Source organism: Phascolarctobacterium faecium DSM 14760 (assembly GCF_003269275.1).
GTDB classification, from domain to species: Bacteria; Bacillota; Negativicutes; order Acidaminococcales; family Acidaminococcaceae; genus Phascolarctobacterium; species Phascolarctobacterium faecium.
On the sequence record NZ_QLTS01000003.1, the window covers coordinates 115343 to 171754 of the forward strand.

Sequence of the window (56412 nt, forward strand, 5' to 3'; positions counted from 1 at the left end):
TAAAGCGGCGACAACGTCCTGAATGGAACTCATAGCCACAACGATGGGAATATACATGGCACTCCAGAACGCGATACCCTCCTGACCCTTTTTATCAAGCCAGCCTGCATCTATACCTTTATTGGTAAGAATAATCAGCAGCAGCATAGCAAAACCAACCCCGCCGACATTAGCTTTAACACCCAGAAGCGCGCCTAAAATATCGCCAATGTAATTACCTGTTAAAAAACAAAATGCTAATAACGCAACACCATAAATAATCATGAGATTACACCACCTTAGTACAATTTTTTATTATCGCTCCCCACTCAAGGGGAGCGAAACAACTAAAGGCAACGGTAAAAATTTACTTATTCAACTACGGCAATAACCTGACCGGCACTTACGCGGTCGCCGGGCTGCACTTTATATTCTTTGACTACTCCGGCTACCGGGGAAGGTACCAGCTGTTTCATTTTCATTGCTTCCATTACTATCAGTACGTCTTTTACTTCAACGCTGTCGCCTACTTGTTTTTCAAAGCGAACTATTTTACCGGGTACGCGGGATTTAATTTCCATGATTCGACATCTCCTTAAATTTTAGTCTGCTCTTATTCGACTACGGCAATGACCTGACCGGCACTTACGCGGTCGCCGGGCTGCACTTTATATTCTTTGACTACTCCGGCTACCGGGGAAGGTACCAGCTGTTTCATTTTCATTGCTTCCATTACTATCAGTACGTCTTTTACTTCAACGCTGTCGCCTATTTGTTTTTCAAAGCGAACGATTTTACCGGGTACGCGAGATTTAATTTCCATGATTTATGCCTCCTGTGACAGTATTTCCACAACTGTCTTTTTCTTTAATATTTGTACATCCTGTAAACTCTTGCCTAAAACTGTCTGTGTCGGCTGAAATAATTCAGCCGCCTTAATACCATAGCCATTAATAAGCTCCGTTTCCAGATCAATGTCTACCTGAAACTTCTTTCCAATGGCCTGCAGTTCTGTATATACCTCCTGCAGCTGCTGCAAAGACAATCCCGTTATCAACAGATCAAGATCAGATTCGCTGTTGGTAAAAGGTAAACCGGTAGCTATTTCCAACCCGGCCGAACCTAAAATTCCCAGTTTCAGCCGCCTCTCTGCCGCATAGCTGCATGCCGCCTGCGCCGCTGCCAGACAATTCGTAGATACTTTAAATTCAGCTGCCGCAAGCTCATAAGGCCGTTTCAATTTAACTGCTTCGCCTACCTCCAGCTCTGCTGTCAGGCGTAACCGCCGTCCCTCACATAGCTGCGGATGCACAAAGCCCAACGGTATCACGTCTGCCGAAAGTACTTCCGCACGTCTGACTATTCCGGGAATAACGCTGTCAGCGCGGAAAATATCCGCCGCTAAAAATGCCTTTTCCCCTGTCAGCTCGTTTAAAAACACTTGTTTCAGCCTTGCCCTGCCGATACTGCTCGGATAAACCAGGTCATGCCTTTTTAACTGCGTTTTGTCCATACGGGATCCGCCTTACTGTTCTGCTGATAATCAAGCTGCGCCTGTACCATAGTGTCGAAAAATTCCGTCTGTACAGGCCCGGTGATTGTAACAGAAGGTATTTCAATTCCTGATATAGGATCGCCCCGCAGTTCCAATATTGTTTGTTCGGCATTGACCTGTACTTCAGGACTGACCTTGACGATCCGGCCTTTAATCCTCAAAATACTGCGGGCCACCCTGTTTAAGGTAACGGCTGAGGCCAGAGTAGTAGCTTTTACGATCACTTCATACTCCGGATAAGTCCGTTCCCGGCGGTAAGTAATGATCTTACCGGCCTTATTACAGACATGTCCCGACTCTGAACACGGAAAACTGTCACCCATCGGCAGGCCGCCTGCTATCAGCTCATAATATTGCTGTCCGCCCCTGATGGCCGCCGGTGTCAGTTCGATATCGTCCCTGACAGGGATACCGTCCATAGCCAGCCAGCCTATTTCCTGGCAGCCGTATAAATCATGTACTTCCGCCTGCAGAAGTTCCTGCGCCACCGGCAGCAACTCCAGATCCAGAGGCGTACCAGCAGTCAACAGCTTTACTCCTTTAGGCAGATCTTCAGCAACGCCCATATTTTTAGCATCTGTCAGTGCCGCCCGTAAAAACGCAGACTCACCCACCACAGCTGCAGGCCTCTCTTTATACAGCGCTGCCAGAAAGGCATCACGGCTGGAGCGCACTAAAAACGACCATTTCAAACCAAAATCTTTTAAAGCCTGCCCTGAAAAAACATTTACCAGCGGCGGATAAGTAACAAGCAGCTTATCGCCGCGCTTTAGTCCAGCGCGCTCTAAGATCCTGACCGAAGCTCTGATGCGTGCCGGCAATTCAGCATAGGTAACTCCGACGATATTTTGAAAAGCCGATGTTCCCGTTGTAAAGGTAAGATAAGCAAGATTCAAAGGCGTATGAACATCTTCAATAACATGAGCCGCCGTCGGCCCGGCAATGCCTTTATCCGCCAAAGTACGCTTCGGCATCTCCTCCAGTTTGGGAGCAGAACCGAAATCTTCGACCAGCAGGCTTATTTCCTGAAGCAAGCTGTTCATCTGCAATCTCCTTACGCGTTGATATATTTATCGGCAACTGCAGCAAATTCTGCATTGACCTTGGCAATAGCTTCCATTCTATGTGTCCGTCCGCCCCGCTCATTGCCTAGAATACCTCTGCCCCAGGGACCGAGCAGTTCGCCTTTCCCTTCAGCCTTTAATTTAGCAACCTCATCGATATGCCGGATAATTACTTCCCGCATATCTTCTACTTGATTGACAATTTCCTGTACGCCGCCCAGTTTGTAGAAGAAATCTACACCGGCTGCAAAAACAGGATTGCTGGTAGAAAGCTCTTCCAACCGTTCGATATCCATTTTCGTGATCCTGGCAATGGAGGTCAGCGGCATAACATGGATCATGGTGCCGAAATCTTTGGAAAGGGCCAGAATATGGTCGGCCTGCAAACCATGGCACAGAAAAGCTCCGGAAATTGCGCGGCCAATGACCATGGCCACGATTGGATGTCCTGCTTTGCGTGCTTCGGCTAAAGCCAGCTGATAACCGCCTGTGGATTTATTCATACCGGCGATTTCTTCCATTTTGCCGGGACCGTTACCAGGAGTATCAACTATCAAAACGATAGCGCGTTTCTCAGGCAGCGGTTTATCCTTATCGGCTTCCATAGTCCGATAAACTGCCGTTGCCATCTTATAACCTTCCTCAAGTCCGATGACACCGCCGAAAACAACAGGAAATCTGTCGTTAAACGCCATCGCATCATTAGCGATGATCGTAGTCGGTTTGCCGTTCAGCTTAGCAGTACCGACAACAGACCCGGGGCCATAATCAGGATCGAAGCTGTAACCGTCAATGATATTTTCCTGGAAGGAATCTTTATCGATGATCATATCAATAGCATCGCGTCCGCGACCTATCATAGTGTTGTCCAATTCTTCCATGTTCATATTCCTCCTTTTCCTTAACTGCGTACTCTGCGTTTTACTACTTTAAGGAATTCCGCTGTCGTCATCTCAGGCAAAGCTGCCGGATCTTCATTACCGAAATATTTCCACAGATCCATCGAATCCTTCGGCTGCATATCTCCAACAAGCTTCACCAGCTCCTGCTGTTCCTGTACCAGCTTCAGAGAACCGATACGGCGCATTTTTTCGATCTCAGCCATTGGTATCTCAGCCACTTCAGCCAGAGTTTTATGGAACTCACCGATTTTATCTTCAACAAGATAGTTACAATCCTGAATGATATATTTATGTTTAGCGCCGGTTGTCCGGTAAACCAAAGCCTTGTTGGAAGCGTCAAATTCGTCTTTGCCCATTTCCTGTTCGATTACTTCCGGACCAGTCAGGCCGATACGCCCTTCTTCATTCATCACAATGACGTCGGTAGCTGCAGCTACAAAGCCCATACCGCCAAAGCAGCCGACTTTACTGCCAACTACCGCTACTACCGGAACGATACCGCGGCAGTCCTGGAAGGCATCCATTACTTCGGCATGGGCCAGAAGTCCGGCATTGGCTTCGTGCAGACGTACGCCGCCGGTTTCAAAAGAAACCGCGACCAGCGGACGTCTTGCAGCATATTCTTCAGGATATTTAGCTTTAATGTCAGCAGCCGCCTTCAATGCCAGGCGAATAGTTGCGACCATTTTACCGCCATTGACCTCGCCAATAGCGCCGCCAATAAATTTCCCTTCCATTGATACTACAAAAACAGGATGCTTGCCCAGCAAACCAACGCCGCAGACAGTACCGTCATCAAATTCCACAGCAGTCCCAAGTACCGGCAGATGCGGGCTGCAATAACGATCCAGCGGATTTAAAAACTCCGTAAAGGTCCCTTTGTCAACCATGCCCAAAGCACGTTCACGGGCATTAGCGTCAAAGAAGCTGCTGTTTTCAAGTTCAGTCCAGTTTTTCATAATTATTCAGCCTCCTTTGCAGTAGCTTCTGCCAGTGCCTGGCGTAATCTCATATAAACAACGATCGGGGTGGCGTTATCATCGTTGATCTCGATACTTACATTGCCAACACCTGTATCAGTTACAAATTTTCCGAGCATTTTTTCCCAAACCGCATCAAAGCCTTTAACAGGAGTAACTACTTTGGCTTTAACGCCGCCGTTCAAAGCTTTCTTTTCCATAAGTACTTCCAAATCGCCGGAACCGGTTACACCAAGATGCGACCATTCCTTAGCGATTTCCTGTGTTGCAGCAGATTTAAATTCAAATTCCAAAACCTGTAATGCCACGTTAATCTCCTCCTCTTACCAGTTTCTGAATTTAGCAGGCGGATTATACAGACCTTTAGACCAAACGACCAGGTCATGTACGTTTTTAGCCGCCAGCATGGAACGGTTAGCTCTGCTCATATCAATACCAAGATCATCGGCAGTCTTGATAACGCCAAGATCACGCAGACGCAGGGTCTCTTTCGGATCAGCCTTCATACCGACTTCGGTAAAGCCTGCGATACCACGGATAGCGGCAGTACGTTCTTCCATATTTCTGCATTTATGCAGGTATGCGATACCTTCCTCGGTAATGATATGAGTCAGGTCATCGCCGTAGATCATAACCGGTTCAATCGGCAGATTAGCGTTTTTAGCCAAAGCAAAAGCATCCAGTTCCTCTACGAAGCCAGGCGCCAGTTTTTCACGGAAGGTTTCGGCCAATTGTACGACCAGGCGTTTGCCGCGGTGTACAGGTCCCCACATTGCTTCTTTAACGCCATATTCTTCACCGCATTTAAGCCATGCTTCGGAAGAATGACGACGGCCTTTCGGGTCGCAGCCCATATTTGGAGCGCCGCCGAAGCCTGCCACACGGTTAGCCGTAGCTGTAGAACTGTTGCCATAAGGATCGATCTGCAATGTGCCGCCGATAAACATATCAATAGCATAATGTCCTGCCGTCTGAGAAAAAGCACGGTTTGAACGCATCGAACCATCCGGCCCGACAAAGAAAATATCACTGCGGGCAGCTACATACTCATCCATTCCCAATTCACCGCCGAAGCAGTGGATCGATTCGACCCAACCGCTTTCAATAGCCGGGATCATCGAAGGATGCGGATTCAAAATAAAATTGGTGCAGATCTTGCCTTTCAATCCCAGCTCCTCACCATAAGTCGGTAACAGCAGCTCGATTGCAGCCGTATCAAAACCGATACCATGGTTCAGGCTTTTAATACCATACTCGCCATAGATACCTTTGATCGCCATCATGCCCTTTAAAACCTGAGCATCAGTAATCAGTGCCGGATCACGTGTAAAGAGCGGTTCGATGTAAAACGGTTTCGGAGATTGAATAACATAATCGACCCAATCACCGGGGATATCAACGCGCGGCAGCTCGTCTACGATCTCGTTGACCTGCGCAATAACGATACCCTGACGGAATTTAGTCGCTTCTACGATCGCCGGAGTATCCTCAGTGCTGAAACCGGTAAACAGATTGCCATGGCGATCAGCCTTCGTTGCCGCAATCAATGCGACACGCGGAGTCAAATCAACAAAATAACGTCCATACAGTTCCAAATAAGTATGGATAGCTCCCAGCTCCAATTTGCCTTCTTTTAAAAATTCGGCAATTCGGCCTGCCTGCGGGCCGGAAAAGGACATATCCAGCTTTTTAGCGATACCTTTTTCAAAAACATCTAGATGTTCAGGCAAGGTCAAAACAGACTGTACCATGTGCAGATCATGCACCTTACCAGGATCTACCTGGCAGAGTGTTTTCGCCAGAAAATCGGCCTGTTTCTGGTTGTTGCCCTCGATGTTGACCTTATCACCGGGTTTAATAACAGCCTCCAGTAAAGCGACTGCATCTTTGGCATCAACGATTTTTCCTTCTTTGACGTAAGGGGCAGCTGAGGCAGCTCTTGCCGCAGCATCTTTCTTTAAAGAGTCCCACTCACGCGTAATACCTTTAAGCTCCATTACATTCTCTCCTTTCTTATTACAAAACTGCTTCATATATACCGAACCCGGATAAAAAAAGAGAGAACAAAGCACAGCTGCAAACTGCGCCTTCATTCTCTCATTCACCACTATTTACTTTCACCCGGATCTATATATGCATAACTCCCAAACCGGCCCGTTCATGATTAGTCATATAATGCAGTGCCGATTTACCGAACAATGCCACCGCCAGCCAGCCATCATCACGTACAACCGCTATTTTCAGCGCCAGACTGGCGCTGGAAGAAACGCTGACTAAAATACCTTTTTTAGCTTCCTCCGTAGCGTGAATCAAAGCGTGAATATCATTAGCCGTCTTTTCAATGATTCCAGAATTGAGACTGGCCCCAATTACGGCCCTGTTCACCTTTTCGTGAAAATCATCATAAGAAGTTTTTCCGCCGACCTCTGTCACTACAAATTTATGACCAACTTCAGTCAGCGCTCTTTTAGCCGTTTCCTCGTCCTTCAGCGTACGTGTTAGCGCCAGCAGCATTGCCGCTACGCCTACGCTTTTAACACTTTCACCCTGTAAAAACGCTTCCATCTCTCAGTCCCTCCCTTTACTGCAACCTCAGCAGCTACGGATGCTTATTTCACCAAAATCGAAGCTTTCGATTTTTCCCGCAGCATTTCGTACAAGCAAACTCCCATAATCATCCATGTCTTCCGCCACTCCGGAATAAATCTCTGTATCATTATCCCTTACTGTAACCTTATGACCCAGTGTACAGCTGTAGTCCAGCCAGTCCTGCCTGATCAAAGCAAAACCGCAGCAGTGCCAGTGAGAGTAAAGCAGATCGAATTCATCCAGAAACGCCTTGAGGACCTGTTCATGCTCGTATTCGATGCCCGTTGCCAGATAAAGAGAAGTGGCTGTAGCTTCTAGCTGGGCTCCGAAATCTTCAGAAGACATATTTATGTTGATACCAATGCCAACAACGGCGTACTCGATACTGCCATCAGCAGTCAGTGCCATTTCTGCTAAAATACCACAGACTTTTTTACCGTCCAGCATGATATCGTTGGGCCATTTTATAGAAAATTTTTTATCAGTTAGCACCTGCAAAGCTTTCACCGCAGCAACGGCTGTCAGCAGCGTTATTTGGGCACAGTATTCGGCAGCTATCGTTGGTCTGAGGATCATGGAAAACCACAATCCCTTCCCCTCCGGTGATTCCCATTTCCGCCGCATTCGTCCTCGTCCGGCAGTCTGCCTTGCGGCAATAACAATTGTACCTTCTGCTGCCCCCTGCTTTGCAAGCTCCAGCGCTTTCAGATTAGTAGAATCCAACTGCTCATAATAATATATTTTATTGTGCAGTATCTTCTTTATTTCTACCATCTTTATTGCCCCGTCTCAAATTTTACTTAACCAGGTGGATCGTCGAAATGAAGACGCCGCAGGCAATTGCCGAGACGATAACGCCGCCGATATTAGCCCCCATTGCCACCGGCATTATTACGGCGAACGGATCTTCATCTTCAGCTATATGCTGAGCGATTTTAGCAGTAGTCGGCACACAGGAAATACCGGCAATACCAACAACAGGATTGAAATTTCCTTTTTTGAATTTGTAAACTATCCAGCCGCCTAAAACACCAACAGCACCTGATACTGCCAAAGCTACCACACCAAGAATGATCAGCGGTGCAACTTTGGGATTAAGCAGGGTAGAGGCTTCGCATAAAGTGCCAAGCAAAAGACCCAGCATCAAAGTAGCAGCATAAAGGATAACGTTTTCCAGCAGATCCTGATACGGAACGATTTCAGCTTCTTTGATCGTCATACCCAGGAAGAAGGACATGATCAACGGCGCCGCCATCGGCAATAAAATACATAACAAAGCACAGCATACTAAAATAAAAATAAATTTTTTGGTTTTCGGAATTTCAGGAGCATCAAAAATGATATCGATACCACGATATTTTTTAGGCACCAGCATTTTTACTAATGTCGGATAGCCTGCATAAGTCAGGCTTAAATAAAGATAAGCAATAACGGAAATCGGGACGAACAGTTCCGGAGCCAGCATCAAGGAAGTAAACAGAACCATCGGTCCATCAGCACCGCCGATCGAAGCTACAGCAGCAGCTTCCGGTGGAGTCAATCCAAGATTCACACCCAGAATAAGCGTAACAAAGGTACCTGCTTCGGCAAAAATAGCAATAATGATGGAAGTCCACGGATTAGCCAAAATAAAACCAATTTCACACATAGCCCCAATGCCCATAAAAACCAGACAGGCTACCAGACTGTTGCTGAAGGTCAAATTATAGATCGGCTGCAAAAAATTGATCTGCATGATATTCATCAATGCGCCCGGTTCTGAAACGAGCGGATCCAAAAACAAAGTGCCAAGCTTACCGCCGTCTAAAAAAAGTACGCCGCAGTTGATACAAATCATACCAACACCCATCGGTACCATGATCAAAGGCTCTAAGGTTCTCTTAAAGCCCAGATAAGCCAGAATAAAACCGAAAATTATCATAAAAATACGCGCACAGGCGATTACAGGATCTTGCACAAATAAACTGGCAATACCAGGAAACAATGTTGCGACCAGACTCATTTCCATCGTTATTCCATCCCTTCTCCATTAGAATTATTATTGCCCATCAATTTATTGAGCAATACCACTACGCCAATCATAAACAACGAAATAGCCGCAGTGAACAAGTAAGAAAATCCTGCATACGCATAAACATTCATTGCTTCAAACCCCTTTCAAACTTTTCTTTCCTGGCGTATCAACTGTCGGTTTCCGGATAACCAAATTATGGTAAAAAAAATAGAGAAACAGAATCATCTCCATCTCTCTTTCACCACTTTGCAATTGCCAATCAGGAAAATTAATGCCAAACACTCGCACACTCACAAGACTTTATCCTAACCGGTTTTTACCGGTGCCTTGTCCGTCATTGAAACATGCTTAAAAATAAAAAGACGAAGTAATAGAATCACTATCACTCCGTCACCACTATGCAGTTGTAATAAACTATTTTGAAAACTCTCAAATACTCTCTTGGTAAAGCTCTCATATTCTCTACGCTTTTATAATAACACAAAAAATCGATTTGTCAATTATTTGTTAAATATTTTCAAACTTTTCTATATATGCATAATGCCAAAACCCATGCGTTTATGATTAGTGATATAATGCGCCGCTGAATCTCCATAAAAAGTTACGGCAATCCATCCATTTCCTCTTACAATCGCAACCTTACACGAAATATTGGCCTGAAGCAGGTTCTGGGAATAACCAGATTTTGCATCAGCTGCTGCATGTAATACCGCATGTATCTCCTGCGCAGTTTTTGAAATAACACTACAGTTGAGACAGGCTCCAATAATTGACCGTGTCATTTTTTCTCTAAATTCGCTTTTAGATGCATCGCCGCCAAGTTCCGTAACAGCAAATTTGTAACCTTGTTTCTGTAACAGCTCTTTTAAAGCATTTTCATCGGCCAGTGATGTCGTCATTGCTAACAAAATTGATGCAGCCTCGGTACAATTCAGCATACCCGTCAAAATATCATGTTGCTCCTTCATCTCTGCACCCTCTCTTTCTACTTTTCAAGTACGATTATTATAACATGTACCCCCCCACATCACAAATTTCTGTTCCAAAAAAACAAAGAACTTTGCGTTTACACCAATTTTAAGCATAAACGCAAAGTTTTTTAATTATTAGTTATCGTTTTCCATTTAACTGCAAATTCCGCTCAGTTATCAAAAAATCTGCGCAGTTCCTCATTTTCCTTCGTCAGTCCCAAAGCCAGCATCAGCTTTATTCTGGCTTTCTGTCCTGTTAATTCCCCGCCCAGAATGATCTTACTTGCTTCCATTGACCTGGCACTGCCAAAATAACTGTACGCCGGAACTACACGCCCCGTATGAACACGTGAAGCCAAAACTACAGGAATATCCCTGCTCCGCACATATTCGATACCTTCCTTAACTGCCGGCGGCACATTCCCGCAGCCTAAAGCTTCAACTACCAATCCCTGTACCGGCTTTTCCGCCAGCATTTTAAATAAATACGCATCCATCCCCGCATAGGTTTTCAGCAAACAGACATCTTCTGCCAGCACTGCCGGACAGATTTTTTCAAGATTCAGCGGCTGACGTCGAAAAACCACTCTGTCAAAATAAATATGCCCTATAGGACCCCAGCCCGGCGAATGAAATGTAGCACAGGACGTAGTATGCGTTTTGGTAACTTCTGCAGCGGCATGTATCTCATCGTTAAAAATAAGTAATGCGCCTTTGCCCAAGGCTTCATCGCTGGCAGCGACCATTACTGCCGCCAGGATATTTGCCGGTCCGTCCGGTCCTGTTTCTGAAGCGCCGCGCATGGCTCCTGTAAGACAGACAGGCTTGTTCGTTTTTACTGCCAAACCTAACATATAAGCTGTTTCTTCCAGTGTATCTGTCCCGTGGGTCACAACAATGCCGCTGACGTCTTCCCGCTCTGCATACCGATCAGCCATTTTTGCCAAATCAAACATCATCTGCGGTGTTATGTGACCGCTGGGCACATTGGAAAATTCAACTACCTCCACTTCGGCAATCTCCCGCAGTGCCGGGACGGCTTCGATCAAATCATCACCACTGACAGCCGGGATCAGGCCCTGCGTCACAGGATCATATTTCATGGCAATAGTACCGCCTGTAGTCATTACAACAACTTTTTTCATGCTCGCACCTTCCTTGCATCATTATTTACTTCATCATAACATATCAGCCGCCGGCAGACAATTTCCTGCCACCCAAATTCCCGCTGGCATTACAAATGGTGTATAATATTTATATCATTGATTACGAGGTGTCATGTATGATAGTAAGCGGTATCAGCCTGGTTTTGGAAGGCGGCGGTATGCGGGGCATGTTTTCCGCCGGAGTTTTTGAAGCATTCATGCAGAAAGAACTTATTTTCCCGCATATTGTCGGCGTTTCTGCAGGTGCCTGCAATATTGTTTCCTATATGTCACAGCAGCCGCTGCGTACCAGACGTGTCATTCAAAATTATGTTGGTGATAAACGTTACTGCAGCCTGAGCAACTGGCTCAGGACCCGTTCACTTTTTGGTTTTGACTTCATTCTCAAAGAACTGCCGCAGAATCTGCTGCCTTTTGACTATGAAGCTTTTCGTAAATATCCCGGACAGCTTTATGTCGGCACGACCGATGTTATCACAGGCAAGCCTGTCTGGTATACCCAGGGCGATATGGATAAAGATTTTCTGCCGCTGCGCGCATCCGCTTCATTGCCCTTTTTTGCTCCTGTCGTCACCATCGGCGGCCATAAATTATTAGACGGAGCTATAGTAGAGCCCATACCTATCAGCAAATCCATTGCTGACGGTTATCAGAAATTCGTTATCGTACTTACCCGTAATGCCGGTTACCGTAAAAAACACCCGGTACCGCAATATCTGCTGCGCCTCGTCTATAAACACTATCCTAAATTATGGGAAACCATGGCCAGACGTCCTGACCTATATAATGACCAGCTTGCTTTTGCCGAACAACTGGAACAGGACGGCAAGGCCGTTATCATCCGTCCAACCGTACCTTTAAAGATCGGCAGACTGGACCAGAAACCGCAGCAGCTTTTAAAGCTGCACGATCACGGTATCGAATGCGGATTAGCAAAATTTCACGAAATCATGCAGCTTTATCGTAAGTAATAAAGGAGGAACCATGCGTTTTTTACATACTTCCGACTGGCACCTGGGCCGTATTTTTCACGGCTTACATATGACCGACGATCAGGCTATAGTACTGGAAGAATTAATCGCCCTGGTCAAAGAAAGTAATGTTGACGCCGTCCTGATCGCCGGCGACATTTATGACCGCGCCGTACCGCCGACACAGGCAGTGACCCTGCTGGACGAGGTTCTGCGCCGTTTAGTCCAGGAGGCCAGCAAAAATGTCATTATGATCGCCGGCAATCACGATAATGCCGACCGTCTCGGCTTCGGTCAAAGCCTGTTATCTCAGAACAAGCTTTATATCACCGGGCCAGTCAGCCCTTCTACCCAGCCCGTTGTATTATATGATACCTACGGGCCAGTTTATTTTGCACCGCTGACTTATGGCGAGCCCCTGGCAGCGTCCGAACTGCTCCGGCAGCCTTTAAAAACACACGAAGATGTTGTTCGCTGGCAGATAAGCAACCAGTTAAGACAGATCCCTGATACAGCGCGTAAGGTTGCGCTGGCGCATGTCTTTCTGACAGGAGCGCAGGAATCTCCGGACAGCGAACGCCCTTTGGCTATCGGCGGAGCAACCACCGTAGGCATCGACTGCTTTGCCCCGTTTAATTATGCGGCTTTAGGACATCTGCACGCCTGCCAGAACGGCAGCAGCAAGGTACGTTACAGCGGTTCCCTGCTCAAATATTCTTTTAATGAAGTCCAGCAGTCCAAGGGCGTACATATTATCGATATGGCCGCAGACGGCAGTATTACTGTTGAAACAGTACAGCTCAAGCCTCGCCGGGAACTGGCCTGTCTGCACGGCAGTTTTTCTGAATTAGTCAGCAAGCCGCAGCCGGAATTGTATGATTGTTATCTGCAGGTAACTCTGACTGACGAACAGCCGATACTGGACGCAAAATACCGGCTGGAACAGGTCTACCCCAATATACTGCATTTAGAATACGCACGGCTGCATACTGGCCGCTATGCGGACACTGCCGCAGTAAATCATAAAAAGCTTGGTACCTCCGAGCTTTTTGAAGCTTTTTTTACACAAGTCAACAATCGTCAGCTCACCGAAAGCGAAAAATCCCTTTTATCGGACATTATTAACAGCGAAGTGCAGACAGAAAGGCAGGCCTGACCATGAAACCATTACAACTTACCATGCGGGCCTTTGGTGCTTACGCCGGTGAGCAAATTATTGACTTCACGCTTTTAGGAGATAAAAACTTTTTCCTGATCCACGGACCGACCGGTTCCGGTAAAACTACTATTTTAGATGCGATCAGCTTCGCTTTATACGGCAGCGCCAGCGGCGATCTGCGCGAAAGTAAAAACCTGCGCAGCGACTACGCTCCCGCCGAACAAAAAACCGAAGTAGAATTTACCTTTAAAAGCGGGGAATATATCTATCAGGTACTGAGATCTCCCGAGCAGGAATTAAAAAAGCAACGCGGCGAGGGCACTCGAAAGGTACCGGCAGCCGCCGCCCTTTTTAAAATCCTTACTGACGGCAGCAAGGAACCGCTGGCCGCAAAAAGTGACGAAGTGACCAGAAAAATTACAGAACTTATTGGGTTTAAAGCGGAACAGTTCCGTCAAATAGTTTTGTTGCCCCAGGGAGAATTCCGACGGTTTCTGATCGCTGAATCGAAAGACCGCAAGGCGATTCTGGAAACGATCTTTAAAACCGAGCTGTACCGGCGTATCGAAGCACTGATGGCAGAACGCAGCACTGCTATCGACAACGATTATAAAGCACTTAAACAACAACAACAGTTTATTTTGAACAGCACCGAATGTGAAAACAACGACCAGCTTCTTGCTAACATACAAATATTTCTGCAGCGGCAAAAGGAAGAAACGGCTGCACTGCAGACTGCTTCCGCACAGCTTGCAGCAGCAAAAATGCAATTGCAGCAGGCTCAGGAGCTGCATAATGCTTTTGTGGAAGCAACTGCAGCACGAACGGCTTTCTTAACTTTGACAGAACAGCGCAGCGCTGTTGAAACTGCAAAAACTGAAGCAGCACAGGCTGATAAAGCCGCACTGCTGGAAGAAATTTACAACTCTACCCTGCGCGCACATAAACACAACCAGGAATGTCTGTCAGCCGAACAAAGCGCTCAGCAGGCAACAGCAGCGGCGCAAGCAGCGCTGCAGAAACTGCACCAAAAGCTTTCAGAACAATTACAACAGCTTGACGGTCAAAGTATCAAGGATACTGCGAACCTGGATAAAGCGCTGGAGCTTTTGAACCAGCGGATCCTGCAGCTCCACAGCGAAGCCGCTAAATTATCCGGTGTCACTTCTGAATTAGAACGTCTGGCCGCGGCTCTCGTTGACAATGAACCGTGTCCTGTCTGCGGAGCTTTGCAGCATCCGCACCCGGCTACAATAACTGCGGCCCAGAAATCTGAGCTGCAGTTGAAAACACAGACGATTACCAGACAGGTCCAGAGCTTACAGCTGCTGCAGCAAAGCTATCAGCAGGCTCAGCTGCATCTGGCAGGCTGCGAAGCTACTCTGAAAGCAAACCAGGCGGCTTCTGTAAATGCTGCCAAAGAATTCAGCGCTCTGCGCGAACATTTTAAAGAACGCCTGGACGCTTCAGACTTTGAATCACAGACAGCCTTTCTTGCCGCTTTGCGTACTGAAGGTACGCGAAAACAACTGCAGCAGACCATCGCCGCCTATGAACAAAATCTGGCCGCAGCAACAGACCGCCTGCAACGCGCTCAAAATGCCGTCAACGGTAAGACCGAGCCAGAACTCAGTGCCTGCAAAGCAGCGGAACAGCAGGCAGACGCTCTCTACCGTCAGCTGACAGCTCAAACGGCAGTAACCGCCAAAGAGCTTTCTGATCTGCAAAAAGCACAGCTCCAGCTGCAGGAATTGGAAAAAAAGATGGGCACTTTACAGGATGCCTATCAAACAGCGGCCTCTCTGGCAGAAACCGCAAGAGGCAATAATCCCTCACGACTTACCTTTTCCGCATTTGTTTTGCAGGCTATTTTAGACGACGTACTGCAGGCCGCCAATCTACGTTTAACCTCTATGAGCCGTGGACGTTACAGTTTATCACGTACCGGTGATGTTCTGGATGCCAGAAGGGAAAACGGTTTAAACATTGAAGTTACCGACAGCTTTACAGGCGTTGCCCGTCCTGTCAAAACACTTAGCGGCGGAGAACTGTTTCTGGCTTCACTCTCGCTGGCCTTAGGGCTTTCCGATGTAGTACAGGCCTATGCGGGAGGTATCCGCCTTGATACCATTCTGGTCGATGAAGGTTTTGGCACGCTTGACTCCGAAGCCCTGGATATGGCTATCCGCACGCTTACCGATCTGCAGAAAGGCGGGCGTCTGGTAGGAATCATTTCCCACGTCAGCGAGCTGCGCGAACGCATTTCAGCCCGATTGGAAGTAATCCCCGGCCAACGTGGCAGTACTGCTGTTTTTCACGTCTAACATAACAAAAACCTCCGCAGGCAAATGCTTACGGAGGTTTTTTATTAACCTATTTCGCGTTCTTTTTCTGTTCCGCGCACATTAACAGGGCGGTTATTTTCATCTACCATAACTACCTTTGGTTCAAAACCTGCCGCCTCTTCAGGCGTCATCAGCGCATAAGCGATAATGATCACTGTATCACCCACTACGACCTTGCGTGCCGCAGCGCCATTAAGGCAAATCACACCGCTGCCGCGTTCCCCTGCAATAACATAGGTTTCCAGGCGGCTGCCATTATTATTATCAACGATCTGTACCCGCTCGCCCGGCATGATGCCGGAAAGTTCCAACAGCTCGGAATCAATGGTAATACTGCCCATATATTCTAGACAGGCTTCTGTCACCGTAGCACGGTGGATTTTTCCATGAAACATATTCAAAAGCATTTATTCAACCTCCAAAATCACATTATCGATCAGCCGCGTAGTCCCAAAACGCACTGCTACTGCCAATAGGCACGAACCGGTAATATCACCTGCAACAGGTTTCAGATCGGGCAGCTCATAAATTTCTACATAGTCAATCTCACTCAACGGCTCTGAACCGATCAGCTTGGCAGTTTCAGCTGCAATTCTACTGCTGTCACGCTCACCCTGCTTAAAAAGTTCTTCCGCATAACGCAGGCTTTTTGATAAAATCAAACCGGCTGTGCGTTCTTCCTGGCTCAAATAAGTATTACGCGAACTTTTAGCCAAGCCGTCAGCCTCACGTACGATCGGCATAATCCGCAGCTGAACGTTAAAAAACAGATCTTTGACCATTCGTTTGATAACCTGTACCTGCTGCGCGTCCTTCTGCCCAAAATACGCCCTGTCAGGCTGTGCCAGATTGAACAGCTTGCTGACAACAGTAGTCACGCCACGAAAATGTATGGGACGGCTGCGGCCGCATAAAACCTTTGTAATATCACCTGTTACCTCTACCCAGGTCATATCGGCACTGGGATACATTTCTTTAGCCGCAGGGGCAAAAACGATATCGGCCCCCATTTTCCCTGCCAATATACAATCTGCTTCCAAAGTGCGCGGATAGGCTTCCAGATCCTCCCCCGGCCCAAACTGTGTCGGATTGACAAAAACACTGACTATCACCAGCTCATTCTCTTTACGTGCGGCAGCAATGAGTGAACCATGCCCTTCATGCAGAGCCCCCATAGTCGGTACCAGACCGATGCTTTTACCCGCTGCCTTTGCTAAAGCTACCTCTTCCTGTAAATCCGCTGTCGTTTGGCAAAGTTTCATTTTAAGGCTTCCTCTCAATATAATTTCTCTAAAACTTCATCATCTATTTTAAACGTATGCTCCGGCGCAGGAAAACTGCGCTCCTTAACTTCCCTGATGTATTGCTGCACTGCGCTGACAATACTTCCGTGCAGATCGCTGTATTTTTTGGCAAATTTCGGACAGAACCCGTCCGAAAATCCCAGCAGATCATTACAGACCAGGACCTGCCCATCACAGGAATTTCCGGCGCCGATACCAATAGTTGCCGCTGTTTTCAGTTCAGCAGTCACCTTTGCAGCCAAAGCAGCCGGCACACATTCCAGCACAATAGCAAAAGCTCCTGCTGCCTCTAACGCTTTAGCATCATCCAGCAATTTCTGCGCTGCGGCTACATCCTTACCCTGCACTTTAAAGCCGCCCATTTGATTGACAGACTGCGGCGTCAGACCAATGTGTCCGACCACGGGAATGCCTGCGGCAACCATTTTTTGTACCAGTTCACAGATTTCACTGCCGCCTTCCAGTTTTACTGCCGTGCAGCCAGTTTCCTTTAAAAAGCGGGCCGCATTATAAAGACCGTCAGCAATGCTGGCCTGATAACTCATAAAAGGCATGTCAGCGACAACCAGTGCCGTCCCGCAGGCGCGCATCACTGCTTTGGTGTGATGAAGCATCTCTTCCATCGTTACGGGCACAGTAGAACCGTAACCCAACATCACATTACCAACAGAATCACCTACCAGAATCATCTCAACACCGGCTTCATTAACATTACGGGCCATCGCAACGTCGTATGCTGTAACCATCGTTATCGGTTCACCCTGCTGTTTCATTGCTTTGATAGTCGATGTGGTTATTGCTTTTTTATTCATGGTTTTACTCCTTTACTGTCAAGCTTTCAATAGTTCTTGTAAACTTTTTGCTTTCGCTTCATCGATACTGCCGTTTTCACTCGCCAGACGCACAGTCTGAAGTGCCAGTTCCCGATAAACCAGCTGCAGTTCCTCCGGCAGAATTTTCAGATGTCCTGCTACAGTGCCTGCATCACCGCGGGCAATCGGCCCGGTCAATGCCTTGCGGGCCAACGGAGTCTGATGCAGATTACTGACAGTCCCATCCAGCAGCGGCAGCAAAAACTGCAAAGCCCTTGCCTTGTCAGGTGTCCAGCGTTCAAACAGTTGCTGTGCTATCGCAGTTATTGTCACAAGATAATTAGAACAAAAACAAGCAGCCGCATGATAGGCACTGCGCTCCGCTTCAGGAACTCTGAATGGATATGCCTGAAGCGCTTCGGCCAGATAACAGGCAGCTTGCTGTGCTTCATTATCACCATCAACAGCCATGCCGATATCTTTAAATCTGGCACTGCCTCCGGCAAAGCTCTGCAATGGATGCAGACTGCCGCAGTGAATCCCCAAGGCAGAAAGCGCCGCCAAAGGGTCCAAACCCAAAGAACCGCTGCAATGCAGGCACACCTTCTTTGACAGAATATCCCTACGCCCGGCAGTACCTACTTCCGCAGCCAGTGTTTCAGCTGCTGCCGCGATCTGCCCGTCCGGAACTGCCAGCAAAACTACATCAGCAGCCGCCAGCACCTCTGCCCCGACTGAAGTAATCTGAAAGTCACCCATGCCCGCCAGCCTCGCACAACTTTTCGGCGATCGACCCGCTTTGACGCTGACTACCTGTAAAGCAGCAGTTACTGCACAGGCTTTCAAAAAAGCACTGCCAACCTTACCCAGCCCAATGATGCCTATTTTCATGGTTCCCTCCCTTTCTTCGCTTGAGAGCATAACCAAGGCAGTAAAATAAAAAACGCACTCCCGCCGGGAGCGCGCAAAAATACTTATAAAAAGGCCTTGTTATTGCGTCTCGTCCCGGTCATTACTGATCCAAGCGATTAATGACTGATTTTAAATTAAGACCTGCGGCTTATGGTACAGCTCACAAAGATACTGCCCGGCCATTTATGGTCACCGCTATAATAGCACAAGCACTCCGGCCTTGACAAGCGTTTTTTACCTTACTTTACAAAAAAACCTTTCTTTCGGTCCCTGCCTGTATATTTTGTAAAAAGCACCGTGGAAACACAGCGTACTCATGATATCACCCACTTTAAAATTCCTGTTGTTTTTCATTCTTTCATGCTATACTGAAAGAAAAAAGGAGGTCTTTGTTATGCCCTACGTAAATATTAAAATCACCCGTGAAGGCAACGTGACACCAGAGCAAAAACAAGCCCTGATAGAAGGTGCTACCAATCTGCTGCACGACGTGCTCGGTAAAAACAAAAAGACTACTGTTGTCGTTATCGATGAAGTCGATACTGATAATTGGGGCATCGGAGGCATTTCTGTTACCGAGATCCGGAAAAGAAACAACTAAAAGCACTATTTTAACGCCGTTATCTAAATGATAACGGCGTTTTTTATATTTCTTTATTTTATTCATTTGCAGACTAATATTAGTCTGCATTTTAATTTCTAATTTTTCAGTTTTATTCTTAATATTTTAAATACAGCCGACTTTTTATCAGCTATTGTAATTTCAAATTACCCAGAGTAATACCCTGCGCTTTCTTCTAAAAACACAGTATTATTTCCTTTTCCTCGATTAAACTGTATAGATATATAATCTATAAATGCTTGACACAGTACATTTTTACAAAATATAATTATTTTAACTTATAGGATTTAAAATTCTTTATTGCAATAATTATTTTATTATTTTTATCTTCTATTGTTTTATTCTTAAGGAGGACCCAATTATGTACAGCAACAAGAAACGTCAAGCAATACTTTTGGCGCTCCTTGCAGCGCACTGCACCTTTTACGGAACTAACGTAATGGCTGCACCGGTACCTGTTACAGACGGCAAATACACTGCAGATGGCACAGACACTTATGATCCTATCACACATACCGATACTATCAACAGTATCAAAGTTTCTAATGGCGCTCAGGTTTCTGTCACCGCCGGTGCAACAACCGTCAACGGTGTAAACAGCAGCGAATCCCTCACCGCCAGCAGCGGCGGTCAGCTTACTGTTAATGGCAGTTTAAATGCCACGGTCGGTTTAGGCGATACCTATTCTACAGGAGTAGGTTATTCTGGAATTGTTGCTAACGGCAGCGGCAGTAAAATAATCCTCAGCGGTACCGATAATTCTATTACCTCCAAATCCACAAACTATAAAAATTCTGAATCAGCATTTTTTGCTTACAACAATGGTGAAATACATGTAACCGGTGACACGACAACTGTCAAAGTAAGTCAGAGCCGCATTGTAGCCGCTCAGGATGGAGCTTCTATAACTTTTTCCAATGGTAAAAGCGATGACCAGTCAGCCTTATTTAAAGCAGCAAGCAGCAGTCAGCGCTGGATGGTAGTTGCCAACGGGACAGGGAGAATCAATTTTGACCGAGTGGAAATAGACGGAACCGGCTACAGCAATGGCAGAATGTTCTTAGCCAACGGCGATCCTGCTAAAGACATTAACGAACAGGCTAAAATAACTTTTCTTGGAGGCAGCTTCAATAGAAATGACGGTGCCGGCAGACCAGGAGCTACGGCACTGGAAACAGGCAATTTCGGGCAGATAGAAGTACTTGGCTATGAGGGCGGTGAGCTTGATATCCGTACAGGAGGCAATCACGAATCCGGTATTATCGCTATTGGCGGCGGCAGAATAGATATCAACAGTACTCAAAGCAGTAATTTCAAAACTACTATCGAAACCAGCGGGCGCAATCATCAACATGGTATTGTTATCGGTACTCTGGCTGCAACAAATCAAGCTGCAGAAAAACATCTGGGAAGTAAATACGGATCATCGGAGGTCAACCTCTATGGTACTGCAGATATAAAAGTAGATCATGAAAAAGCTTATGGCATCAAAATAGCAGGAGATGGGGCTGGATTCAATATGTTTGCTGTCGATGGACAGCTTGAACGCAGTAAGATCCACGCCAGCTCCACAGCCGTAAAATATTCTTCAGCTCTGGGCAACTCCACTGATAAGACCGGTAATAATATGGATGCCGGTAAGCAAATAATCCATTTGGAAAATACTGATATCACTAATGACGGAGTTGCCAGCACCAGTGACAGTGACGGTGTCTATACCGGCCACCTGATACAGATAGGTTCACATGGCCAGGAAATAACCACTGACGGGCATCAACGTGCCAGCAATCCTGGCGGTACTAATTACAGTGACATTATCAATGTCGCGGATGCAGTCAAGGACGCTACTTTAAACTTGGTAAACAGTACAGCAACCGCTCATGATTCCAGTAATAAAGACTTGATCCATATTACCTATGGCGGTCAAACGACAACTAATCCGGATCTTGTTGCCAGTAATATTACTGTCAATACTTCTAAAAACACTGTTCTGAACGGTGCTATTTTTACAGATTATACAATAGACAGTACCGGTAAAAGCAGCAGGCTTGATCTTGCTCTGACGGATAACAGTACCTGGAATATGACCCAAAACGCTTCTGCAAAAAATTTATGGCAGGGATCTGAAGCAGAAGGCAACTTTGTTACTGATCTGTCCCTGAATAATTCAGTTATTAAATTTGGTCATCTGGACTGGAACAACGATAATGAACTTCTCGAAGCTCAAAAGGCTGAAAATTTCAAAAATTTATATGTGGCGGGAAACTACAGCGGCGACAATGGCCAGCTGCATATGAATGTCGTCTTGGGCAAAGACGATTCTGCAACTGATAAAATGATCGTCGGCGGTGACACTTCAGGCACAACCTATATCAATTTTAAAAATATCGGTGGTAGTGGCGCACAGACCGCTCAGGGTATCAAGGTCATTGAAGTTCTCGGGAATTCTGATGGTAATTTCATCAAGTCTAATCCCCTGGTCGGTGGCTTATATGAATATTCACTCGTCAAAGGCGGCAATCAAGGTACTGAAAGTGATTGGTACTTAACATCCTATGCGCCTACTACTGCCCCTGTCTATCGTCCTGAAACAGGTTCATATCTGGGAAACATGGCCTTAGCCGGTTCTATGTTCGATCTCCGCCTTTATGATCGTGAAACGCATCTGCAGCATCAAAACAATCAGGAAGATGCCCCTAATATCTGGATCATAAACAACTATACCCGTACGAAACAGGATTTCAGCAACGATCAGATCCACGGTAATGCCAATCTATACAAACTGCGCATGGGCACTGATCTTTATAATGAAGTCAGTGATAAAGGTGAACAGCAGCTGTTCGGCATAATGGCAGCTTATGGCAATGGCAGCCAGACGACTTCAGCCAGTTTCGCCAACCGTGATTCCAAAGGTTCTGTCGATGGATTTTTATTAGGTGTCTATGGCAGCTGGTTTGAAAACGCACATGACAGAAGCGGCTGGTATGCTGATACCTGGTTCCAATATGGCTGGTTTGATAACGAAGTCAATGGTGCCGGACTAAGCAAAGAAAGCTATGATACCAACGGCTGGGGACTTTCGGCAGAAATCGGTAAATCCATAAATTACAAAGAAACAGATCGGCGTACTTATTCTTGGCAGCCTAAGCTTCAGCTTACCTATACCAAGCTTAATAATGATACGTATACTGAAAATAATGACAGTACTATCGCTTTTGGCAATGAAGCCAATCTTCAAACACGTTTGGGACTGCGTTGGTTAAGTGAACAGAATACAGCTTCGACAAAAAAAGATTCTTTCTTTGCCGAGGTAAACTGGCTCCACAATTCTAATAATTACACTATTTCTTCTCTTGGTGACAGTGTTTCTCAAGACGGTAACAAAAATCTTGGCGAACTTCGTCTCGGTTATGAAAAAGAATTCAATAAAGACTGGTTCATCTCTGCTGATCTCAGCGGACGTTTTGGCAGTAATTCTTACAGTTCTTTCCAAGGCATGCTGTCTTTGGAGTATCTATTCTAAAAAGAAAAACTCCCGGTTTTCCGGGAGTTTTTCTTTTTAGCCGTTTATACCAGCATGCTGTTTATATGAATCCTCCAGCAGCCTGATGAAATAATGATAACTCGCAAAGAGAAATAACGACGAACCCAGCCAGGCAATCGGACTGGCGTAACAAATGCCGCTGTAACCAAAATATTCGGTCAGATATACTGCGGCAGAAGTACGCAGTATCAGCTCTACGATACCGCTGAACATAGGTATCATCGCAATACCCATACCCTGTACGGCATTACGATAGATAAAAATCTGACTGAGGAAAAAATAAAACGGCACGCTGAGATGCAGATACTGCTGCGCCTGCGATAAAACCTGTTCATTAGCTTCGCTGATAAAAATACTGATCATTTCGCGGCCGAAGAAATACATAATAACAGCGGCAAATAAACTAAAACACAGAGCCAGCAACGAACATTTTTTTACACCCTCGCGGATCCTATCAAACCGATGAGCGCCAAAATTCTGCGCGCTGAAAACCGCCATCGACAAGCCAAAAGAAATCATCGGCTGCAATGCCAGCTGTTCGATCCGCATTGCGGAAGTGAAAGCTGCGATCGCAGTCGGACCGAACTTATTACAAACAGCCTGAATGAAAATCATACCAAGCCCCAACACTGAAAACTGCACCGCCATTGGCAGGCCCATACGCAGATGCTCCCAGGCAAAATTCCAGTCAAAATGCCAGTCCTGCTTTTGCAGACGCAGGATCGGAAATTTTTTGACAATATAAACAATACACAGCAGCGCGGAAAAGCCCTGCGCAATAACCAACGCTACTGCTGAACCAGGCACGCCCCAGCCGAACTGAATAATAAACAGCAGCGCCAGAAAAATATTCAGGATCGTTGCGATAATCAAAAAATATAACGGTGTTTTACTGTCGCCCAGAGAACGCAAAATGCCTGCCAGAAGATTATATCCCATCATGGCGATAATACCATGACTGATGATCAAAACATAACTTTTAGCATCTTCAAACAACTCCTCAGGAACGTTCATCGCCGCTAAAGCCGGATCAAGGGCAAATGTTGCTATAAGCATCATTATCAAAACAAAAAACAAACTCAGCATCGTGCTCATCGCCACACTGCGGCGCACACCGTCAAGATCACCGGCGCCGTACCGCTGGCCCGTAACCACCGTGAACCCATTAGACAAACCCATCGTCAGCACAACCAGCATCATGAACAGAGGCGCTGTAGCCCCAACTGCCGCCAGTGCGTTGACCCCTATCGTCCGTCCTACAATGATGATATCTGCTATATTATATAATTGCTGAAAGACATTACCTATCAAAAGCGGTACCATAAAAGGAAGGATCAGCTTCAGCGGATCTCCCTCTGTCATATTCCTTACCATAAAAACACCACCCAACCATTTCCTGACTGATCAGTCAGAGCTTAATTTTAACATTTATTTCAAATATTTGCAATTCATCTTCAGGATGAATTCACAAATAAATCAAATCTCTTTTTTTACTGATTCAAATATCTTAACAAGACAAATTTTTTTCTGTCAATTCACTGCCTCTTCAAACAATAAAAAAGGACGCCGCAGCGTCCTTTTTATTTATTTCAGTATCCTTTTACCACTTCATTACGCAGCTTGCCGATACCCTCGATCTCTACGACAACTTCATCTCCAGGCAGCATTGGACCGCAACCCATAGGCGTACCGGTCAGAATCAGATCGCCGGCATCCAGTGTCATACTTTGCGAAATATAGCTTAATATCTCATAGGGATTATATACCATGTCGCTGGTGCGCCCATTCTGCTTAAGCTGTCCGTTCAAATACAATTTGATCGACAGATCTGTAGGATCAAGATCAGTTTCCAGCCAGGGCCCCAATGGGCAAAAAGTATCAAAAGATTTACTGCGCAGCCACTGTACGTCCGACAACTGCAGATCCCGTGCTGTAACATCATTAGCGCAGGTATACCCTAAAATATAATCCGGCACATCTTCCGGAGCTACGTCTTTCATCCGCTTTTTGATAACAACGCCTAACTCAGCCTCATAAACTACCTCATGGCTCTGACGCGGATAAATGATTTTGCCGTCGTTACCGATAACAGTATGCGCAGCTTTAGTAAAAAGCGCAGGCTCCTTAGGTACGTCCACATGAAATTCTCTTGCATGGTCACGATAATTGAAACCGACACAAATAATCTGCTTCGGCACACATGGAGCCAAAAGTTTAGCGCCAGCCAAAGGAAAAACCTCATCTGTCATCCGCCAGTAAGTATCAATACTGCCATAAACGGCACGAATCACGTCGCCGTCGATAAAGCCGATTCTGGCGCGGCCCTGTTCTTCAAAACGTACGCATCTCATAAATTTTAGCTCCTTATCTTTCTCATCTTACGTTCTTTAAAATATACAGGCTCCAATCCTGCTTCATCTGCCAGGGTCAACGCTTCTTTCAGCCGCCGCCCTACATGTTCTTTATAATGGGCATCGCTGCCGATCACCGCATATTTACCTCCCAGCTGTGCATAACGTCTGTACACCGCCAGTAATGCAGCCATAGCTCCAGCATCATCCAACCGGCGGGTATTGATCTCCAGTGGTTTTTCTTTTGCTATCAGCAGCTTAAAAACCTGATCAAAAAGTTCCGGCGCTTCTCCCAGAATCAGTTCTTTATCTGCGTAAGGCATATACCGGCACATATAATCAATATGGGCAAAAGCGTCAAAATTATTATGCCGCTCCAAATTAGCCAGTGTATCTATCAGAAATTCACGTACAGCTTCAACTTTTGCCAGCCCTTCATAACAGCGTTCTTCATACAGATCGCGGCCATTAATGCAATGCATGGATGCCAGCACATAGTCAAAGGGATATTTCCCAGCCAAAGCTTCATCTGCAGCTGTTGTCTGCTTCTGCATTCCGATCTCGATTCCCAAAAGCACTTTGTCACTGCGATAAGGGCCAAACCGTTCAAAATATTCGTCTACATCAAACATAAATGCACTCGGATTCGTCGGGTAATCATCGTCCCAGTGCTCAGTGATAACGATGCCAATATTCTGCTGCTTTGCCGCAGCGACGGCCTCGGCAATTTTCATATGACTATCGCAGGAATAATCACAATGCATATGTGTGTCAAAAATCATATTCTGGCCATCCTTTCGTAGTTTATATTGTATCAAATAGGCTTGAAAAAGCAACTAGAAAAACTATTTAAAACTATTTTTCACAATATTTAACCGGTATTAAAAAACTCCTTAACAGAAAAAATTCTGTTAAGGAGTTTTTTATCAACGTTTTTTAAAATCAATCATTTTACCATTTAAATCAAATTCTGCGCTGTATGCTTCTCTGTCGCTCTCTGCGTCCATCATGACGGTCCAATCGCCTTTCCAAAAACGATACACTAACGATTCTTTGACTTTTACATCTTTTTTATCACTTACTTTTTCCTGGAAAGCTTTATACATCTCAGGAATTTTGTCCATATTTAATGCTTGCAAAGCGATCAGATTATCTTCCATATTACCGCTGCCGGTAATCTTTACAGCAGATGGGCCGCTCCAGCTCCCGTTGCGGTATTCATAATGATCGACATCTTCTTTGGTGCCTGGTTTAAGGATATTGATAGAAATAAAATTACCACCGTAATCTTTTCCTGAAACAATCGTAATATCCTGAAATACCTTAAGCTCCTGTCCTTTTAAACCATCTTTATTCTGCAGCTCGCCCATAATTTTCCCGATAGCGCCGGGCTCAGTGAAAACACTTTTACTGCTGCCACCACAGGCAGTCATGAGCATTGCAAAAATCAACATGGAAATAACTAACAATAATTTTTTCATTAGAATCGCTCCTTTAACCGAGTTCGTCTGAATATTTACAAATAACTGTTAAAGTTTCTCAATCATTTGTAAATATCATCAGATGGATAATTTGCAATTATTATAGCATACTTTTATCTGCACTTCAAAAATATTTCCGGTTCATAAACATTTGTGAAAATTTATAACGTGATATAAATAAAACTCTTTTGGACCGCTTATTAAAACCGTCCAAAAGAGTCTGCAAATCAAACGTTAAAACGAAATTCGACTACGTCGCCATCCTGCATCACGTATTCCTTACCTTCAAGCCGAACCAGCCCTTTATCGCGGGCAGCCGCTTTACTCCCGCACTCAACCAGATCATTATAGGAAACTATTTCCGCACGGATAAAGCCGCGTTCGAAATCTGTATGGATCTTGCCTGCTGCCTGCGGCGCTTTAGTTCCACGTACGATCGTCCAGGCACGTACTTCTATTTCGCCGGCAGTAATATAGGTCATCAGCCCTAAAAGTTTAAATCCGGCTTTGATCAGGCGGTCAAGCCCTGCTTCTTCTAATCCGGCCATCGCCAAAAATTCCTGCGCTTCTTCATCCGGCAGTTCGGCGATCTCCGATTCCATCTTCGCCGATACGGTAATCACTTCTGCACCCTCACCGGCCGCATACTTTATAACAGCCTGCACATGCGGATTGGCAGATGCGTCGGCAACTTCCTCTTCACTGACATTGGCTACATATAAAACAGGCTTCATAGTCAAAAGATGCAGTTCTTTCAAAAATTCCAGCTCATCTTCAGTCAGCCCCAGACGGCGTGCCGGCACTGCCTCGCTGAGTCCTGCCAAGACTTTATCCAGAACAGCCTTTTCGATTGGCACCTTTTTATCACCAGTCTTTAAAAGCTTCACCAGTCTTTCCTGGCGTTTTTCAACCGATTCCATATCTGCCAGGCACAGCTCTGTATTGATGATCTCAATGTCACGCAGAGGATCGATACTGCCCTCGACATGAGTGATATTTCCATCTTCAAAGCAACGTACGACCTGTGCAACGGCATCAACCTCACGGATATGCGCCAAAAATTTGTTACCCAGGCCTTCACCCTTAGACGCGCCTTTAACAAGCCCGGCTATATCTACAAAGCGCATTGCCGCAGGTACGATTTTTTTTGCTTTGACCATTTCTCCCAAAACAGACAAGCGTTTATCAGGCACATCAACAACACCTACATTAGGTTCTATAGTACAAAAAGGATAGTTGGCAGCCTCTGCTCCCGCTTTGGTAATAGCATTGAACAGGGTGCTTTTGCCGACATTAGGCAAACCGACTATCCCTACTTCTAAATTGGTACTCACTCTGATCGCTCCTCATCTATTAGTAATACTTTATTTTACCTCAAAGACCGTTTTTATGCAATATCATTACTGCGGCGGAGATTATGCCATTGCTTTTATTAGTTGTTTTCAGCCCATATTTATTTATATTTCTACAGTATATATTTTTGCAGTAAATTATTAAAATCTCATTTAAAGATATTTAATTACATTATTTTATGTTATAATAATAATATATTTTAGCTTGTTTGTATAAACAAGTATGAAAAGGAGCTGTTTATATGATGGAAACGATTCAGGAAATCCTTAATTTTTCAGTCGGTAAACTGACTGTTGGCAACATTATTTCCGCACTTGTCATTTTTCTTGTCTGCCACGCAGTAATCAAAGCATTGATGGGTCCAATAGAAAGACTGCTGGATAAACTGAACGTAGATTTGACGCTGCGCGGTTTTTTACGCACTGTTATCAGAGTAGTGCTCAATTTTGTAGCTGTATGCATCGTTGCTGAAAGTATCGGTATTCCTATTGCTTCACTGCTGGCCGTTTTAGGTATGTTGGGTTTAGCTGTTTCACTTTCTGTACAGGGCGCTTTATCCAATCTTTCCAATGGTATCATGCTGCTGATCACCAAACCATTCAAAGCAGGCGATTATATTGCCGCAGCTGGTATCGAAGGTACAGTTAAAGAAATTTCCATGCTCTGCACCAAAATCATCACTGTCGACAACAAAGATATTTTCGTACCGAACAGTGAGATCGCCGGCGGGAAAATCACTAACTTTTCCTCGGAACCGGTACGCCGCGTCGATATTGTGATCCGCGCCGGCTATAATAACGACATTGCCACTGTAAAAAAAGCTCTGACCGAGGCAGTTGCAGCTACGGACAATACTCTGAATGATCCCGCGCCTTTTATCAGGCTTTCCGGTTATAAAGAATATGCCGTCGAATATACGATCCGTGTTTGGGCCCAGGGCTCCGATTACTGGAATGTATATTTTGACCTGTTGGAAAACATCAGCAAAGCTTATGCCGCTAATGGCGTCAAAGGCGCTGTTCCCGGTATGAATATCTATATGCAGGAAGATAAATAGAAAATAAAAGAGCACTTCTGTTTAGAAGTGCTCTTTTATTTTATTCAGGAGTTCTTTTTCTGCATATTTAATGCGCAGCTCTGCTATGCTCAGCAATACCGTCAGTACTGCCGGAAAAAACAGCACCACCAGCAAATCAACCATCAGGTTCACTTCCTATCACGGATACCGCTTTATTTATGTACGTTAGTATGCAGACAGATTCTGTATTTACGCCAGCAGGCAAAGGTTAATACACCCAATACTGCTAAACTCAAACAAGCATTAAAGGTTGCGGCTGTCATTTATCTTCACCTCTCTCTTTCATAACCATATAATACCGCTGCCCCAACGGCAGGTAAATGCCAGGAACCGTAAAAATAGCCCTGACCAGCATAAAAAAGCTGTAAATATTACCCGGGCAATAAATGATCTGTTTCCGATCAATTACCCTCGGCTTACCGGCCTTCTCTTTTGCAGTCTGACAGATTATAGTATAATTAAATTAATAAAAGCAAAGGGGATTTTGCCATGACTAAGCCGACAACAGCACGTACCTGCATTGTAGAAGCTTTTCTGCAGCTGTGCCAGACCCTGCCCTGCGACAAAATAACAGTTTCACAGCTTACAAAAAAAGCCGGTTACAACCGCAGTACTTTTTACGCCTATTTCAATAATACAGATGATCTGCTGAAACAATTAGAAAATGAATTATTTCAGCTTGTCGACACTTTTCTGCCGCATGGCCTTCGTATTTTTCGCACAGGTATGCCTACAGCAGAAGAACGCCTGTTGTCACAAAGATTTTTTAAAAGCAATGCCCGTATTTTGGCAATGCTCCTAGGCCAGAACGGCGATCCGCGTTTTGTCCATAAAATGAAAAACCATATTCGGAAAGTACTGATCCAAAACCTGCAGCTGACTACTCAGCAGATAACACCGCAGCTGCAGCTGTTGATAGAATTTATCATCAATGGTCATCTGCAGGTATTGGTCTATTGCTACGAGCATGACAGTCCGCTTTCACCGCTCGATTTTTGGCTCAAACTACGCAGCTTTATCGACCAGCCCGCCCTGCTGGCTGCAATGACTGCAAAATCCGACAAAAGCCCCTGATTTGTTGATTGCCAAGAGGCTGCTCTTCTTCTATTATTAAATTAAGAAAGCACTCAAAGGAGCCGTATGATGAAGAAAAAATTTTTAATCATGATAGCAGTAATAACAGCGGTAATAAGCTGCCTGTGGTTTTTCTTGAAACCTGCTGCAAAAGATCCTACGCTGGTAACACTATATGGGAATGTAGATATCCGCCAATTTGATATTGGCTTTCAGGTTCCGGGACAAATCACCAAAATGTATTTTGAAGAAGGAGATACAATACGGGAAGGCAGCCTAGTCGCAGAGATCGACGCGGCAGATTACAAGCTGCAGGAAGCCAAGTCGGAAAGTGAAGTAGCCAAGGCCTATGCAGCAATGGTCCAGGCGCAGTCAGTCTATGATAAATATACTGTTTTATATGGCACAGGCGCTATTTCCAAGCTGGATTTTGAAACTGTGGAAAACACCTTGAAGGAAGCGCGCTCAGCTTATAATGCATCCGTAACCGCAAAAGATCTTTTAGCCAGGCAAAGTGATTACTCCAAACTTTATGCACTGGAAGAAGGCATCGTTACCGCACGTTTAGTTGAGCCTGGTACGATCATTCAAAAAGGAACGGCCGTCTATACTTTATCCAAACCGCGCCCGATCTGGGTCAGAGCCTATATCAATGAAACAGATCTGGGCAATATTTACGATGGTATGCCGGCACAGATCATTACCGACAGTACTGATCCGCAGACAGGCGCCAGGAAAACGTATCAGGGTCATATCGGTTATATTTCCCCTGTCAGCGAATTTACGCCCAAAAGCGTACAGACAACCGATCTGCGTACAGATCTAGTCTACATGATCCGTGTTTATGCCGATAACCCGGATAAATTTCTGCGTCAGGGAATGCCCACGACTGTTTTGATCGATTTGAAGGATACCCGGGGTAAGTAAAATGGATACGGTAGTAATAAATAATATTACTAAAAAATTTGAACATACGACTGCTATAGACGATTTGACGCTTACCATACCTACAGGACAAATGACAGGTATCGTAGGTGCCGATGCCGCGGGTAAAACCACGCTTCTGCGTATCATAATCGGGCTTTTGTGTGCCGATTCGGGAACCGTTACGACCCTTGGTTATGATCCGGCCCGGCAAAAAAAAGAACTTATCGCTCAAATAGGTTATATGCCGCAAAAATTTGGACTGTACGAAGACCTGAGCGTACGTGAAAACCTGGAATTCTATGCAGATTTGAAATCAGTCGATAAAAATTTTGACGAACTTTTGGACTTTACCGGTCTGCGGCCCTTTCAAAAACGACTGGCCGGTAATTTATCCGGCGGTATGAAGCAGAAGGTTGGTTTAGCCTGCGCGCTTTTAGGAGACCCTAAATTCCTGGTCTTAGATGAGCCTTCTGTTGGTGTAGATCCCATCTCACGCCGCGATTTAATGCGTCTGGTACGGGCGACGATCAAAGAAGATACCACCGTAATCTGGTCTACGGCTTATCTGGACGAAGCTAACAGTTTTGACAATACCGTCGTTATCGATAAGGGAAAAGTCATCTTTCATGGTCCGCCGGAAACACTGGCTGCCACTTCTGCTGATTTTGAACGCGAAGTTATCCGCCTGATGGGCGGCTATGAAGAAAAAGAATCACAGATCGCAGCCCATTATATTTATCGGGAAAGCACTGTAGAATATCCCGTGGAAGCTTTAAACCTCTTAAAAATGTACGGTAACTTTGCCGCTGTAAAAAATAACACCTTTCACATCAGAAAAGGTGAAATTTTTGGTTTGCTGGGCCCTAATGGTGCCGGCAAATCTACCTCCTTTAAAATGATGTGCGGCCTGGCCCGGCCAACAGACGGTACTGCAAAAATCATGGGGGTAGATATCAGGAAAAATCCTACTTTAGCCCGCTCCTATCTAGGCTATATGGCGCAGAAATTTTCATTATACGGCAATATGTCAGTCCGCGAAAATCTGGAATTCTTCGCCGGTATTTACGGTATTCCCCTGGCAAAAATCAAAGAACGTGTCGGCAGCATCGCGTCTTATTTTGGTTTGACTGTCTATTTTGACCAGCTGTCAGAAAAACTGCCTTTGGGCATCAAACAGCGCTTATCTTTAGCCTGCGCGCTCATCCATAATCCGCCGATCTTATTTCTGGACGAAGCCACCTCCGGCGTAGACGTGGTCACCCGCAAAGAATTTTGGTGTCATCTGCGCGCCCTGGCAAAAAAAGGCGTCACGATTTTGATTACTACTCATTTTATGGATGAAGCGGAATATTGTGATAACATCAGTTTATTTTATCAGGGCGAAACTATAGCCGTCGGCACTCCGGCAGCTTTAAAAGCGCAGGCTGCTGCTGCGACGATGGAAGAAGCCTTTATTACGCTTATTAACCGCAAAGATGCAGAAAGCGGACGGCTATGAGAATTTTATGGGCTTTTATCAAAAAAGAATTCCTGCAGATCTTTCGCGATCCCAGCAGTATTTTGATTGCTTTTATCTTGCCGACGCTGCTGTCTTTGATTTATATGTATGGCATCAATGTCGACTCCGTCAATATCAATCTGGGTCTTAAGCTGGATGACGCCAACCCCAGAGTAGTTTCTCTGGCCAGGTCTTTCAGTAATAATCAGTATATCAGAACGAAGGTCTACGATGACAAGGACGCCATGTACAGCGATATCGTCAATTCCAAACTTCAGGGAGCCGTGATCGTTCCTAACGATTTTACTGTCACTCTTAACAATGGCCGCACCGCACAGATCCTGGTCATTACCGACGGCAGCGAAACCAACACTGCCAACTATGTCCAAAGCTATGCCAGCGGCGTTATTTATCAGTGGCTGGAAACGACCGGCTACAGTAAGCAACAGGTAAGTCTGATAGATCCACAGCTGCGGATCTGGTATAACGAGAAGCTTGACAGCCATTATTTTATTTTGCCGGGTTCTCTGGCCGTAACCCTAAGTCTGGTCGGTATCCTTTTAACAGCGCTTGTCGTAGCCAGGGAATGGGAACGGGGTACAATGGAAGCTTTGTTAAGCACCAGGCTCAGCAGATTGCATTTTGTAGCCGGAAAATATTTTTCCTACTATATTTTGGGCATCTGCTCGCTTTTGTTTAACGTGTTTTTATGCATCGCTGTTTTTGATCTGCCCTTCCGCGGTTCTTATATCATACTATTTTTGGTGGGCAGCCTGTTTTTGCTGACCTGTATGGGCATCGGCTTACTGGTATCCACGATTTTTAAAAATCAATTTCTGGCCTGCCAGATCTCTTTAGTCATGGGTTTTTTACCGGCACTGCTCCTTTCCGGGCTGATGTTTCCGATTTCATCCATGCCTGCTTTTTTCAGATATTTAACAGCTGTTTTGCCGCAGCGTTATTTTGTGTCGTTTATTGAAAGTGAGTTTTTAGCAGGAACTATCAGTGATATAGTTCTGATCAACACCGTTTATTTAAGCTGTCTGTGCCTTGTGTTGTTATTTTTAGTTTATAAAAATACGTTAGTGAGGTTGGAAAAATGACAACACGATTATTGACGCTGATCATTAAAGAATTTAAAGCAATCTGGAAAGATCCCCGCAGCAGAATGATCGTTACCATCATGCCTATTATTCAGCTTATTGTTTTCGCCAACGCTGTAACAATGGAAGTAAAAAATATTGATATGTTAGTGCTGGATAACAGCCGCAGCTACTATTCCCGCGAACTGATCAGCCATTTTGCAAATTCGCCCTGGTTCAACTCTGTAGCGGTTGTTGACACGCCTGAACAGCTCAAACAAAGCATTGATATCCAAAAAGCAAGCCTGGCTCTGGAAATACCTCCTGATTTTGCCGTATCTATAAAAAACAAGACCGGCGCCAGCGTGCAGCTGATAACAGACGGCAGGCAGACAAATTCCGCTTCGATCATCGGCAGCTATGCTACACAGATCATCCAAAGCTATGCCAAAGAATTATCCGGCAGCGAGCCACGCTTGGAAATAGTCACCAGAAACTGGTTCAATGTCAACCTTGATTATAAGTATTACTCACTCGTTTCCCTGATGGCTATGCTCTCGATGGTCATCGTGCTTTTACTGACATCACTGTCTATTGCCCGGGAAAAAGAAGTCGGTACTTTTGACCAGCTCATTGTCAGCCCTCTGTCTTCTACCGAGATCCTCATCGGCAAAGCCGTACCGGCCCAGCTCTTAGCCTGGCTTCTGACAATGGTGATGCTTGCTATTTCAGTACACTTTTTTGATTTTCCTTTGGTTGGTTCGCTTGCAGTTTTTTTAGCAGCTGACTTTGTCGCTCTTTTAGCTTTAGTCGGTGTCGGTCTGTTTATTTCATCCTTATGCAGAACGCAGCAGCAGGCTATTTTAGGTGTCTTTACCTTTCAGATGCCTGCCGTATTGTTATCAGGATTTATCTCGCCTATTGATAATATGCCGGTCATACTGCAATACCTCACTTACCTTAATCCGCTGCGTTTCTTTCTGGTCATTGCCAAAGGCGTACTGCTGAAAAATATGGATATGTATCATGTGCTGATAAATTTGATACCGCTGGCTTTAATAGCTGTTTTAACACTAAGTATTGCCGGCTGGACCTTTAAAAGTAAACTGGAATAAAATCATCAAATTCCGGAAACTGTTACTATCACACCGGAACAGAGCCTTGTACTCTTTGCCCTGCAACGTCACTTCAACCTTTATAAAAAAACAAGCCCTCCGTTTCATCAGAAACAGGGGGCTTGTTTTTCAACCGTTTTCATTCATATCTGCTGATTTCGACCAGATTGTTATCAGGGTCACGCACATAAAGGCTCTGCATTTTCCCTAAAGCACCATTACGCTCGACGATGCCAACTTCAACCGCGATACCATGCTTTGCCAGCTCCTGATAAACAATGGGCAGTTCCGTTACCGTCAGCAGACAAATATCCAGACTGCCGTAAGCCACATTTCCGGCCGCCGGCAAAAATTCCGCAGGACAACGATGAACATTGATCTTCTGCATACCGAAGCGAAATGCATAATGGTCGTTCTGGCACAACAGTTCCATCCCCAGGACATCACGATAGAACCAGACGCAGAGTTCAAAATTACTCGTTGTCAAAACCAAATGATCTAAAGCTGTAATCTGCATTTTGCGCCGCTCTCTTTCAATATTTTTAATTAAAAAGCTCTGCCTTTCAGCAGAGCTTTTTGCTATTTTACTGATCGGCCGCAGAAACCACAGCTTTTACAGCTTTAATGAACTTAGGCCTGGCAATCATTACAAAATGACCGCAGCCCCTGCATTTTAAACCAAAATCCATTCCTGTACGGGTAATTTCCCATTCAAAGGACCCGCAGGGATGAGCTTTTTTCATCCGCACTACATCGCCGACATTGAACTTAGCGTCCAACATAGCTTATTCTACACCCTTCACCGTACTGATATCCGTTACATCGTAACCGGCTTCACGGATCTGCTCAATAATATCCATACCATGCTGCGAAAGGTCAGCGCGAATAGTCAGCTCCGTAGTATCTGCATCATTACGCTTGGTTACAACAGAAATGATATTGATGCCCTGATCGCGGAACATACCGCCAATATCGGCAATAACGCCGACCTTATCAGTAACATCGATCGTGATACGAGTGCAGCTTTTAGCAATGCCCATGATGGTAACGAAAGCACGGAAAATATCGCTGTCCGTAATAATGCCGCACAGCCTGTTATCTTCATTCACAACAGGCAGAGCGTTGATCTTATGTTTATACAATATATAGGCGACATCCTCAATTGCACTGTTATCACGCACAGTAATCACATCGCGGGTCATTACGTCGCGTACCTTCAGACGTGACAGCAGATAATTAGCTTCATAACGTGATAAAGTACTGGCATCAGAAGGTGAAGTGCGCCCAACGTCGCCATCAGTGATAATGCCCATCACTCTTTTGATATCATCTACAACCGGAATACGGCGAAAAGCACTGCTCTTCATCAGTTCCCGGGCTTCCAGCATGCTTTTGTCTTCTGAAATCGTTAATACGTTAGGTGTCATAAAGTCTTTAACTAGCATTGTAAACACGCTCCTTTTCCGGCATCAGCCGCCCAAATAAGCCTTACGCACAGCTTCACTGCTGGCTAATTCCTGTGCTGTACCTGCCAAAGCGATGCGACCGGTTTCCAATACATAAGCTTTATCGGCAATTGATAAAGCCATATTGGCATTTTGTTCTACCAAAAGCACCGTTGTACCGCTCTCGTTTATTTCTTTTATTATATTAAAAATTTCTTTAACAAGCAATGGTGCCAGACCCATTGAGGGTTCATCCAACAGCAAAAGTCTCGGCCTGCTCATCAAAGCCCGTCCCATAGCCAGCATTTGCTGCTCACCGCCGGAAAGCGTTCCTGAAATCTGGTCCTTACGTTCCAGCAGTCTAGGAAATTTTTTAAAAACGTCTTCCAGATCGCGGGCAATACCATCCTTATCATTACGCAGGTATGCACCCAGTTCCAGGTTTTCCATGACCGACATATTTGCAAAAACATGCCTTCCTTCCGGAACCTGACATAGGCCCATACCCACAATTTTATGTGCCGGTACGCCGACGATATTTTTATCTTCAAACAAGATCGTGCCGTTTTTCGGTTTCATCAGCCCGGAAATAGTCCTCAGCGTTGTGCTTTTGCCGGCGCCGTTAGACCCTACCAGAGTTACGATCTCACCTTTCGGTACCTCGATACTGATGCCCTTGATAGCGTGGATAGCACCATAATATACATCGATATTGTCTACCTTTAACATCAGGACACCTCCTCGCCCAAGTATGCTTCGATAACGCGTTTATTATTTTTGATTTCATCAGGCGTGCCGCTGGCAATACAAAAACCATATTCCAGAACATATATCCGCTCGCAGACCCCCATAACCAAACCCATATCATGTTCGATCAGCAAAATCGACAATCTGAATTTATCTCTGATCCAGCGGATCATTTCCATCAGCTCTTTAGTTTCCTGTGGATTCATACCTGCAGCCGGTTCGTCCAAAAGCAGCAGCTTCGGTTCCGTGGCCAGTGCACGGGCAATCTCCAGCCGTCTCTGTTCACCATAGGGAAGATTTTTTGCTGTTTCATAAGCTTTATCTTCCAGCTTAAAGATTTTTAAAAGCTCCAGGGCTTTTTTGGTAATTTCATCCTCTTCGCTGAAATAACGGCCAACCCGGGCAATCGCCTCGCCTAAAGTATATTTGACATGCATATTATAAGCAATTTTGACATTGTCGATAACCGAAAGCTCGGAAAAAAGTCTGATATTCTGGAAAGTACGCGCCATTCCCAGCTGCGTTACCTGATACGATTTTTTACCGCTGGTTCGCGTACCGTTGAACATTATCTCGCCTTCAGTAGGTGTATAAACACCGGTAATCATATTAAAAGCCGTAGTTTTTCCGGCTCCGTTGGGACCGATCAGCCCAATCAGCTCACCTGCTTTGATTTCCATGGAAAAGTTGGAGACAGCACGCAAGCCGCCGAAAACCATCGAAATATCATTTACTTTCAGCAGTGCTTCCATCTTTGCCACCTCCTAAATGAAACATTTTCAAGCTGAGCTCCTTATTACCGAACAGTCCCTGCGGACGGCGCAGCATCAGGACGATCAGAGTAATCGAGTAAATTATCATCCGCCATTCAGGATATTCTGCCAGATAAGCAGAAATAAAAGTCAGCAGCACAGCGCCGGTAATAGCGCCTGTCATCGAGCCCAGGCCGCCTAAAACGACCATGGTCAGAATATCGAAAGAACGCATGAAAGTAAAGGATGCCGGATGTGCAATATAAAAGTAATGCGAGAACAATACGCCTGCAGTGCCGGCAAAAGCAGCCCCCAGCGTAAACGCCATAACTTTGTATTTCGTAGTGTCGATACCCATAGTATCAGCAGCGATCTCATTCTCGCGAATTGCCAGACAACAGCGTCCTGGCGCTGAATTCTTGAAATTTTTAATAAAGAAAATGATGAAGATCATAATCCAGAAAACCCAGGGGAAATTGGTCAAACGGGGTATGCCCATCAGTCCGGAAGCACCGCCCACATAATCGATATTCAGGATACAGATACGAATGATCTCACCTAAACCAAGTGTCGCGATCGCCAGATAATCGCCATTCAGACGTAATGTCGGCAGACCGATCAAAAATCCCAAAAAGCCGGCAGCAACTGTGCCCGCTATCAATGCCAGCTCATATGAAAAACCAAGCTTGACCGTAACGATAGCGCCGGTATAAGCACCAACCGCCAAAAAGCCCGCATGTCCGATAGAAAACTGGCCTGTGTAACCATTGATCAGGTTCAAGCTGACTGAAAGAATAATATTAATACAAATCAGAACGATATTCAGTTCCCAGAAAGGTCCGATGATCTCTGCCATCATCAATCCCTGCATAACAGCAAAAAGTACAGCGCAGGCTACCAATGTCAGCAAATCTTTTTTTCTCAATGCATTCATAGCTCTCACCTACACTTTCTCACGTACATTTTTGCCCAATATACCGGCAGGTTTATAGAGCAAAATAAGGATCAGGATAGCAAATGCCGCAGCATCGCGGAAGGTTGAAGAAAAGAAACCGCTGACCATCGCCTCAACAACGCCCAGGATAATCCCTCCCAGCATAGCGCCGGGAATAATGCCAATACCGCCGAGAACTGCGGCAACGAAAGCCTTGATGCCAGGCACCATGCCCATCAGAGGATCGATAGAGTTATAATAGATACCTACCAAAACACCGCCGGCTGCTGCCAAAGCAGAACCTAAAGCAAAAGTCATGGAAATAACACGGTCAATATTAATACCCATCAAACGGGCGGCATCAGCATCAAAAGATACTGCACGCATCGCTTTGCCCGCTTTGGTGTTTTGTACAATGTAAGTCAGTACGGCCATCAAAATCAGCGCACTGATCAGGATAACGATCTGCTGGCTGTTTACTACCAACGGTCCAAAATGATAAATAGTCGCTTCAAACACAGCCGGGAACGTACGCGGCTGCGGCGTTGCAATAAGGATCATACTGTATTCCAGAAAGAAAGATACACCGATTGCCGTAATTAAGATTGCGATTCTTGGAGCATTACGCATCGGCCTATAAGCCACGCGTTCAATAATAATACCGGCTAATGCGGCACAGGCCATAGAAAAGAGTATAGCCGGAATAAAAGAAAAGCCAAACATTGTAGTTGCTATAAAGCCGAAATACGCACCCAACATGTAAATATCGCCATGAGCGAAGTTGATAAGCTTGATGATACCATAGATCATCGTGTATCCCAATGCTACCAGCGCATAAATACTGCCCAACGAAATGCCGTTAATAAGCTGTTGGACAAATTGCTGCATAAAGGAACCCATGTCCATAATTCCCGTCCTCCTGATCTCGTGGATTAAACGCAATGAGGCTGTGGTAATACCACAGCCCGCACCATTGCAAAAATTAATTGTGGATTTTTATCAAGGATTGATTTTTGTCCTGAAGGTTTGAGCGCCGTCTTTATGTTCGATAATTACAGCACTTTTAACCGGATTATGCTGCGCGTCAAAGGTTACGGTACCTGATACGCCCTGGAAACCGTTGATCTTGGCCATAGACTGAGCGATTTTCACCGGATCGGTATCGCCTGCATTTTTGATTGCCTCGGCAACCAGCAAAGCAGAGTCATAAGCAAGCGCTGCAAAAACGTCTGGTTTTACTTTATAAGCCTTTTCATACTCGCTGACAAACGCTTTATTCAAAGCAGAATCGTCATCAGGAGAATAAAGGCTTGAGAAATAAGTATTATTGAGTGCCGCCTTACCTGCTATTTCAGGCAGTTTAGCGCTGTCCCAGCCATCGCCGCCGGCCATGGGGATCTCGATACCCATCTCACGGCCCTGCTTAACGATCATACCAACTTCCTGATAATAGCCGGGAACATACAGAATATCCGGAGCCGCAGCTTTGATTTTAGTCAAAGTAGCTTTAAAATCGGTATCCTTTTGCAGATAGGATTCTTCAGCCACAACAGTGCCGCCGTTCTTGATAAAGTTCTCTTTAAAGAACGCCGCCAGACCTTTGGCATAGTCAGAAGAATTATCGATAAGGATCGCTGCTTTTGTTGCCTGTAAATCATTTTTAGCAAAGTTTGCCATAACAGTACCCTGGAACGGATCAATAAAGCAGGCGCGGAAATTATATTCTTTTGTTTTTCCTGTCGCCGGATCAACTGTAACGTTAGGGTTGGTAGCCATAGGAGCAATATCCAGCACTTTACTGCCGTTATTGATCGCGCCTGCGGCTATCGTAGCCGAGGAAAGGTTTGGGCCGATAACGGCAACAACCTTGTCCTGAGAGACCAGCTTCTGCATGGCATTGGTAGCTTCTGCTGCTTCGGACTTGTTATCCGCCACAACAAGCTCCAGTTTTTTGCCATTAATGCCACCTTTGTCATTAATGTTTTTGAAAGCCAGCTCAATAGCATTTTTCGAAGAAATACCAAAACTGGCACTGCCGCCGGTCATCTCAAGATTACCGCCGACCTTGATGGTATCGCCGCCGGCCGGTTTTTTATCGCCGCCGCAGCCGCTGAGCATAGCTGCTAAAGCTACGCTTGCTACCATTACTGAGAATACCTTGGTAACTTTTTTCATTGTTTTTCCCCCTCTGATGAAAACTGCAAAATATATTTAATCTGGCGCGTTTAAAACACGCCGGACTAAAAAACATCTAAAAAACAATGGGTCTACCTGGGTTCTATATTATATATTCTTTTGCAAACAGTTTTTTTATCTGAATTACAGCGTGATTTTTTCTTTGAAGGTCTGAACGCCGTCTTTTAATTCAATAATAATAGCGCTGGTAATCGGGTTATGATCTGCGTCATAAGTCAATTTACCACTGGCAACAGACAAGTCTTTAGTCGCAGCAATAGCCGCAGCCAATTTAGTACCGTCAGTAGTTCCTGCACGTTTAATAGCGTCAGCTAAAATCAGACCGGCATTATAACCCTGCATACAGAAAACATCAGGCTCTTTATTATACATAGCTTTATAACCGGCGATGAATTTTTGTACGGAAGGCTCTTTATCCTGTGCGGAATAAGCGCTGGAGAAATAGGTATTGTTCAAAGCTTCAGGACCGCCGATTTCAACAAGCTTCGGACTATCCCAGCCATCGCATCCCAAAAGCGGAACATTCAACCCCAATTCACGTGTTTGTTTAATGATTTTAGCAACTTCTTCATAATACCCGGGAATATAGATTGCTTCCGGATTAGTGGATTTGATTTTCGTCAGGGCAGATTTAAAATCAAGGTCTTTAGCAAGAAAAGCTTCTTTAGCGACGATCTTGCCGCCTTTTTCTTCCATAGTTTTAGTAAATACTTCAGCTAAGCCTTTGGAATAATCACTGGAAGCATCATACAAAATCGCTACATTTTTTACTTTCAGGTTTTTATCAGCAAATTCTGCCATAACACGTCCCTGGAAGGGATCGATAAAGCAGGAACGGAACACAAATTCTTTTACTTTGCCATTTTCGACAGTAATGTTCGGCGCAGTTGCACAAGGTGCAATCAAAGGCACTTTATTAGCAGTAGTGATAGGTGTGGAAGCAGCTACACAACCGCTGGTTGCCGGTCCGACAACAGCTATTACCTTATCCTGAGTGACGAGTTTGGTAACCGAGTTACCTGCTTCAGAAGGTTCCGACTTGTTATCGCTTTCCACGATACGCAATTTTTTACCATCAATACCGCCGGCTTTATTTACTTCATCAAAAGCCATTTTTAAGCCTGAAAGAGTAGACTTGCCGTAATTGGCGACATTACCGGTCAGCTCAAAGCTTGCACCTACTACGATTTCGTTGCTGTTTGCAGCCTCTTTCTTTTTGTCTCCGCCGCCGCAGCCTGCTGTCAGCGAAGCAAATACCATCGCTGCCAAAGCAGCACTGGCAACTTTTTTCCAGGTTTTCATTTGTTCTTTCCCCTTTTCCTATAATAGTATAAATTGGTTACTTCTATGCAGCAGCCGACGCTGTTCCCCTCTTAACAGTATTTTCCTGGCAAAGCTACGTTTGTAACTATCTGCTCACAATTATAAATAATTTTTCACACTTTTGTCAACTCTTTTTTTGTAAATCCATACAAAAAACAAATAATTTACCTTACGATTTTGTATTTTTTGGACTTTTTTTATTTTAATCCGTATCCAAGATACTTTTTTCCATTCAACGTAGACTGTATACAAAATTCATGGAAATGGCTTGGCAGCTTTTCTTGATATGATGTATAATATCCTTGTATGTTAATCGATTACAGATAGGAGCTCCTATGCATTATATACCCTTACTTTTTTTATGTGCGAAAGTTTTTTCCTTCATATATCACCGGGAGCTGGCTTTATTCCTGCATAACTTCCGGGCCATAGTCGAAGCGCGCAGAAGTACCAAAAAGGTACATGTTGTTTTTATTGATAAAACCACTATTTTTTTTCTGATTTATTTTCTCATTGATATTCTTTTCTTATTCTACTGTATCTGGCTCATTACCGGTGACAGCTGGGAACCCGGATGTATGCTGTTATTTCTTTCTGCTTTGGAGTCTTATGGTGTCCAGGGACGTATTGCCGGTGCCTATGAAGTAAGTCCACAGGGATTTATTTATGCTAAAATCTGGTTTAAGTACCTGATGAGCGCGCAAATAATGTTCATCCTTCTGCAACTGTTCCACGGAAATATGTAGTGCGTAGAACTGCTCATCTTTTTCTACAAAAATAAGAATTACCAATATATATATGTAAACATTATAAAAGCGATTTCTAAATTATTAGGAATCGCTTATTTATTTCCTCCAAATAAATAACAGCTATTATAACCTCTTTTTAGTTTTGCGGTCTTGTGGGGGGGCAAATGTGCTAAAATATTTGTTCGGAGGCGATTTTATTGCATATAATGATAAAAAACAAATTATTACTTATGAAAAATATTTTCACCAAACAATTTAGGCACTTTTTTCTTATTTTATTTGCAGTCCTGCTAATCCTACAGCTGCTTGGCAGCGGAACTTTTATTATTACCAAAACAAAGCAGCTGTTATTCACCGTATTTATTACGAGCTGCCTTACATCAATATTCTCCTATTCCAGAATTTATTTTTACAATTATTTATTAGCTCTGCTGCCGCTTTTATCACTGCTATTTTGTAAAACCGCAGCCGGCGAAGTTATAACTTCCGTCAATATAGCTTATTATTCTATATTTTCACTTTCATTTACCAATATCATTTTTTTTCTGTATTATTACAGTACCGCATATAAAACTCTACGACTTCTTTCTCCAGTAGTACTGTTACTCCAAATCTGTACGTTTCTTCTTTCAACAGCAGTTTGGGGTTATTATACTTCCAGCCAAAGTTTCCCCACTGCCACAACAATTCTTGCACTATTACAAACCAATGTTTCTGAAAGTTACGAATATCTGCAAACAAACTTTACTGGGCAGACTTTATTATTATTTCTTTTTCTTGTTCTTGTTTATCTGGTGTTTTCTCTGCTTTTACACTTGCGTCTTAAAAGCTGCCGCATAAATAATATGCCTCCAGTAGCGATTGCTGTATTTGTGCTTCTTAACCTGCTGACAGTATATAAAAGTTCTATAACCCCTGATAATTTTTTTACCAATACATTACGGGAGACAAGAAATGCTTTGGCTCAATATGATAATTTTTCTGCCCAAAAAAACGCCCGTCAAAAAATACTTGGGTCTTTAAAATCCCTTCCCAAAAACGCTGCAGGTGTCTACGTTCTGGTTATAGGCGAATCGCAAAATAAAGGCCACATGTCTGCTTACGGTTATCACCGGCCTACGACACCATGGCTTCAATCAATCAAAAACCAGCATGGCTTTCTGCTTTTTGATAACGCCTATTCCTGTCACAGTCATACTGTTCCCGTTCTGACTTATGCTCTAACAGCTAAAAATCAGTATAATACTCTGCCTCTGGAACAGGCAGCATTTATTATAGAAATTGCTCAGGCAGCAGACTTTCATACTGTATGGATAAGCAATCAGGTAAAATACGGCGCTTGGGATACTCCGGTTTCCGTAATTGCTGATCAGTCACAAACACAATACTGGTTAAACGGACATCTGGGAGAAACTACTCAAACTACTCATTTCGACTTGAGTCTGGTAGATGTTTTAAAAAAACTGCCGGTATTCGACAAAGCCCTGATAGTTGTGCATCTGATGGGTAATCATGGTTCTTACGAAGAACGTTATCCGCATGCGTTTAATCGCTGGACGGGAAAATCTCATATTGATAAGTATGATAACAGTATTCTTTACAACGATTTTGTCATGAAGCAGCTTTTTAGTGCGGTAAAAGATCTGCCAAACTTTCAGGGGCTGATTTATTTTTCAGATCATGCCGATGATGTTGATGCAGGTCTTGGTCACGACGCTTCCAGATTTACTTTCGATATGGCACGCATTCCATTGTATATGTATTTCTCTGATAACTATATTCAAAAATACCCGCATACTATGGCTATTTTAAAGAAGCATACGTCAGCCTATTTTACTAATGACCTTATTTTTGATACGCTTATCAATATCATGCAGATTCCTTTTCCTGTTTTGGAAGAAACAAACTCGCTGGCAGATAAAAATTATAAAAACACAAGCACAAATTTAAAAACTTTATATGGCAAAAAAAGTCTTAGTGAAGATCCATTTGCTGATTAAGGTCAACACAGAAAAAACGCCCACAAATCGCTTGTGAGCGTTTTTCCTTTATGATACAGTCCATTCTATTCGTTTTTGATTTCGCCAGCCTTACAAGCCGTTTAAAACGATGCTTTTTTTGTCTGTTTTATCACTTTTGCTGCAATACTTCCTGTTCTTCTTTGGAAAGTACATACTGGGATTTTCCAGCTATAACCGGTTTGGCATAACAGCGATTTTCTTCTCTGCCATAAATGCTTGAAAGCACCACACCATTATTTTCTTCATCAACCAGAGCTACAGAATAACTTAAATCACTTCCTGTATTATCAAAAGCATTATATCTTAACACGCGTAAATTCTGCACACAACTTTTTAACCGCATCCGCAGATCATCACGGCTCTTTTCCAAAGCTGTTATTTTGGCTTCCGCACTGCGCACATCTTCCAGCGTCTGAGTAAGTACTTCGTCCAAATCCATAGTTGTGCCTTTAGTAAAATAATCATACTTCCACTGTAATTTTCTCAGCTTACTATTCATATTTACCAGCATCACCAGCAAAAATACTATCAAGACCAGTAGTACCGCTATTATAAACAGTAGATTATTGCCCAAAATTTGATTGATCTGTTCCATTGTTCTTCCTTCTCCCTTTATAAAAGACCTGAAACTGCAACGATGATCCCGGCCCAAAGCACTGCCGGCAACAGATTAGAAATACGAATCTGCACCACTTTCAGCATATTGACACCGATCGCCATAATCAGCATACCGCCCGTAGCAGTTACTTCATTTAAAATACTGGTAGTTAAGACCGGTTCCAGTACCCCGGCCAGCAAAGTCAAAGTACCCTGATATAACAGTACGCTTACTGCTGACAAAGCGACGCCGATACCAAGATTGGCCGTCAGTATAATCGCAATGATACCATCCAAAGTCGATTTAGCGAATAAGATCGTTGTATCACCTTTTAATCCATCCTGCAAACTGCCGATAATCGCCATTGCGCCTACACAATAAATCAGGCTGGCAGCAACAAAACCTTCTCCAATAGCTTTGGCCGCTCCGGCATCATGTCCGCCAATCAGCTTACTGCCGATCCAATCTCCAAATCTTTGCAGCTTCGTATCGATATCGATACCTTCGCCAACGATAGCACCTAAAACAATACTGAAAATGACAACCATGATATTTTCACTTTTAAAAGCCATCTGTACACCTATAACAATGATACACAGTGCCACACCCTGCATGATGCTTTCCTGCCATTTTTCCGGCAGTCCGCGGCGCAGCAATAATCCTGCGCCCGCTCCGGCTAAAATCGCTCCGGAGTTAACCAGCGTTCCCAAACCGACCATAATTCCCCTCCCGGTAAGCGCTGCTCGTGCCAGATCCTTTGCACTTACTTCATTCTTTCACAAATGCAGCAACACTTTATTTTAAACAGACAGCCAGGGCTTCTTCCTTTTTAATGTCTGCTGCGCCGGTCTGTTCAGCAAATCATATATCCGCTCCAGATCCTCAGGTGAATAATATTCTATTTCTATTTTGCCTTTTTTTTCATCCTTGGGCACAACTTTGACCTTTGTTCCTAATAATTCTACCAACCTGTTTTGAAAATCGCTGGTAAAAACATCTCCTGCCGCGGCTGCCTTTCCTTTTTTATTGTTTTCTTTTTCCTCAGCAACAATTACCGCTTCTTCAGTAACTTTGAATCTGCGCCCAGTTTTCAGCTCTTTGACAACGTCTTCCACTGTCCGTGAACTCCAGCCTTTTTCAATAATGGCCGCAGCAACTTCAAGCTGCTGCTTTTCATTATCCAAAGAAAGCAGCGGTTTTACCTGCCCCATCGTCAATGTTTCACGTGAAACATATTCTCTGATCTGCTGCGGTAAATTTAACAGCCGCAGCAGATTAGCAACAGCAGTACGGCTGCGGCCAACTTTTTTCGCAGCATCTTCCTGTGTCAGCTTGCATTCGGTCATTAGCCGTTTGATGCCTTCTGCTTCTTCCAGCGGATTAAGATCATGACGCTGAATATTTTCTACCAAAGCAATTTCCATCATCGTTGCATCATCATAATCACGAATAATAACCGGAACAGTTTTCAGCTTGGCTTCCTTGGAAGCACGCCAGCGACGCTCTCCGGCAACGATCTCATATTTACGTCCGTGTTTACGTACTACCAACGGCTGAATTACTCCATGCAGCTTGATAGATTCAACTAATTCTGCCAGTTTCACTGCATCAAAAACCTGCCGCGGCTGATGTGGATTAGGAACAATATCTTTCAGAAGCAGCTCCTTCTTTTCTTCGTCACTACGTACCGGTTCTACCGCTGTATTGACCGGATCGGCTGCATCACCAAAAATTGCACCCAGACCTTTGCCTAAACCTTTTTTATTCATCACCGATTACCTCCCGTGCCAGCTCCTGGTAAACCATCGCACCCTTGGATTTTGGGTCGTATACAATGACCGGCTGTCCATGGCTGGGAGCTTCACTCAAGCGTACGTTGCGCGGGATAATAGTATTGTACATTTTCGTTTCAAAATATTTTTTTACTTCATCGACAACGTCGGCCGATAAATTGGTCCGCGCGTCATACATCGTCATCACTACGCCCTCCAGCTTTAAAGCCGGATTAAGATTTCTCTGCACTAATTTTATCGTATTCATCAGCTGACTGACACCCTCCAGGGCGTAAAATTCGCACTGAATAGGGATCAGCACCGAACTGGCAGCCGTCAGTGCGTTGATAGTCAGCAGTCCTAAAGACGGAGGGCAGTCGATCAGCACATAATCATAGTCGTGCTTAACACGTTCCAATGAGCTTTTCAGGCGGCCTTCTCTGTTCATCAGACTTACCAGTTCGATCTCGGCTCCTGCCAGCTGGATCGTCGCCGGCAGTACGTCCAAATTATCATAGGAACTATGGATGATCAATTCTTTCATCGGCACATCATCGATCAACGTATCATAAATGCACTTTTTGATATCGCGCTTATCAAACCCCAACCCGCTGGTAGAATTACCCTGCGGATCAGAATCTATCAATAATACTTTGCGTCCCTTCTGTGCCAGACACGCCGCCAAATTGACAGTAGTCGTAGTTTTACCGACGCCGCCTTTCTGATTGGCAATAGCGATAACCTTAACCAAAATCTTCACCTCACCCTTAATATCTTCAAAATAAATTATTTGAATTTCATCTGTTTCCCATTTTATCACAAATTAAGTGTTTCACCTATAGCAAAAACTAAAATTCACTTACTTTCTTTCAAATCATCGTCTTTTACACAGCTTCTTCCAGGCAATGTTTCACGTGAAACATTGCTGCAACATTCTTTGCAGCCAAAACTTCCTCCAGCTTTGCTTCTATTACCATTGCTTTGAGTTTTTATCAACATAACCCACAGTTTTATCCACATATTTAATGAAATTTGCTTTTACTAAAACTTCATCAAAATCTGTTTTTTATTTTACAGGCTTTTTTCCATTAAAATATGCGGGCAAAATTCATCCAAATATGCCTCACCAATTTCCCGGTAGCCTAAAGTCTGGTAAAAGCCGCTGGCACGACATTGAGCGGACAAACTGATCCGCTTACCGCCAACTCTGCGAGCTTCCTGTTCCAGTGCCAGCATGATCTGTGCCCCTAAATTTCTGCCACGGAACTTCGGCAAAACAGCCACCCTCCCAATAATAAACTCCCCCGACCGCTCTCCCGGAAGTAACCTTCCTGTCGCCACAGCACGCCCTTCCATAAATAGTACTGCATGCGGAACCATTTCGTCATATTCATCAAATTCATTTTTAAAACCTTGTTCTTCCATAAAAACTTTTTCTCTGATAGTTTTTGCTTCTGTACACAAAAAATTATAAATTTTTACCATTTGTCTGCTCCCTTCAAAAAAAGTGTTCAAATCTACACCTTTCAAAAACAAGGCGTGACTTAGAACACCCAATCATTTTCTTCATCCGCTGATAAAGAATTTACATCCTGTATTTATAATTGCCGTAATATAACCTGAGTATACTGCTATTTCAGACCTGCATTCTGTCGCTGCTGTAATAATTGTTCTTGATAAACAGCTATTTTAGCCTGCAGATTTTCACTGTACTGTTGCCATTTATGTACTTCTTCAGCTACATAAACCTGATGTTTCAGCAAAAGCTCCAACCGCTCGGCAATAGTACCGTCCCCATTATAACGCAGCTGTGCATATCTCTTTATATCACGCAGCAGCATCCCTGTCGCTTTTAATTTACACAAAAACTGTACCCATTCCCTATCTTCGGCCAGATAATTGCGACAGCCATTTTGACCACGTTTAACAAACAACAGGCCCTTTTTTTCATAATATCTCAAAGTATAAGCACTGATCCCAGTTAATTCCGCAAATGCACCGATTTTCATTTTTTATCCTTAATCCTTGACTTAGAGTATAGTCTAAAATTTATACTTTCATTGTAATCATTTTGGAGGTGAATGTAAATGTCTGATAATTATTTTAAAACAGGTTTAGAAAATTTAAAGAAAATCGATGGGACTGCAGGCAGTAACGTCATCGAAAATCTCAGTGATATTGCTCCTGATTTGGCCCGCTATATCATTGAATTTGCTTTTGGCCAGATTTACGAACGTCCCGGGCTCAGTCTGCAGGAACGAGAACTGCTGACGCTGTCCAGCCTTTTGACTGCAGGCGGCTGCGAAGCCCAGCTGCAGGTACATATCAACGCAGCATTACATGTTGGCATAAAAGAAGACAAAATTATCGAAGCATTTCTGCACTGCATACCTTATACGGGTTTCCCTAAAGTCCTCAATGCTGTTGCCGTAGCCGGACAGATATTCTCTGGCAAATAAATTTGCAGTAATCGACTGTACTGCTTATACTTAAAGTATCATTAATATTTTAAGGAGCAATTATATGCAATTACAGATTCTACCACAAACCTTTGCTGTGTGCCAGATTCAGGATACTTCTCAAATAAACTGGCAGATGCCGCTGTTTTTTTTTAGTAAAACTGCTGAAGAATTGTCCCTGGTCTGCCCTGAAACCGACCTTCCTGCAGCAGTTCTGCAATGTGAACGAGGCTGGCGGGCTTTAAAGATCTGCGGCGTACTTGATTTTGCTTTAGTCGGTATCCTCGCTAAAATTTCCAGTCTGCTGGCAAATGCCGGTATCAGTATTTTTGCCGTTTCAACCTATAATACTGACTATATCCTTATCAAAGAATCCCATCTGCAGAAGGCTGCTGCTGCATTAAGAACCAACGGCTATCAGATAACAGCATAAAAGCAAAAAGCGATGTTTCAAATGAAACATCGCTTTTTATTATATGTACAGCTTATCATTACAACTATAGATCTCATAACACAGCTTACTTTTTAAGCCTACGATCGTTCTTCAAAAAACGTTCTAAATACACCATATCTTTAAGCTGTATGCCATTTTCAAAAATCGGCTGAGGATAATTATCTGTAAAAAAATTTTTTATCACATGGCTTCTTGTAAAACCACAGGCTTGATAAAAATTCAGCGTTTCAAAAACATCACCTGTTCCGACCAGCATTCTTGTTCCCAAGCGACTATACAAGCGGCACATTTCTGTCATTAAAAAACGTCCATAACCACGACGTTGTTCTTGCGGCCATACCGCCAGGTTTTTGACTTCAAACACATCCTCTTTTTCCTGGGTCACGACCACTGTCGCCTTCAGATCTCCCTTATATAAAGCAAACAGATCTCCTCTCTTCAGATAACGATCCAGCATTTTCTCGTCTTCGTCCCCCAGCAGTAATAATTGTAAAAAATCTTTTTTTGCTTCCAGTTCCAGCATTATTACAGTTCCGTTCGATGCTGTCTTCAGCCATTTATCACGATCCAGCGTATAAAGAAAATGCGGCATTTCCTGGCCTCGGTAAATTTTCACAAAATTACACATTGCCTTCATACCAAGTCCTTCTGCAATGTGCTGCGAAGTAAAATTATTCGTCCTGACCTGCGCCGTAAGCGTTTGCAGCTGCAGTTTACGAAAAGCATATTGACACAAAGCCGCAGTTCCTTCTCCTGCATAGCCTTGTCCCCAATATTTTTTGTTCAGAATATATCCTATTCCAATATATTGCTTACCTTCTGCCACTTCTTTCAGTATCCCCATCACCCCAATAAGATTGCCATCATTTTTTTTACGAACTGCCCAGTAGCTGTAACCATCACTGCTATAACGGCGAAGATTTTCATTCAGCCAGGCCTGTGATTCTATTTTAGTAAAGCCATGTTCCCAGGCATACATGATCTCAGGATCACCAAGCAATATTTCCAGCTCTGGCAAATCAGCCTGGGTCAATTGAAAAAATTCCAGCCGTTCAGTTATTAAAAACGGCAGTATACATTTATCTCTCACCTGCCAACCACTCCATTTCTATTATTTCCCATTGTTCTCCTAAAAATTCGACAAGGACGTAATTTAAACATTTTCCACCTTCATCTTTCAGTTTTTGTGTTCGCACTTATTATTTATTCGGCTTGCGTTTAAGATATAATAACTTTTTCAGATCGGCAAATAGGCGTTCATCCTGCAGTTCTATCATCAGCCATTTACCATCATGATACGTAGTTGCAGCATCATACGCCTGTACTATTGAATCAGAAAAATTTGCTCTGTCTTGTTCAAATTTTTCCCTTTCAGCTTTTCCCAAAATAACCATAAACCCTAAACAGCTTTCACGTAAATATAATCCACATAAAGTTCTGCCGCCGCGACGGTATTTATATTCATAACGCCAGCAACTGCCGCCTTTATTCCAGATGTGTTCCATATCATAATCGGCTTCAATCTGCCAACAAAGTTTCTTATAAATTTCAAATGTCGTCATCCCTAATAAAGCGCTTAACTCTTTCTGCGTCAATGCCTTTTCCAGCATAAATTCTCTCCTATAAACAGCAGCCTTTATTTTAATTCTTTGGCCATAGTTATTGTTCTGGCAGCAAAACCATAATGTTCATAAAACCGCTCCGCTTCAGTATTTCCACAAACAACTTTCAGTTCCAGCAGCTTCAAAGGCAGACGCTCAAGTCGTTCAAGCATCCATTGCATCAGCATCTTTCCCGCCCCCTGCCCACGCAGCTCCTGCCTGATATAAAGATAGTCAATACTGCCGCAGACATCAGTATGCGAAAAAACACAGAAACCTTTCCACCCATGATCAACAGCCAGAACTGCTGCGACAGTTTTGCCTGCGCTGATTCCCCGCTGCAGAGTCCTGATCTTTTCATCTGCACAAACCAGCGGATACAGCCCCCGGAAATTTAAAGCTGTCTGATTATGGTAATCTGCCAGCTCCAATAGTAAAGGTTTCAACGCACCAACTGTTTCCACCGTCAGCATTTCTATTTTTAACATCATCTATCCACCTTCCAGCTTTATCTCACACAGGCACGCACAAATTTTTCCGGCACATTCATTCTTACAGCAGCAGCTTCTATCGTCATGCCGCTGTCAAGAAACCTTCTGCAGACAGACTTCATATTTTCACCAACTTCCAAGATATGAAAATCCGGGTCATAAAAACGAATTACTCTTTGCCCCCAGCTATATTGCTGTACTGGATGTACATAAAAAATCCCTTTTATTGCTGCCAGCTTTTTTAAAAAATCATCGAATTTATCTTCTTCAAAATAAAGTTCAGCAGCATTGCCGCCAAAACTGATACTTTGAAGATCCTTACTGATAAATTCACACCAGCTTTCTTGAGTCTGTAACGCTACTCCGCCTGTTAAAGTAACATTCGCACCCAGATCCATAGTAACTCTCAGTCCTAAAACTTCTTTATAAAATTTGACTGACCTTTCCATATTTTTTACAACCAGAAGTGCTGCCTGAAATTTCATTATGATCTACCTGCCTTCTTTATATTTTTAACCATCTTTCGCAGATATATACCTGAGATGCAAAACAGGAAACGGGTTACCTTGTCCATCCAACTCAGACCGCGAATATTTTTTAAAACCTTGTTTCTGATAAAAACAATAGGCCTGCGGATTTTGTTCATTAACGTCGACTTCCGTCACTCCAAGCCCGCTGACAGCATAACGCAGCAGCTTCGAACCAAATCCCTGCCCACGTTCACTGCTTGCGACAAATAACATTTCCAGTTTTATTCCGTCAATGCCCATAAAACCCTTATAACAGCTATCTTCAGCCTTAATAGCCCATAATTCAGGAATAGATTCCAAATTCTGGTATACCAACGGACGCAGCGCTTTAATATCGCTCTCCCTCAAAAAATCATGTGTATGACGCACCGAATCTTCCCAAATAATCATTAATATTTCCAGCAAATTTCGTTCTCGTCTTACAATTTTTATTATTTCCATCTTTCTTTCCTTCACTATTTCCAAATATGAGTAAAAAGAGGATGTTTCACGTGAAACATCCTCTTCATAATGCTTCTGCACTTATAAACATTTAACTGCGGCGCACCATCTCAGAGGTTATTTCCTTCAATGTAAACGCACCGCACATCGCCATAGTATCTTTCAGTTCAGCAGCCAGTTTTTCGATATATACTTTGACACCCTCTTTCCCTCCGCCAAAAACAGCAGTAACAAAAGGACGGGCAATAACAACAGCATCAGCTCCCAAGGCCAGCGCTTTAAAAATATCAACACCACTGCGAACGCCGCCGTCAACAATAATACGCATCTTCCCGCCTACTGCCGCCGCTATCTCCGGCAATACTTCTGCCGTTGCGGCACACTGATCCAGGACACGTCCGCCGTGGTTAGAAACAATGATCGCATGCGCTCCCGCCTGCTGCGCTTTTAACGCTGCTTTCGCCGTCATAATACCTTTTACAATAAATGGTACACCTGCCTGCTGCGCAATTTCTGCCAGTTCAGAAACGGATTTGCTGCCGGCCGGCGGCATCATATTCTGTAAAAACGGTAATCCAGCAGCATCAATATCCATGGCTACGGCAAAAGCGCCAGACTCCTTTACCAGGGCCAGCTTTTCTTTAATCGTTTCCAGATTCCAAGGTTTGACAGTAGGTATACCCTGCCCGTCAACAGCTTTGATAGCCCGCGTCGCCGCTGCCATAACACTGCTGTCCAAGCCGTCGCCTGTAAAAGCGGCAATACCATTTTCCGCACAGGCTGAAACCAGGACTTCATTATAAGTAACGTCACTATAAGCTTTACTGTAATGCATTGCTATTGCTCCTACAGGACCGGCAAAAAAAGGATAGCTGAAGTGCTTGCCAAACAGCTCCAAACCTGTATCTATCTGTTTTTTCTCACAAATAGTATCCATATTGACACGGATCTCCTGCCATTTCTGATAATTGCGGATAGCAGTATCTCCTATACCTTTCGCCCCTGGTCCTGGCATCGTATTTCTGCAGGCTACACCATTGCATATGGGACAAGCCTTACATTTAGTACCGATTTTTGTCCGCGCCGTTTCTAAAACCTCATTATAATCCATGGAATTGACCCTCCCTTATTCTCCTGTCACCTTGTTTCTATTTTACTACATTAGCTGGATTTGTACAGAACTATTCTTAAAAATACATAAAGAAAAGCAGTGATCTTTAAAGACCACTGCTTCAGTAGGCTTAAAACAAACGCGGCTCTTTTGGTTTTTTAGTATTACGGATTCTTAAAGTCACCAGCACGTCACCGCCGTCAACATCCTGCTCCATTGATACGGGAATACCAACATCTTTTATCGTAGAAACTATTTGCTTAATACTGTTCAGATAGATACGCACATCATTAACGATCACCAGACGCTTTTTCTTCGGAGTAACTTCGCCTTCATCTGTATCCAAATATTTTTTTACATATTCTTCTGTCTGACGCACACTGAAATTATTCTTTACAATCGTTTCTACAATCTGCAGCTGCTCTGCCTCTGTCGGCAGCTTAAGCAAAACTCTGGCATGCCTTTCTGTTAAGGCATTTTTGCGCAGAGACTCGCGTACAGGCTGCGGCAAACGCAATAAACGCAGCTTATTGGCAATAGTCGATTGTTTTTTACCAACCCGAGCCGCCATAGAATCCTGCGTCAGATGGAATTCGTTCATCAGCATTTCGTAGCCTTCGGCTTCTTCCAAATAATGCAGATCCTCCCGCTGCAGATTTTCGATCAAAGCTATCTCCGCAATCTGCTGTTGAGTATAATCACTGATAATAACAGGAATTTCACTCAAAGCTGCCATTTTGGAAGCACGCAGACGTCTCTCGCCGGCGATAAGCAGATAATTACCGCTGCCATCTTCCATGGGTGCTACCAAAAGCGGCTGTAAAACACCATATTGGGCAATAGATGCCGCCAGATCCTGTAAACCATCTTCATCAAATGTTTTACGCGGCTGGTAAGGATTCGGTATAACTTTAGCTAAAGGCACCCGTACTACCTCGATTGCTTTACTGCTATGCTTGGTACCCATTTCCGCACGTCCTGCTTCTAAAACAGAAAATCCATCATCAACTGTCATAAACTTAACCTCCACTATTTATTCCAGGGGTTGTTTGTCCGGCAAACCAGCTTTACGCGGATATGCCTTGGGAGTAGTTTTTATTTTGGCTATTTTCACAATAGCACGACCATCATTCAACCCAGGAAGCTTTACGGCGTCGGCACTTACCAGGCGCCCACCCAAAATTTGCAGCGCTTTATCAGCAGCAGCTATCTCTTCCTGATATTTGCTGCCTTTTAGTGCAATAAAGCTGCCGTCTGTTTTTACTAACGGCAGGCAATATTCTGCCAAAACACTCAGTCTGGCAACTGCTCTTGCCGTCACCAGATCATACTTTTCACGATGCCTGGGATCTCTGCCGGCATCCTCGGCCCGTAAATGCACACAGCGAATACCTTTTAGTCCTAATTCAATAATAACCGTTTCCAAAAATTTCAGCCGTTTAGCCAGGGAATCAATCAAAGTTACTTTTAAAGAAGGGCAGTATATTTTCAGGGGGATACCAGGAAATCCTGCCCCTGTACCAACATCAGCTAAAGTTTTTTCACCAAACAGCTTCTCATCAAATGCCAGCAGAGAATCAATCATATGTTTAACGGCTACTTCTTCAGGCTCGGTTATCGCCGTCAGATTCATCACTTTATTCGTCTCCACAAGCAGTTCATAATAAGCACTGAATTGTTCCAGCTGCTGTGCTGTAAAGCTCAGTCCCGCTTCTTTCCCTTTCAACTGCATTATTTCAGCAAACGTCATGATTCATATTCCTTCCTGCGCATTACTTCCAACGCTATCATCAACACGCTGACGTCAGCCGGAGAAACGCCGGAAATGCGTGAAGCCTGACCGATTGAAGCAGGCTTCACTTTCGCCAGCTTCTCTGCTGCTTCGGAAGACAGCTCTTTGATACTCAAATAATCGATATCAGCCGGTATTTTTTTATTTT

General features: G+C 44.3%; 63 protein-coding genes and 3 pseudogenes (2 of these 66 only partly in view). 16 read left to right on the forward strand and 50 right to left on the reverse strand.

Features of this window, described 5'->3' with window-relative positions; all coding sequences use genetic code 11:
• The 15 genes from madL to C8D73_RS05685 all read right to left on the reverse strand — a co-directional run.
• Positions 1-264, reverse strand: partial view of a malonate transporter subunit MadL gene (gene madL / locus C8D73_RS05620; RefSeq protein WP_021718752.1) — the 5' portion only. Its footprint begins 90 nt before the window's first position; only the first 264 of its 354 coding nucleotides appear in the window; the start codon lies at positions 262-264; its stop codon lies off the left edge, out of view.
• A gap of 86 nt (positions 265-350) precedes the next feature.
• Positions 351-560 (reverse strand): acyl-CoA carboxylase biotin carboxyl carrier protein subunit, encoded by a 210-nt coding sequence (locus C8D73_RS05625; RefSeq protein ID WP_021718753.1) that lies wholly within the window; start codon positions 558-560, stop codon positions 351-353.
• A 32-nt stretch (positions 561-592) separates the two neighbouring features.
• Complete coding sequence (locus tag C8D73_RS05630) at positions 593-802, reverse strand: acyl-CoA carboxylase biotin carboxyl carrier protein subunit (RefSeq protein WP_113077585.1); 210 nt, start codon at positions 800-802, stop codon at positions 593-595.
• A gap of 3 nt (positions 803-805) precedes the next feature.
• Positions 806-1492, reverse strand: a complete 687-nt coding sequence (gene mdcG / locus C8D73_RS05635; protein WP_113077586.1) for a malonate decarboxylase holo-[acyl-carrier-protein] synthase — start codon at positions 1490-1492, stop codon at positions 806-808.
• A complete protein-coding gene (locus tag C8D73_RS05640; RefSeq protein ID WP_113077587.1) occupies positions 1474-2577 on the reverse strand; it encodes an AMP-binding protein in 1104 nt (367 codons plus the stop codon). The genes mdcG and C8D73_RS05640 overlap by 19 nt, the downstream gene beginning before the upstream one ends.
• A gap of 11 nt (positions 2578-2588) precedes the next feature.
• Entirely contained in the window at positions 2589-3485 is an 897-nt protein-coding gene (gene mdcE / locus C8D73_RS05645; protein ID WP_370835240.1) for a biotin-independent malonate decarboxylase subunit gamma, read from the reverse strand.
• 14 nt (positions 3486-3499) lie between these two features.
• Positions 3500-4459, reverse strand: coding sequence for a biotin-independent malonate decarboxylase subunit beta (locus C8D73_RS05650; RefSeq protein WP_113077589.1), 960 nt, complete (start codon positions 4457-4459; stop codon positions 3500-3502).
• Between the two features lie 2 nt (positions 4460-4461).
• Positions 4462-4788: a malonate decarboxylase acyl carrier protein gene (gene mdcC / locus C8D73_RS05655; RefSeq protein ID WP_021718758.1), complete on the reverse strand. Its 327-nt coding sequence runs from the start codon at positions 4786-4788 to the stop codon at positions 4462-4464.
• A gap of 15 nt (positions 4789-4803) precedes the next feature.
• Positions 4804-6462, reverse strand: coding sequence for a malonate decarboxylase subunit alpha (gene mdcA, locus C8D73_RS05660; protein WP_370832956.1), 1659 nt, complete (start codon positions 6460-6462; stop codon positions 4804-4806).
• A 145-nt stretch (positions 6463-6607) separates the two neighbouring features.
• Positions 6608-7045 carry a HutP family protein gene (locus C8D73_RS05665; RefSeq protein ID WP_113077591.1) on the reverse strand — a complete coding sequence of 146 codons (438 nt, stop codon included), beginning with the start codon at positions 7043-7045 and terminating at the stop codon, positions 6608-6610.
• A 27-nt stretch (positions 7046-7072) separates the two neighbouring features.
• Positions 7073-7843, reverse strand: coding sequence for a biotin--[acetyl-CoA-carboxylase] ligase (locus C8D73_RS05670; RefSeq protein WP_113077592.1), 771 nt, complete (start codon positions 7841-7843; stop codon positions 7073-7075).
• Between the two features lie 22 nt (positions 7844-7865).
• Entirely contained in the window at positions 7866-9071 is a 1206-nt protein-coding gene (gene madB, locus C8D73_RS05675; RefSeq protein ID WP_046430447.1) for a Na+-transporting malonate decarboxylase, carboxybiotin decarboxylase subunit, read from the reverse strand.
• 8 nt (positions 9072-9079) lie between these two features.
• Positions 9080-9211: a hypothetical protein gene (locus tag C8D73_RS11440; protein ID WP_021718763.1), complete on the reverse strand. Its 132-nt coding sequence runs from the start codon at positions 9209-9211 to the stop codon at positions 9080-9082.
• 399 nt (positions 9212-9610) lie between these two features.
• On the reverse strand, positions 9611-10051 hold the full coding sequence (locus C8D73_RS05680; protein WP_021718764.1) for a HutP family protein: 441 nt from the start codon (positions 10049-10051) through the stop codon (positions 9611-9613).
• Between the two features lie 173 nt (positions 10052-10224).
• On the reverse strand, positions 10225-11199 hold the full coding sequence (locus C8D73_RS05685; RefSeq protein WP_113077593.1) for an asparaginase: 975 nt from the start codon (positions 11197-11199) through the stop codon (positions 10225-10227).
• Between the two features lie 137 nt (positions 11200-11336).
• Here C8D73_RS05685 and C8D73_RS05690 point away from each other — a divergent pair, with 137 nt between their 5' ends.
• The 4 genes and pseudogenes from C8D73_RS05690 to C8D73_RS11545 form a co-directional block, all read left to right on the forward strand.
• Positions 11337-12191, forward strand: coding sequence for a patatin-like phospholipase family protein (locus C8D73_RS05690; RefSeq protein ID WP_170123175.1), 855 nt, complete (start codon positions 11337-11339; stop codon positions 12189-12191).
• Between the two features lie 13 nt (positions 12192-12204).
• Complete coding sequence (locus tag C8D73_RS05695) at positions 12205-13347, forward strand: exonuclease SbcCD subunit D (RefSeq protein ID WP_113077595.1); 1143 nt, start codon at positions 12205-12207, stop codon at positions 13345-13347.
• A gap of 2 nt (positions 13348-13349) precedes the next feature.
• A pseudogene (locus C8D73_RS11540) lies at positions 13350-13925 on the forward strand (AAA family ATPase); the annotation flags it as partial.
• A 1380-nt stretch (positions 13926-15305) separates the two neighbouring features.
• Positions 15306-15674 (forward strand): annotated as a pseudogene (locus C8D73_RS11545) (SbcC/MukB-like Walker B domain-containing protein); the annotation flags it as partial.
• Positions 15675-15718: 44 nt separating this feature from the next.
• Here the strand turns inward: C8D73_RS11545 and panD are convergent.
• From panD to C8D73_RS05720, 4 genes are read right to left on the reverse strand one after another with little or no spacing between them, the layout of a single operon-like run.
• Entirely contained in the window at positions 15719-16102 is a 384-nt protein-coding gene (panD, locus tag C8D73_RS05705) for an aspartate 1-decarboxylase (RefSeq protein WP_021718769.1), read from the reverse strand.
• Complete coding sequence (panC, locus tag C8D73_RS05710; RefSeq protein ID WP_113077597.1) at positions 16103-16957, reverse strand: pantoate--beta-alanine ligase; 855 nt, start codon at positions 16955-16957, stop codon at positions 16103-16105.
• Between the two features lie 14 nt (positions 16958-16971).
• Entirely contained in the window at positions 16972-17811 is an 840-nt protein-coding gene (panB, locus tag C8D73_RS05715) for a 3-methyl-2-oxobutanoate hydroxymethyltransferase (RefSeq protein WP_113077598.1), read from the reverse strand.
• A gap of 18 nt (positions 17812-17829) precedes the next feature.
• The gene (locus C8D73_RS05720) at positions 17830-18732 is read right to left on the reverse strand and encodes a Rossmann-like and DUF2520 domain-containing protein (RefSeq protein ID WP_113077599.1); all 903 of its coding nucleotides are present in this window, start codon (positions 18730-18732) and stop codon (positions 17830-17832) included.
• A gap of 385 nt (positions 18733-19117) precedes the next feature.
• Between C8D73_RS05720 and C8D73_RS05725 the strand changes: the two genes are divergently transcribed.
• Both C8D73_RS05725 and C8D73_RS05730 read left to right on the forward strand, forming a co-directional pair.
• Positions 19118-19324: a tautomerase family protein gene (locus C8D73_RS05725; protein WP_021718773.1), complete on the forward strand. Its 207-nt coding sequence runs from the start codon at positions 19118-19120 to the stop codon at positions 19322-19324.
• Positions 19325-19706: 382 nt separating this feature from the next.
• Positions 19707-22868 (forward strand): autotransporter family protein, encoded by a 3162-nt coding sequence (locus C8D73_RS05730; protein WP_113077600.1) that lies wholly within the window; start codon positions 19707-19709, stop codon positions 22866-22868.
• Positions 22869-22904: 36 nt separating this feature from the next.
• On the opposite strand, the gene C8D73_RS05735 is transcribed toward C8D73_RS05730, so the two are convergent.
• The 5 genes from C8D73_RS05735 to ychF form a co-directional block, all read right to left on the reverse strand.
• Positions 22905-24263: an MATE family efflux transporter gene (locus C8D73_RS05735; RefSeq protein ID WP_211305784.1), complete on the reverse strand. Its 1359-nt coding sequence runs from the start codon at positions 24261-24263 to the stop codon at positions 22905-22907.
• A gap of 215 nt (positions 24264-24478) precedes the next feature.
• Positions 24479-25240 carry a fumarylacetoacetate hydrolase family protein gene (locus tag C8D73_RS05740; RefSeq protein WP_021718776.1) on the reverse strand — a complete coding sequence of 254 codons (762 nt, stop codon included), beginning with the start codon at positions 25238-25240 and terminating at the stop codon, positions 24479-24481.
• A 5-nt stretch (positions 25241-25245) separates the two neighbouring features.
• Complete coding sequence (locus C8D73_RS05745; protein ID WP_113077601.1) at positions 25246-26022, reverse strand: histidinol-phosphatase HisJ family protein; 777 nt, start codon at positions 26020-26022, stop codon at positions 25246-25248.
• A 144-nt stretch (positions 26023-26166) separates the two neighbouring features.
• A complete protein-coding gene (locus C8D73_RS05750; RefSeq protein WP_021718778.1) occupies positions 26167-26721 on the reverse strand; it encodes a hypothetical protein in 555 nt (184 codons plus the stop codon).
• A gap of 227 nt (positions 26722-26948) precedes the next feature.
• Positions 26949-28055 (reverse strand): redox-regulated ATPase YchF, encoded by a 1107-nt coding sequence (gene ychF / locus C8D73_RS05755; RefSeq protein WP_113077602.1) that lies wholly within the window; start codon positions 28053-28055, stop codon positions 26949-26951.
• Between the two features lie 260 nt (positions 28056-28315).
• Here ychF and C8D73_RS05760 point away from each other — a divergent pair, with 260 nt between their 5' ends.
• Positions 28316-29131 (forward strand): mechanosensitive ion channel family protein, encoded by an 816-nt coding sequence (locus tag C8D73_RS05760; RefSeq protein WP_021718780.1) that lies wholly within the window; start codon positions 28316-28318, stop codon positions 29129-29131.
• A gap of 21 nt (positions 29132-29152) precedes the next feature.
• On the opposite strand, the gene C8D73_RS11445 is transcribed toward C8D73_RS05760, so the two are convergent.
• Positions 29153-29275 carry a hypothetical protein gene (locus C8D73_RS11445; protein ID WP_021718781.1) on the reverse strand — a complete coding sequence of 41 codons (123 nt, stop codon included), beginning with the start codon at positions 29273-29275 and terminating at the stop codon, positions 29153-29155.
• A 366-nt stretch (positions 29276-29641) separates the two neighbouring features.
• Between C8D73_RS11445 and C8D73_RS05765 the strand changes: the two genes are divergently transcribed.
• The 5 genes from C8D73_RS05765 to C8D73_RS05785 all read left to right on the forward strand — a co-directional run bounded on the left by C8D73_RS05765 (position 29642) and on the right by C8D73_RS05785 (position 34848).
• Positions 29642-30226, forward strand: coding sequence for a TetR/AcrR family transcriptional regulator (locus C8D73_RS05765; RefSeq protein WP_021718783.1), 585 nt, complete (start codon positions 29642-29644; stop codon positions 30224-30226).
• A gap of 66 nt (positions 30227-30292) precedes the next feature.
• Entirely contained in the window at positions 30293-31153 is an 861-nt protein-coding gene (locus C8D73_RS05770) for an efflux RND transporter periplasmic adaptor subunit (protein ID WP_113077603.1), read from the forward strand.
• 1 nt (position 31154) lies between these two features.
• Positions 31155-32651 carry an ATP-binding cassette domain-containing protein gene (locus C8D73_RS05775; RefSeq protein WP_113077604.1) on the forward strand — a complete coding sequence of 499 codons (1497 nt, stop codon included), beginning with the start codon at positions 31155-31157 and terminating at the stop codon, positions 32649-32651.
• Positions 32648-33754 carry an ABC transporter permease gene (locus C8D73_RS05780; RefSeq protein ID WP_046430417.1) on the forward strand — a complete coding sequence of 369 codons (1107 nt, stop codon included), beginning with the start codon at positions 32648-32650 and terminating at the stop codon, positions 33752-33754. Before C8D73_RS05775 ends, C8D73_RS05780 begins: the two co-directional genes overlap by 4 nt.
• Positions 33751-34848 (forward strand): ABC transporter permease, encoded by a 1098-nt coding sequence (locus C8D73_RS05785; protein ID WP_113077605.1) that lies wholly within the window; start codon positions 33751-33753, stop codon positions 34846-34848. Before C8D73_RS05780 ends, C8D73_RS05785 begins: the two co-directional genes overlap by 4 nt.
• Before the next feature lie 139 nt (positions 34849-34987).
• On the opposite strand, the gene C8D73_RS05790 is transcribed toward C8D73_RS05785, so the two are convergent.
• From C8D73_RS05790 to C8D73_RS05830, 9 genes are all read right to left on the reverse strand, one after another.
• Positions 34988-35365 carry a VOC family protein gene (locus tag C8D73_RS05790; RefSeq protein WP_021718788.1) on the reverse strand — a complete coding sequence of 126 codons (378 nt, stop codon included), beginning with the start codon at positions 35363-35365 and terminating at the stop codon, positions 34988-34990.
• Between the two features lie 67 nt (positions 35366-35432).
• On the reverse strand, positions 35433-35630 hold the full coding sequence (locus C8D73_RS05795; RefSeq protein ID WP_021718789.1) for a DUF951 domain-containing protein: 198 nt from the start codon (positions 35628-35630) through the stop codon (positions 35433-35435).
• 3 nt (positions 35631-35633) lie between these two features.
• Positions 35634-36293, reverse strand: coding sequence for a CBS and ACT domain-containing protein (locus C8D73_RS05800; RefSeq protein ID WP_021718790.1), 660 nt, complete (start codon positions 36291-36293; stop codon positions 35634-35636).
• A 24-nt stretch (positions 36294-36317) separates the two neighbouring features.
• The gene (locus C8D73_RS05805) at positions 36318-37022 is read right to left on the reverse strand and encodes an ABC transporter ATP-binding protein (protein WP_021718791.1); all 705 of its coding nucleotides are present in this window, start codon (positions 37020-37022) and stop codon (positions 36318-36320) included.
• On the reverse strand, positions 37022-37792 hold the full coding sequence (locus tag C8D73_RS05810; RefSeq protein ID WP_113077606.1) for an ABC transporter ATP-binding protein: 771 nt from the start codon (positions 37790-37792) through the stop codon (positions 37022-37024). The genes C8D73_RS05805 and C8D73_RS05810 overlap by 1 nt, the downstream gene beginning before the upstream one ends.
• On the reverse strand, positions 37767-38726 hold the full coding sequence (locus C8D73_RS05815) for a branched-chain amino acid ABC transporter permease (RefSeq protein WP_021718793.1): 960 nt from the start codon (positions 38724-38726) through the stop codon (positions 37767-37769). The genes C8D73_RS05810 and C8D73_RS05815 overlap by 26 nt, the downstream gene beginning before the upstream one ends.
• Before the next feature lie 9 nt (positions 38727-38735).
• The gene (locus C8D73_RS05820) at positions 38736-39632 is read right to left on the reverse strand and encodes a branched-chain amino acid ABC transporter permease (protein ID WP_021718794.1); all 897 of its coding nucleotides are present in this window, start codon (positions 39630-39632) and stop codon (positions 38736-38738) included.
• A gap of 93 nt (positions 39633-39725) precedes the next feature.
• Positions 39726-40901 (reverse strand): ABC transporter substrate-binding protein, encoded by a 1176-nt coding sequence (locus C8D73_RS05825; protein WP_021718795.1) that lies wholly within the window; start codon positions 40899-40901, stop codon positions 39726-39728.
• Between the two features lie 144 nt (positions 40902-41045).
• Complete coding sequence (locus tag C8D73_RS05830; RefSeq protein ID WP_113077607.1) at positions 41046-42224, reverse strand: ABC transporter substrate-binding protein; 1179 nt, start codon at positions 42222-42224, stop codon at positions 41046-41048.
• A gap of 599 nt (positions 42225-42823) precedes the next feature.
• On the opposite strand from C8D73_RS05830, the gene C8D73_RS11210 reads away from it, so the two are divergent.
• Together C8D73_RS11210 and C8D73_RS05840 are read left to right on the forward strand one after the other, a co-directional pair.
• Positions 42824-42991, forward strand: coding sequence for a hypothetical protein (locus C8D73_RS11210; RefSeq protein WP_155164053.1), 168 nt, complete (start codon positions 42824-42826; stop codon positions 42989-42991).
• 209 nt (positions 42992-43200) lie between these two features.
• Positions 43201-44994: a phosphoethanolamine transferase gene (locus C8D73_RS05840; protein WP_146739222.1), complete on the forward strand. Its 1794-nt coding sequence runs from the start codon at positions 43201-43203 to the stop codon at positions 44992-44994.
• A gap of 130 nt (positions 44995-45124) precedes the next feature.
• Here C8D73_RS05840 and C8D73_RS05845 read toward each other — a convergent pair whose 3' ends face one another.
• The 6 genes from C8D73_RS05845 to C8D73_RS05870 form a co-directional block, all read right to left on the reverse strand.
• The gene (locus tag C8D73_RS05845; RefSeq protein ID WP_113077609.1) at positions 45125-45610 is read right to left on the reverse strand and encodes a DUF4446 family protein; all 486 of its coding nucleotides are present in this window, start codon (positions 45608-45610) and stop codon (positions 45125-45127) included.
• A 17-nt stretch (positions 45611-45627) separates the two neighbouring features.
• The gene (locus tag C8D73_RS05850) at positions 45628-46332 is read right to left on the reverse strand and encodes a DUF554 domain-containing protein (protein ID WP_113077610.1); all 705 of its coding nucleotides are present in this window, start codon (positions 46330-46332) and stop codon (positions 45628-45630) included.
• A gap of 81 nt (positions 46333-46413) precedes the next feature.
• On the reverse strand, positions 46414-47382 hold the full coding sequence (locus C8D73_RS05855) for a ParB/RepB/Spo0J family partition protein (RefSeq protein WP_249033583.1): 969 nt from the start codon (positions 47380-47382) through the stop codon (positions 46414-46416).
• Complete coding sequence (locus C8D73_RS05860) at positions 47375-48136, reverse strand: ParA family protein (RefSeq protein WP_044492090.1); 762 nt, start codon at positions 48134-48136, stop codon at positions 47375-47377. The genes C8D73_RS05855 and C8D73_RS05860 overlap by 8 nt, the downstream gene beginning before the upstream one ends.
• Positions 48137-48456: 320 nt before the next feature.
• Positions 48457-48870 (reverse strand): GNAT family N-acetyltransferase, encoded by a 414-nt coding sequence (locus C8D73_RS05865; RefSeq protein WP_113077612.1) that lies wholly within the window; start codon positions 48868-48870, stop codon positions 48457-48459.
• Between the two features lie 146 nt (positions 48871-49016).
• Positions 49017-49394: a MerR family transcriptional regulator gene (locus C8D73_RS05870; protein WP_021718804.1), complete on the reverse strand. Its 378-nt coding sequence runs from the start codon at positions 49392-49394 to the stop codon at positions 49017-49019.
• 78 nt (positions 49395-49472) lie between these two features.
• Between C8D73_RS05870 and C8D73_RS05875 the strand changes: the two genes are divergently transcribed.
• Both C8D73_RS05875 and C8D73_RS05880 read left to right on the forward strand, forming a co-directional pair.
• Positions 49473-49844: a carboxymuconolactone decarboxylase family protein gene (locus tag C8D73_RS05875; protein ID WP_113077613.1), complete on the forward strand. Its 372-nt coding sequence runs from the start codon at positions 49473-49475 to the stop codon at positions 49842-49844.
• A gap of 64 nt (positions 49845-49908) precedes the next feature.
• The gene (locus C8D73_RS05880) at positions 49909-50277 is read left to right on the forward strand and encodes an ACT domain-containing protein (RefSeq protein WP_046430423.1); all 369 of its coding nucleotides are present in this window, start codon (positions 49909-49911) and stop codon (positions 50275-50277) included.
• Between the two features lie 85 nt (positions 50278-50362).
• On the opposite strand, the gene C8D73_RS11470 is transcribed toward C8D73_RS05880, so the two are convergent.
• The 10 genes and pseudogenes from C8D73_RS11470 to mnmG form a co-directional block, all read right to left on the reverse strand.
• Entirely contained in the window at positions 50363-50821 is a 459-nt protein-coding gene (locus tag C8D73_RS11470; RefSeq protein ID WP_044492092.1) for a GNAT family N-acetyltransferase, read from the reverse strand.
• Between the two features lie 120 nt (positions 50822-50941).
• Positions 50942-51388: pseudogene (locus C8D73_RS11475) on the reverse strand (GNAT family N-acetyltransferase); the annotation flags it as partial.
• 109 nt (positions 51389-51497) lie between these two features.
• Positions 51498-51908 (reverse strand): DUF3788 domain-containing protein, encoded by a 411-nt coding sequence (locus C8D73_RS05890; RefSeq protein ID WP_113077615.1) that lies wholly within the window; start codon positions 51906-51908, stop codon positions 51498-51500.
• 26 nt (positions 51909-51934) lie between these two features.
• A complete protein-coding gene (locus tag C8D73_RS05895) occupies positions 51935-52390 on the reverse strand; it encodes a GNAT family N-acetyltransferase (RefSeq protein ID WP_113077616.1) in 456 nt (151 codons plus the stop codon).
• Between the two features lie 17 nt (positions 52391-52407).
• Entirely contained in the window at positions 52408-52875 is a 468-nt protein-coding gene (locus tag C8D73_RS05900; RefSeq protein ID WP_113077617.1) for a VOC family protein, read from the reverse strand.
• Positions 52876-52902: 27 nt separating this feature from the next.
• Positions 52903-53352 (reverse strand): GNAT family N-acetyltransferase, encoded by a 450-nt coding sequence (locus C8D73_RS05905; protein ID WP_371418739.1) that lies wholly within the window; start codon positions 53350-53352, stop codon positions 52903-52905.
• 100 nt (positions 53353-53452) lie between these two features.
• Positions 53453-54472 (reverse strand): alpha-hydroxy-acid oxidizing protein, encoded by a 1020-nt coding sequence (locus C8D73_RS05910; RefSeq protein WP_113077619.1) that lies wholly within the window; start codon positions 54470-54472, stop codon positions 53453-53455.
• 130 nt (positions 54473-54602) lie between these two features.
• A complete protein-coding gene (locus C8D73_RS05915; RefSeq protein ID WP_021718813.1) occupies positions 54603-55487 on the reverse strand; it encodes a ParB/RepB/Spo0J family partition protein in 885 nt (294 codons plus the stop codon).
• A gap of 18 nt (positions 55488-55505) precedes the next feature.
• Complete coding sequence (gene rsmG, locus C8D73_RS05920) at positions 55506-56222, reverse strand: 16S rRNA (guanine(527)-N(7))-methyltransferase RsmG (protein ID WP_021718814.1); 717 nt, start codon at positions 56220-56222, stop codon at positions 55506-55508.
• On the reverse strand, positions 56219-56412 hold the final stretch of the coding sequence (gene mnmG / locus C8D73_RS05925) for a tRNA uridine-5-carboxymethylaminomethyl(34) synthesis enzyme MnmG (protein WP_113077620.1). 1687 nt of this gene lie beyond the right edge of the window; the window shows 194 of its 1881 coding nt (coding positions 1688-1881); its start codon lies beyond the right edge, outside the window; the stop codon is at positions 56219-56221. The genes rsmG and mnmG overlap by 4 nt, the downstream gene beginning before the upstream one ends.

What these genes read in the sequence shown, in the direction of transcription:
- C8D73_RS05625 (WP_021718753.1), bottom strand. Translation starts at nt 560, where the DNA reads ATGGAAATTAAATCCCGCGTACCCGGTAAAATAGTTCGCTTTGAAAAA.
- C8D73_RS05630 (WP_113077585.1), bottom strand. Translation starts at nt 802, where the DNA reads ATGGAAATTAAATCTCGCGTACCCGGTAAAATCGTTCGCTTTGAAAAA.
- mdcG (WP_113077586.1), bottom strand. Translation starts at nt 1,492, where the DNA reads ATGGACAAAACGCAGTTAAAAAGGCATGACCTGGTTTATCCGAGCAGT.
- C8D73_RS05640 (WP_113077587.1), bottom strand. Translation starts at nt 2,577, where the DNA reads ATGAACAGCTTGCTTCAGGAAATAAGCCTGCTGGTCGAAGATTTCGGT.
- mdcE (WP_370835240.1), bottom strand. Translation starts at nt 3,485, where the DNA reads ATGAACATGGAAGAATTGGACAACACTATGATAGGTCGCGGACGCGAT.
- C8D73_RS05650 (WP_113077589.1), bottom strand. Translation starts at nt 4,459, where the DNA reads ATGAAAAACTGGACTGAACTTGAAAACAGCAGCTTCTTTGACGCTAAT.
- C8D73_RS05665 (WP_113077591.1), bottom strand. Translation starts at nt 7,045, where the DNA reads ATGGAAGCGTTTTTACAGGGTGAAAGTGTTAAAAGCGTAGGCGTAGCG.
- C8D73_RS05670 (WP_113077592.1), bottom strand. Translation starts at nt 7,843, where the DNA reads ATGGTAGAAATAAAGAAGATACTGCACAATAAAATATATTATTATGAG.
- madB (WP_046430447.1), bottom strand. Translation starts at nt 9,071, where the DNA reads ATGAGTCTGGTCGCAACATTGTTTCCTGGTATTGCCAGTTTATTTGTG.
- C8D73_RS11440 (WP_021718763.1), bottom strand. Translation starts at nt 9,211, where the DNA reads ATGAATGTTTATGCGTATGCAGGATTTTCTTACTTGTTCACTGCGGCT.
- C8D73_RS05680 (WP_021718764.1), bottom strand. Translation starts at nt 10,051, where the DNA reads ATGAAGGAGCAACATGATATTTTGACGGGTATGCTGAATTGTACCGAG.
- C8D73_RS05685 (WP_113077593.1), bottom strand. Translation starts at nt 11,199, where the DNA reads ATGAAAAAAGTTGTTGTAATGACTACAGGCGGTACTATTGCCATGAAA.
- C8D73_RS05690 (WP_170123175.1), top strand. Translation starts at nt 11,337, where the DNA reads ATGATAGTAAGCGGTATCAGCCTGGTTTTGGAAGGCGGCGGTATGCGG.
- C8D73_RS05695 (WP_113077595.1), top strand. Translation starts at nt 12,205, where the DNA reads ATGCGTTTTTTACATACTTCCGACTGGCACCTGGGCCGTATTTTTCAC.
- panD (WP_021718769.1), bottom strand. Translation starts at nt 16,102, where the DNA reads ATGCTTTTGAATATGTTTCATGGAAAAATCCACCGTGCTACGGTGACA.
- panC (WP_113077597.1), bottom strand. Translation starts at nt 16,957, where the DNA reads ATGAAACTTTGCCAAACGACAGCGGATTTACAGGAAGAGGTAGCTTTA.
- panB (WP_113077598.1), bottom strand. Translation starts at nt 17,811, where the DNA reads ATGAATAAAAAAGCAATAACCACATCGACTATCAAAGCAATGAAACAG.
- C8D73_RS05720 (WP_113077599.1), bottom strand. Translation starts at nt 18,732, where the DNA reads ATGCTCTCAAGCGAAGAAAGGGAGGGAACCATGAAAATAGGCATCATT.
- C8D73_RS05725 (WP_021718773.1), top strand. Translation starts at nt 19,118, where the DNA reads ATGCCCTACGTAAATATTAAAATCACCCGTGAAGGCAACGTGACACCA.
- C8D73_RS05730 (WP_113077600.1), top strand. Translation starts at nt 19,707, where the DNA reads ATGTACAGCAACAAGAAACGTCAAGCAATACTTTTGGCGCTCCTTGCA.
- C8D73_RS05735 (WP_211305784.1), bottom strand. Translation starts at nt 24,263, where the DNA reads ATGGTAAGGAATATGACAGAGGGAGATCCGCTGAAGCTGATCCTTCCT.
- C8D73_RS05740 (WP_021718776.1), bottom strand. Translation starts at nt 25,240, where the DNA reads ATGAGATGCGTACGTTTTGAAGAACAGGGCCGCGCCAGAATCGGCTTT.
- C8D73_RS05745 (WP_113077601.1), bottom strand. Translation starts at nt 26,022, where the DNA reads ATGATTTTTGACACACATATGCATTGTGATTATTCCTGCGATAGTCAT.
- C8D73_RS05750 (WP_021718778.1), bottom strand. Translation starts at nt 26,721, where the DNA reads ATGAAAAAATTATTGTTAGTTATTTCCATGTTGATTTTTGCAATGCTC.
- C8D73_RS05760 (WP_021718780.1), top strand. Translation starts at nt 28,316, where the DNA reads ATGATGGAAACGATTCAGGAAATCCTTAATTTTTCAGTCGGTAAACTG.
- C8D73_RS11445 (WP_021718781.1), bottom strand. Translation starts at nt 29,275, where the DNA reads ATGGTTGATTTGCTGGTGGTGCTGTTTTTTCCGGCAGTACTGACGGTA.
- C8D73_RS05765 (WP_021718783.1), top strand. Translation starts at nt 29,642, where the DNA reads ATGACTAAGCCGACAACAGCACGTACCTGCATTGTAGAAGCTTTTCTG.
- C8D73_RS05770 (WP_113077603.1), top strand. Translation starts at nt 30,293, where the DNA reads ATGATGAAGAAAAAATTTTTAATCATGATAGCAGTAATAACAGCGGTA.
- C8D73_RS05775 (WP_113077604.1), top strand. Translation starts at nt 31,155, where the DNA reads ATGGATACGGTAGTAATAAATAATATTACTAAAAAATTTGAACATACG.
- C8D73_RS05780 (WP_046430417.1), top strand. Translation starts at nt 32,648, where the DNA reads ATGAGAATTTTATGGGCTTTTATCAAAAAAGAATTCCTGCAGATCTTT.
- C8D73_RS05785 (WP_113077605.1), top strand. Translation starts at nt 33,751, where the DNA reads ATGACAACACGATTATTGACGCTGATCATTAAAGAATTTAAAGCAATC.
- C8D73_RS05790 (WP_021718788.1), bottom strand. Translation starts at nt 35,365, where the DNA reads ATGCAGATTACAGCTTTAGATCATTTGGTTTTGACAACGAGTAATTTT.
- C8D73_RS05795 (WP_021718789.1), bottom strand. Translation starts at nt 35,630, where the DNA reads ATGTTGGACGCTAAGTTCAATGTCGGCGATGTAGTGCGGATGAAAAAA.
- C8D73_RS05800 (WP_021718790.1), bottom strand. Translation starts at nt 36,293, where the DNA reads ATGCTAGTTAAAGACTTTATGACACCTAACGTATTAACGATTTCAGAA.
- C8D73_RS05805 (WP_021718791.1), bottom strand. Translation starts at nt 37,022, where the DNA reads ATGTTAAAGGTAGACAATATCGATGTATATTATGGTGCTATCCACGCT.
- C8D73_RS05810 (WP_113077606.1), bottom strand. Translation starts at nt 37,792, where the DNA reads ATGGAAGCACTGCTGAAAGTAAATGATATTTCGATGGTTTTCGGCGGC.
- C8D73_RS05815 (WP_021718793.1), bottom strand. Translation starts at nt 38,726, where the DNA reads ATGAATGCATTGAGAAAAAAAGATTTGCTGACATTGGTAGCCTGCGCT.
- C8D73_RS05820 (WP_021718794.1), bottom strand. Translation starts at nt 39,632, where the DNA reads ATGGACATGGGTTCCTTTATGCAGCAATTTGTCCAACAGCTTATTAAC.
- C8D73_RS05825 (WP_021718795.1), bottom strand. Translation starts at nt 40,901, where the DNA reads ATGAAAAAAGTTACCAAGGTATTCTCAGTAATGGTAGCAAGCGTAGCT.
- C8D73_RS05830 (WP_113077607.1), bottom strand. Translation starts at nt 42,224, where the DNA reads ATGAAAACCTGGAAAAAAGTTGCCAGTGCTGCTTTGGCAGCGATGGTA.
- C8D73_RS11210 (WP_155164053.1), top strand. Translation starts at nt 42,824, where the DNA reads ATGCTGTTATTTCTTTCTGCTTTGGAGTCTTATGGTGTCCAGGGACGT.
- C8D73_RS05840 (WP_146739222.1), top strand. Translation starts at nt 43,201, where the DNA reads ATGATAAAAAACAAATTATTACTTATGAAAAATATTTTCACCAAACAA.
- C8D73_RS05845 (WP_113077609.1), bottom strand. Translation starts at nt 45,610, where the DNA reads ATGGAACAGATCAATCAAATTTTGGGCAATAATCTACTGTTTATAATA.
- C8D73_RS05850 (WP_113077610.1), bottom strand. Translation starts at nt 46,332, where the DNA reads ATGGTCGGTTTGGGAACGCTGGTTAACTCCGGAGCGATTTTAGCCGGA.
- C8D73_RS05855 (WP_249033583.1), bottom strand. Translation starts at nt 47,382, where the DNA reads ATGAATAAAAAAGGTTTAGGCAAAGGTCTGGGTGCAATTTTTGGTGAT.
- C8D73_RS05865 (WP_113077612.1), bottom strand. Translation starts at nt 48,870, where the DNA reads ATGGTAAAAATTTATAATTTTTTGTGTACAGAAGCAAAAACTATCAGA.
- C8D73_RS05870 (WP_021718804.1), bottom strand. Translation starts at nt 49,394, where the DNA reads ATGAAAATCGGTGCATTTGCGGAATTAACTGGGATCAGTGCTTATACT.
- C8D73_RS05875 (WP_113077613.1), top strand. Translation starts at nt 49,473, where the DNA reads ATGTCTGATAATTATTTTAAAACAGGTTTAGAAAATTTAAAGAAAATC.
- C8D73_RS05880 (WP_046430423.1), top strand. Translation starts at nt 49,909, where the DNA reads ATGCAATTACAGATTCTACCACAAACCTTTGCTGTGTGCCAGATTCAG.
- C8D73_RS11470 (WP_044492092.1), bottom strand. Translation starts at nt 50,821, where the DNA reads ATGCTGGAACTGGAAGCAAAAAAAGATTTTTTACAATTATTACTGCTG.
- C8D73_RS05890 (WP_113077615.1), bottom strand. Translation starts at nt 51,908, where the DNA reads ATGCTGGAAAAGGCATTGACGCAGAAAGAGTTAAGCGCTTTATTAGGG.
- C8D73_RS05895 (WP_113077616.1), bottom strand. Translation starts at nt 52,390, where the DNA reads ATGATGTTAAAAATAGAAATGCTGACGGTGGAAACAGTTGGTGCGTTG.
- C8D73_RS05900 (WP_113077617.1), bottom strand. Translation starts at nt 52,875, where the DNA reads ATGAAATTTCAGGCAGCACTTCTGGTTGTAAAAAATATGGAAAGGTCA.
- C8D73_RS05910 (WP_113077619.1), bottom strand. Translation starts at nt 54,472, where the DNA reads ATGGATTATAATGAGGTTTTAGAAACGGCGCGGACAAAAATCGGTACT.
- C8D73_RS05915 (WP_021718813.1), bottom strand. Translation starts at nt 55,487, where the DNA reads ATGACAGTTGATGATGGATTTTCTGTTTTAGAAGCAGGACGTGCGGAA.
- rsmG (WP_021718814.1), bottom strand. Translation starts at nt 56,222, where the DNA reads ATGACGTTTGCTGAAATAATGCAGTTGAAAGGGAAAGAAGCGGGACTG.